This window comes from Pseudomonas sp. SDT291_1_S447 (assembly GCF_054070155.1).
Genome location: NZ_JBSVXS010000024.1, coordinates 1 through 57,671, shown reverse-complemented (window position 1 = coordinate 57,671; position 57,671 = coordinate 1). Strand labels below are relative to the sequence as shown.

Genomic DNA, 57,671 nt, shown 5'->3' with positions numbered 1-57,671 from the left:
CAGGAGTGCCAACTGCAAGCCTTTGGGGCCACCTTCCGCAATGCTGCTGCGAGCGACTATCCATTGCCGGCCATCGACTTCCAGTCGCTTGCCCGTGTGCTCTGCGGACAGCAACGCATGCAGGCTCGGGCTCAGGTCGGTCGCTTTGGCCAGATGCGTGGAGCTGTCGTCGACGATCAGACGGCTGCTGTCGGGGTATGCCACGGCGTTACCGTCGGCATCGAACAGGGCAATGTCAGTGGAGGGCGTGACCACATGTTTGCTCAGGGTCGCAGACAGTGCAGCCAGCGTCAGGTCGGCACCGATCACTGCGTTTTCACCACTGCGCCGGGCCAGTGTGGTGCCGACATTGTGGGTTGAAAAAAACACATAGGGTTCGGTGGTGATCTGTTCGGTTTGCTGGCGGGCATTGATGAACCAGGCGCGGTTGCGCGGATCATAAGGGTCGTCGGTATTTTCCTGGTGGCCGATCGGGGTCAGGGCCTGATCGAAGAACAGCGATTGCGAGCGCACTTTCCCTTGCGGGTCATGCTCGATGCTCCACACCTGATAAGCCGCCGCTTCTGGAGCCTTGAGCAGGGCCTTGATCGCCGAGGTGCGAAGCGGGCGTACCATGAAGAAATCACCGTTGGCGTAACCCAGATACAGCGAGGCCAGATTCGGGTTATCACTGAGCGCCTGGCTGAACGGCCTTAGCAGCGGCAATCGTTGTTCCAGGGCCAAGGCCTGTGTAGCGGGATTGACCGCCAACAGGCTCAATAAATGGCGGATCGGCTGATAGGTGGCGGACAGGTCGAGGCGCACGTCCTGTTCGATCCGGCTGAACAGCTTGTCGCTGCTCGACAGGATGATCTGTGTGGTCTGGCGATAATTGAACAACCCCAGCACCACGCCGGTGAGCAGCAGGAGAAACGTGAACATGACACTGATGTGCACGTGCAGCGGGAACCGGCGCTGTTCCGGGTGCAGTGGGCTGGGCATTTCAGGTTCTCCATGATGTTTAACTCACTGCTCAGCGCCAAGCATAGTTAAGGCACGCTCATCGTGCCTTGATCGGACAATGCCAATTGTTGCTGCAAGGCCTGCTCCAGTTCGAGCATCGCCCGGTTGATCGCCTCGCAACGACGAGCGATCTCGTTTGTCGCCAAGTCTTGCGTGCAGGCGAGCTCCAGGGCGTCGCAGCATTCGATTACCCGTGATGCCTGAGCGATGCGTGCGGCCCCCTTGATCTTGTGAGCGACCACCGCCAAGGCTCCGCGATCATCCTGCGGCGACAGCGCGAGCAGTTCCTGTCGGTCGAGGCGGCTGCTCTTGAGCAGTTCAACCAGCAAGCGCCGGGCCTGGGCAGGGCTGCCGCCCGTCAACATGTTCAGACTTCGCAGGTTGAATGCCGGTGGGGGCGACGCCGCTGCGATGCCGTCGATCCATTGGCTGAGCAGACTCAGGCTCAGGGGCTTGAACAGGCAGTCGTTCATGCCTGCCTGTTTGCAACGCTGGATTTCCTCAGGTTGCGCATTCGCCGTGAAACCCAACACCGAGCAAGGTGGGAGGCGGTTCTGCAGCTCATGCTGGCGAATGGCGCGCGTCAGTTCATAGCCGTTCATCAAAGGCATGTTGCAATCGACAATCACCAGATCGAAGGCGCCTTCTTTCCAGCGTTCGAGTCCGCTACAGCCGTTCTCGGCGATGCTGAAGTGATGGCCGAGAAATTCCAGTTGCTGACACATCAACAAACGATTGGCCGGGTGATCATCCACCACCAGAACGCGCAGCGGTGTCTGCGAGGTCTTGATCGCTGGCTCATCCCTGGCCGCGCTCGCCTGTGCCGGCAAGCTGTCCAGTGGCAGGGAAACGCAGACCTGTGTTCCGATGCCGGGCTGGCTGCTCAATTGCAACTGGCCGCCCATCATTTCACACAGGTTGCGACTGATCACCAGCCCCAGACCTGCGCCACTTCGGGCTTGCTGAGGGCTATTTTCTGCCTGGGCAAAGGGCTCGAACAATCGTTGCTGATCCTCTGCACTGATACCCGCACCGCTGTCTTGTACGGTCAATTGCATCAGAGCCCGCCCAGGCACATCAGTGGTCATGAGGTCGACGCTGATTCTGATGTGTCCTTGCTCAGTGAATTTGATGGCGTTGCTGATCAGATTGGATAGCACTTGCTTGAAACGCAGTGGGTCCAGGCATACATCGACCGCCAGATCCGGCGGATTGAAGATGACTTGCAAAGCGAGATTCTTCTGCCGGGCCAGGCCGTCGAAGATTCTTGCGACAGACGCTACTGTGTCCACCAGATTGACACGTTCCGGGCACAGACTCAGGCGTCCGGATTCGATCCGTGCGATGTCGAGAATGTCGCCGATCAAACCCAACAGATCCTTGGCCGAGTGGTAGGCAGTGTCGATCGAAGAGCGATCCGGATGGTGTTGATCGATGCGTTTGAGCGTCAGTTCAAGCATGCCGATCACCGCATTCATGGGCGTACGGATTTCATGGCTCATGGTGGCCAGGAATGTACTTTTCGCCCGGTTGGCGTCATCTGCCTGTTCCTTGGCCGCACGCAGTTCCTCAAACAGCTGTCGGCGTTCGCTGATGTCGATCCAGCCACCGATGATGCCTTTCACGTCGCCGCTGGAGTCCCGGTACGGCAGTATCCAGTGATAGATCGTCAGGCGTCGTTTGCCGATGTGCAGAGGCCGGTCGAGCACCAGCGCAGTGCCTTCGGCGACCACTCGCTGATAATCGGCATGAAAGGCCTGGGCCTCGAAAGCGTTGCTCAGGGTGCCCTGCATGACGCTTTTGCCTATCACGTCCTCACGCTTGGCATTGAACACTTCGAGATAGCTGTCATTACAGCTTTGCAGCAGACCCTGGCGATCGCGTACGTAGATCGGATGCGGCGTACCGTTGACCAGCGAGCGCATGAATTCGAACTGATCGTTCAGGGCCCGCTCAGCCGCCTGGCGTTGTTTGATCTGGTGTCGCATGTAGGCGTTCCAGGCAAGCAGGAGCAACAGGAGCAGGCAGGCGCCGATGATCACTTGGTAGAACAGGCGCTGGTAATTGCGCCAGATGTTTTGCGAGGCGCTGGAATATCCACGCCAGCGCCCGTTGATGACGCCGAGTTCTTCCGGGGAAATGCTCAGAAGCGCTTTGTTGATGATCGAGCCCAGTTCCGTGTTGTCACGTGCGGTTGCCAGAGAAAACTCGGCCTGACCGGTGCCGATGGTGGTAGTGATCTGCAGCGCCTGCTCGAAGATTCGCGAAGAAATGAAGTAGTTGGCGATCACCAGTGAATTCACCGCACCGTCGACATGGCCTTTGGCGAGCAGCGAGACGGCGCTGAAGGTATCTGCCGTTTCGATCAACTGGATCCGTGGAAATTCGCGTCGCAGGTACTCGACCAGGGGATTGCCTTGGGCGATCGCCAGTTGCTTGCCTTTGAGCTGACCCAGGTTAGTCGGACTGTCGGCACTCTTGCGCGTCAGCAGCACATAGGAGTTTTCCAGATAGGGCCGACTGAAACTCAGGGTTTTTTCTCGCTCGGCGGTCGGCAGCAAGGCCGCGATGAGATCGGCCCGGTGGTCATCGATCTGTTTGATCATCTCGGCGTCGTTGCGGCTGCGATGGACCTCGAAGCGCAGGCCGGTGCGCAGGCGAATCAGTTCGAGAAGATCGGCGCTGATCCCGCGAAAATTGCCTGCGTCATCGAAGAAGGTCAGCGGCGCATAGGCCTCATTCACCACCACGCTCACTACCGGATGCTGCTGCAGCCATGTTTCTTCGCGTTCGGTCAGTTGCAGTTTCTGGTCGGTGAGCAGCAGGTCGCTGCCGGCGCTCCAGCGTTTGGCGATGTTCTCGCGCTCGCTACGCGGCACCGCTTTAAGCACGGCGTCGACGATATTCAATAACTGCGGATTGTTTCGACGTACGGCGAAGCTGAACCCCTGGGCTTCCTGTTTGCCGAAATTGGCCATGCGCACGTTGTTGAGGTAGCCCTTGTTGATCATGTAGTGGGTTGAGATCGTGTCGCCGAGAAACACGTCGGCCTGGTCGAAGGCTACGGCGTTAATGGCATTCTGGTAGGAGGGATAGCAGGTGATGAGCGCTTTGGGATACAGCGCCTTGACCTCATGCAGAGGCAGATAGTGGTAGACCATGCTCAGGCGCAATCCTGCCAGACCTTTGCTCAGGCTGCGGGTTTCGCCTTCGCGGGTAACGAGCACAGGTTGATCGTTGGCATACGGTTCGGACAGCGCAAGGTTGGCATTGGCGGACTCATAGCCGTTGGCTGTCCCGAGCAGGTCAATCTGACCATCGACCAAAGCGCGAATGGCAGCATCCCGGGAGGCAAAACGTTTGACCTTGACCGGCAAACCGGTGGCTTGAGCGACAAGCCCGACATAGTCGGCGGTGAGACCTTCATAATCGTGACCGCTGACGGTCATGTCGAAGGGTGGATAGTCAGGAGCGGACGTTCCGAGTATCAACTCGTCGCGCGTTTGCAGCCACTGTCGTTGAGACTGTTCCAATACAACCGGCACCGGCTCGCCTGCCGATCGGCTGAGCAAGGCATAGTCCGGTGAATCAACGGGCATGGCAAACACATTGGCACTCAGGTACAGACCTGTGCTCAATGCAATTAAATAGTCTTTCAAACGACTGGGCATGCGGGGTCTCACACGAGTGCGTTGCGTTTGGCCATCTCGATAAGTTCTACAAGGGATTTGGCTTTGAGTTTTTGCATCAAGCGTTTTTTATAGGTACTGACCGTTTTATTGCTGAGAAACATGCCCTTGGCTATTTCCTTGTTGGTACGGCCTTGGGCAAATAACTGCAAAACCATTAATTCGCGATCATTGACGGATTTGAACAGTTCCAGTTCTGCATAACGAGTATCGTCGCTGCGAACCGGATTCAACGCCTGACTGGGGAAATAGTTGTAACCGGACAGCACCGCTTTTATCGCACTGACCAGTTCGCTCAAGTCTTCCTGTTTACAGACATATCCGGAAGCACCGGACTGCATGCAACGAATACCGAATAACGTCGGACATTGAGCAGTCAGCACCAGGGTTTTGAGCGGCGAACTCATGGCGTTGAAGCGGGCAAGTACCTCCAGGCCATCAAGTTTGGGAATGCTGATGTCGAGAATGATCAGGTCCGGCATGCACTCGCGCACCATTTGCATGGCATCGACCCCGTTGTCGGTTTCGCCGACGACCTTGTAGCCTTCATGTTCCAGCAGCATTCGAACGGCGAGACGGATGACCGGGTGATCGTCGACAATAAAAACGGAGTTCATAATCAAGTCCCATACAAGCACGAATAAAGCGCGCACCTTAGCTCAGTTGAATGAGCGCTCGCATGAGCTGACTTGGCTCCAGTCGTGTTATCGGATTGTTCCTACAGCTAATGAGGAAAGGGACTACGATCAAACTAGGTATGACGTAAGGAAGTGCAGGGTGTTCATCGGCTTATAGTTGGTCGTGAATGTTTTGCAAGTGCTGGCTGTAAATGGATTTTTGTTCAATGTTTAAATGGTCGGGACAGTCGCTTGTTGTTTGTATTTTTCGCCGCCGCATCCTGCCACAGAATTATTCGAAATAGGCAAGTGTCAATCCAGGTTCCCGGTCAAGAAAGTTATCATTGCGCATTCAACCGGCCGACGCTATCGGCAGGTTGAATGCGTTTGGGTCAGTGACTGGAACGACCGGTCATCTCCAGCGCCATGTCGCTGGCGTAGCTGTCGGTCATGCCGGCGATGAAATCGATCATGCGCAAAAACGACGTATGCAAAGAACCCTGCGGATCCGGTGCGTTATTACCGAGCAAGTCGAGGATGCGCCGACTCTTGAACGATGGCGTGCGACCGTTGTGTTGCTCCAGCGCGGCGCCGCAGAAGGAGTTGAGGAGAATCTCCAGCGTCGTGTAGGCACCGATTTCGTGCAGGGTCTTGCGCTTGTCCTGAAAGATTTTCTTGCGGGCAATGTCTTTGGCGTTCAACACACAGCGCTTGGCCGGGCCATGCATGTGCTCGACCAGATCGCCATGCAGCGTGCCGGCGAGCAGTGCGTCCTGTTGCTCGACAAACGCTCGCGCCGCTGCGTTGGTCAGATGTTCGATGGCCTTGCCACGCAGGATGGCGAGCTTGCGTCGTCGTGAATCCTGCGGGCCTAGCTGACGATAGGTTTCCGGCAGATCGTCGCCCACCAATCCGAGTAACAGCGATTCGACCTCAGCGTACTCCAGCAACTCCATTTCAAGACCGTCTTCCAGGTCGATCAAGGCGTAGCAGATGTCGTCCGCCGCCTCCATCAGGTAGACCAGCGGATGGCGCGCCCAGCGTTGCTCTTCCAGTTGCGGCAGGCCCAGCTTCTGAGCGATTTGCTCCAGCAGCGGCAGTTCGCTCTGATAACAGCCGAACTTGTGTTTCTTGTAACCGAGGGAGTCGGCGTGACGGGCTGTCCACGGGTATTTCAGATAGGTGCCGAGGGTGGCGTAGGTCAGGCGGGTGCCGCCGTCGAACTGATGGTACTCAAGCTGAGTGAGCACGCGAAAGCCTTGGGCGTTGCCTTCGAAATTGAGGAAGTCGCCGCGCTCGGCTTCGCTCATGCCGTCCAGCCAGCCACGCCCGGCTGCCTGTTGGAACCAGTGGCGAATGGCATCTTCACCGGAGTGACCGAACGGCGGGTTGCCGATGTCGTGGGCCAGACATGCCGATTGCACCACCATGCCCAGATCGCTGGGGTCGCACCATTGTGGCAGGGCGCTGCGCAGTGTTTCGCCGACGCGCATGCCCAGCGAGCGGCCGACACAACTGACCTCCAGCGAGTGGGTCAGGCGTGTGTGAATGTGGTCGTTACTGGTGACCGGATGCACTTGGGTTTTTCGGCCCAGACGCCGAAAGGCGCCGGAGAAGATGATGCGGTCATGGTCTTTGTGAAAAGGACTGCGGCCAAGTTCTTGCGGGCTGTGCAGGGGCTTTCCGAGACGTTCGCGGTTGAGCAGGGTTTGCCAATCCAAGGCTGATTCTCTCCGACAGGTGACTGGGGGGCCAATTAGTTTCCACGCTGTGGTGTGGAAACTTAATGGGCAACGCTCGCCCTAGCTTCCCGGTTCGGCTCTGAGCCTGCAAGCGCAACTACAGCCCTGCAGCATCAATGTCGATCAGCAGCAGACGTTCGCCATTGTCGAAGAACTGCCCGGCCGTCAGGCAATACTGGTTGCTGGTTGCATCGCGGTAGGTGTTGGACAGCGTCAGGCGCCGCTCCTCCCAGCCTTCAGCGAGTAAATGATAGAAGTACGGACGCCATGACCAGTTGTGCCCCAGATAGCGATTGTCGGCGATCCAGCCACTGTGCCGCCATTCCAGATTAGGTGTCAGTTGCGTGCCGTGGCGGTCGCATTGATAGAACCGCAGCAGCCATGGAAAGGCGTCCAGTTGTGGCAATGCGCTCAGCGGTGCGTGAGCTTGCGCCCAGCTCTGCAGAATGGTCATCAATTCGCCCAGTTGCTGACGCATTTGCATCAAGCGGGCCCGTTCTGCCAGTTTCTGCCGGACATAGCGTTGACGCAGTTCGGCGAAGCGTTGCACAAAAGCGTCTGTGGGGTAAAAAGCTTCCTGCGCCCGAGCGAACAGAAAACCCTGCACGTACCGCGATCCGCACTCCAGAGCGAAATTCAACTGTGCCTCGGTCTCGACGCCTTCAGCGATAATCCAGCAACCGGTCTTTTCGGCCATCTGCGCCAACGCCTTGACCACATCACTGCTCGGCCCACCGAGTGCGGCGGCCTGAAACAGGCGCATGTCGAGTTTGAGAATGTCCGGTTGCAGCGCCAGCACCCGATCCAGTTGTGAATAGCCCGCGCCAAAATCATCAATGGCGATTCGTGCCCCGGCCTCGCGATAACGCGCGACCACTTCGGCCAGACGTTGGCCGTTGCCGCCCAGTTCAGTGATCTCGAAAACGATGCGCTGCGGATCGACAAGGTGTCGCGCGATTTGCTTGAGACTTGGCAGCGCTTGTTCGGGGCGCAAGCGGCTGATCCAGCGCGGCGACATGTTGAGGCTGAGAAACCAGTCCGAGGGCGCTTCATGCAGGCGGCTCAAGGCATTGTCGCGGATCTGTCGGTCGAGACGGCGCAAGGCGATGGCGGGAGTGCGCGGGTCGGCGAACAGCGGCCCGACCGACACCAGTTGTCCATCGGCCTGGCGCAGCCGGCCCAGTGCTTCGACGCCGGCAATCCGGCCGGTGGCGGTATCGATGAAGGGTTGAAAGCAGGCGAGCGGTTGCCCGTCGATCACGGAGCCTCCTTAGTCGTTCTTGTTCTGGTTGAACCTGTCGACCGGATAGGCGTTCAGGATTGAACCTCTTGGTCAAAGAGGTCCATCCCGAGAATGTTGCAAGAATGTGGCCAGATGCGGTACTTCAGCGTTTGCCGGAGTTTTGCATGACCATTTTGATCAGCGGGCCAAGACTTGTGCCAAGACGAACCAATCGGGTCAAACCACCCACGCCGCCGCTTTTGGCACCTTTGCCGGTGATGAAACCCAGCAGCGTCACCGCCGCCACACCCCATAACGGCGCGTGCTTGATCCCGAAACCGCCCTGCAAGCTTTGCGTCATGCCGCGCACTCGCTGCAGAGGTTGCAGCACCTGCCCGGCTTCATGGCGGATTTCCTGACGGTGCATTTCCATGCGCAGACGTATCAGCGCCTTGCGCATTTCCCGGCGGGAACTGTTATGTGGAAGTTCAGGCAGGCTCATGGCAGCAGGCGCTCCCGGTCGTTGGCCAGCTCTTCGAGCGTGCCGTGGAAAGGCGAGGATTCATCAAAGATCGCTGCCTTGAGGCGAAGTCCGCAAAAGATCGAGGCCAAGGTATAGAAAACGCACAGGCCAATGATCGCGGCCAAACGATACGTGTCCCAGAACACGATCATCACCAAGGTCGATAAACCCACCAGCAACAACAGGGCAAAGACCAGGGCCAGACCTGCAAACAGCAACAGGCTGACGGTACGTGATTTCTGCTCCTGCAATTCGATGCCGAACAACTCGACATGGCTGTGCAGCAGACCCAGAACGGCGGCGCCCAAGCGCCGCGTGGAAGAGGCGGTGCCCGCAGTCGGGCCGGATTCACCGATCGACATAATCAGCGCCGAGTGGCCAGCAGGCCGATCAGGAAGCCGACACCGGCAGCAATGCCGACGGCCTGCCAAGGGTTGGCCGACACGTAATCTTCAGTGGCAGTGACCGCAGCCTGACCGCGATCACGCAGGGTGTCTTCGGTCAGTTTCAGGGTTTCGCGGGCGCGCAGCAGGCTGTCGTGGATCTGCTCGCGCAGCTCATCAGCCTGATCGCCGGCCAGGGTGGCGGTGTGCTCGAGCAAGCGTTCGGTGTCGGCGACCAGGGTCTGGAAGTCGTTCATGAGGATTTCTTGAGCAGTCTTTGCCTTGATGCTGGCCATGGGTGGATCTCCGTAAGTGACGTCTGAAGCGTTCGAGTATGAGCCTTGCGCGAAGGTTCAGTACAAATGACTGGTACAACTTTTGCTGTGTCGTGGTGCGTCGTCCTGCGGTTGTGCGCTGTTGCCGGGCGTGCGCCTTGAGAAACCTTATCCCAAACAATGCCGGTTCGTGTCAGGACATCGACCTTGTGCGCCAAAGCAGTTCGCCGGACATCCGGTTCCCTGACTGCGTGGGCGCAACTTGGTGCATGAAATGTGCGCATGAACCGCTTTGGTGCCTTTTTCGCCTTTAGGTCTGCCTGCTTATGGAAAATCTGCAAAGCGCTGTGGACACCCTGGTTCACAGCTCCAATACCTTGTTCATTCTGATCGGTGCAGTGATGGTACTGGCGATGCACGCCGGTTTCGCCTTTCTGGAGGTCGGTACCGTCCGCCAGAAAAACCAGGTCAATGCGCTGTCGAAGATTCTCAGTGATTTCGCCGTCTCGACCCTGGCCTATTTCTTTATAGGCTATTGGATCTCCTATGGCGTGACCTTCATGCAGCCAGCGGCGGTGCTGAGTGCCGATCACGGTTATGGACTGGTGAAGTTTTTCTTCCTGCTGACCTTTGCCGCCGCGATCCCGGCGATCATTTCCGGCGGTATCGCCGAGCGCGCGCGTTTTGTGCCGCAGTTGTGCGCCACGGCGTTGATCGTTGCGTTCATCTATCCGTTTTTCGAAGGCATGATCTGGAACGGCAACTACGGTCTGCAAGCATGGCTGACGGCGCAGTTCGGTGCCGCTTTCCATGATTTCGCCGGTTCCGTGGTGGTGCATGCCATGGGTGGTTGGCTGGCGCTGGCGGCGGTGCTGTTGCTGGGGCCGCGCAATGGCCGTTATCGCGACGGTCGCCTGGTGGCCTTCGCACCGTCGAGCATCCCCTTTCTGGCATTGGGTTCGTGGATTCTGATTGTCGGCTGGTTCGGCTTCAACGTGATGAGCGCGCAGACGCTGCAGGGCGTCAGTGGTCTGGTAGCAGTCAATTCGTTGATGGCGATGGTTGGCGGCACCATGGCGGCGCTGCTCGTCGGGCGCAATGATCCGGGCTTTCTGCACAACGGCCCATTGGCCGGGTTGGTCGCAATCTGTGCCGGCTCCGATCTGATGCATCCGGTCGGCGCGCTGGTGACCGGTGCGATTGCCGGCGCGCTGTTCGTCTGGTGCTTTACCGCCGCGCAGGTCAAATGGCGCATCGATGATGTGTTGGGCGTGTGGCCATTGCACGGCTTGTGCGGTGTTTGGGGCGGGATTGCCTGCGGGATCTTCGGCCAGACTGCGCTTGGCGGTATTGGCGGCGTCAGCCTGATCAGCCAGTTGATCGGCACCGCGCTCGGTGTCGCTGTGGCGCTGATCGGTGGCTTCGTCGTGTACGGCGTGATCAAGGCGTTGCACGGGCTGCGCCTGAGTCAGGAACAAGAGTATTACGGCGCGGATCTGTCGCTGCACAAGATCGGCGCAGTGAGCCAGGATTAGGTCTCTTCATCGTCGGCTCCACGGTAAAAGCCGTGGAGCAGGCGATAACGGTCACTTCGCACCTGATCGACTTTTTCCTGAACCTGACGCGCCGGCAACCCGAGCATGATCAAGGCGTGAGAGCCAAGCATCAGGCTGGATTCCAATAGCTCAGGCACTACTTCGGTGGCGCCTGCAGCTTTGAGCTCCGCCAATTGGCTGTCGTCGCGGGTGCGCACCAGAATCGGCACCTGATCATTGAGGCGGCGTGCTTCCTTGAGAATGCGCAGGGCGACGTCGGTTTGATCCACGGCAATCACACAGAGTCGTGCGCGCAGCAGGCCAACGGCAGTCAGCAGTTCGCCGCGCGACGAGTCGCCGTAATGCACGTCACTTTCCACACTGGCGGCTTCCTGGACCCGTACCGGGTCATTGTCCAGCGCGATATAAGGCTGTTTGGCATTGCGCAGGAAACGACCGATGGATTGGCCGACCCGGCCGTAGCCGCAAATCACCACGTGCTGGTTGAGGTCGGCGTTGAGCGCGCTGATCTCTTCGATCTGTGCCTCTTGATTGGGTTTGCGGTGCAGCACTGCAGCGATGCGTGGTGCTGCGCGCAACAGCAATGGCGTCAGCAGCATCGAGCAGAACGTCGCCGCGAGCAGCAGGTTGCCAAGCCCTTCGGGCATCATGCTGTTTTGTTGCATCTGCGCCATCAGGGCAAAGCAGAACTCGCCTCCCTGAGCCAACGCCAGACCACTGCGCCACGCTGTTTCGCTGTCACTGCCGCGCCACTTCACCAACAAGGCGACGACGATGCCCTTGATCACCATCAAACCGACGGTAAGTCCGAGAATCAGCAGGCTGTGACTGACGAACAGTTGCAGGTCGATCAGCATGCCGATGCTGACGAAAAATACACCTAGAAGGATGTCGCGAAATGGCCGGATGTCGGCCTCGATCTGGTGACGATAGTGGCTTTCACCGAGCAACATCCCCGCCAGAAATGCACCGAGGGCGGGGGACAGGCCCAGCAGGTGAGTCAGCCAGGCGGTCAACAACACAATCACCAGTGCCAGCAGCACGAACAACTCGGCCGAGCGTGACGCCGCCACTTCATGGAACAACCTCGGCAGTATCCAGCGACTGGCCAGTAGCAGCCCGACAAACAGCACAACGGTTTTTGCCAGCGTCAGCGGCAGCGCCCAGTACCAGGCTTGCTCGCTGCTGCCGGCGAACACGGGCACCAATGTCAGCAGCAATACCGCGACAACGTCCTGAAACAGTAAAACACCAACGGCATTCTGGCCGTGGCTGCTGAACACCTCGCCAAGGCTGCCCAACTCTTTGGTCACAATCGCAGTCGATGACAGCGAAAGCCCGGCGCCGAGCAACAGCGCCGGTGTGATCGGCATGCCCAACAGCATCAATAGCAGCCCGAGCAGCGCGGTGCTGACCAGCACCTGCTGACTGCCGAGACGGAACACGACCTGGCGCAGCGCGATCATCTTCGACAGGGAGAACTCCAGACCCAGTGAAAACAACAGAAACACCACCCCCAACTCCGCGACGTCGGGCAAGTGTTCGCTCTCGTTGACCCAGTCGAACGCACTCGGTCCGACCAGCAATCCTACGCACAGATAACCCAGAACCGGTGGCAACCGCAGGCGACGGAACAGGGCAATCACCACAAGGGACGAGGCGAGGATGATCAACAGATTGGCAAACACTGGACACTCCGATGTCAGATTCAGGCTTTTCAAGCGTAGAGGTAAAAAGTCCGGGAGGATCGCGTAAAAGGTTTTTCTGCGGACTGATTTGCGTCAGGGTTTTGCCTGTGAACCTTTGTCGGGGCGCTGGAGCCTTTGGGCGGCGGTGGCTCGACGGGTTTTCAGGTGGGGCCTAGAATAGGCCCACTCATTTTTTGGTTGAGCAATCATGCCTCCTGAATGTCAGCTGTTTGGCACCCTTGGATGCCATTTGTGTGAAGTCGCCGAGGCCGAACTGATGCCTCTTGTCGAGCATGGCCTGCTGGTTGAATTGGTCGATATTGCTGAGGATGAGTCTTGGTATGCGGCATACAGCCTGCGAATTCCGGTGCTGCGTCGCGTCGACACCGGGGCTGAACTGGGCTGGCCATTCAGTGCTGATGAAGTCGTCGCGTTTCTGGGTTAACCCGCTTTTGTGGTTCATCCCGCCGGTCGCCGCTGCCATCCATTCCTTGGCATTTTGCGGATTGTTCGGTTACTGTATGTGCATACAGTAAATGCGTCAGAGGGATGAACCGTGGTCAATGTCGAACAGTTGAAGAACAGCGTGAACCGGATGTCGGTTGACGTGGTGCGCGAGGCCGTTCTCGAATTGCGCCTGGACGGGTTGGTCACCGAAGGCAAGACGCCCTTCAACAAACTGCACTTCAACACCTGCTTTGCCGAGATCGAGGCCTTGTTTCAGCGTGCCGGTTACCACAAGCAACTGGATGTGGTCGGTTATCAGGGGTTGCTTTACGCCTTATACGATCCGGGACGCTGGGACGCAGTCGATGTCTTGCGCTGGCTCAAGGAATTCACCGATGCCGCAGCGCTGAAAACAATTCCGGCCTGAACATTCTGCGCTAGGTTCGTTTCCCTCACTGCTGGATAATGCCGCCCTGCATTGAGGGTTCGATTTCCGTATGTCCACATCTACATTCTCTGCTGCTCAGAATCAGGCGAGCACACTTTATCTGCCGCCCGGTAAATGGCTGACCGTACTCGATTGCCTGTGCGAGCATTTCAGCGCCATCGACCGTGAGCAGTGGCTTGACCGCATCGCTCGGGGACGTGTGCTGGACGGCCATGGCCAGCCGATCCCGGTGGATTTGCCCTACAAGGAAGGTCTGCGGATTCACTATTTTCGTGAAGTGCCGGACGAGAAGCCGATCCCGGTGGTCGAGTCGATCCTGTATGCCGATGAACATCTGGTAGTGGCTGACAAACCGCATTTTCTGCCGGTCACGCCTGCCGGCGAATACGTTGAGCAAACCTTGTTGCGCAGGCTGATTCGTCGCTTGGACAATCCACACCTGGTGCCTCTGCACCGCATCGACCGGCATACGGCGGGACTGGTGATTTTCTCGGCCAATCCGCAAACCCGATCAGCCTATCAGTCGTTGTTCCCGACGCGGCAGATCGACAAGCGCTATGAAGCCATCGCCCCGGCGCTGCCTGATCTGAAGTTCCCTTTGGTGCACAAGAGCCGTCTGGTGGATGGCGAACCGTTTTTCCGCATGCAGGAAGGCGCCGGTGCCAGCAATACCGAAACGGCGGTGGAGGTCAGAGAAAAGAATGGCGATCTGTGGCGCTACGGCTTGTTTCCGGTGACGGGCAAAAAACATCAACTGCGTGTCCACATGACGGCGTTGGGCGCTAGCATCTGCAACGATCCGTTTTATCCGGATGTGTTGAAGGACGTCGAGGACGACTACGCCAATCCGCTGAAACTGCTGGCGCAGGGGTTGCGGTTCATTGATCCGGTTACCGGCGCAGAGCGCGAGTTCGAGAGCCGGATCACGTTGCAATGGTGATGTCGAAGCCGTTTTTCGAGCGCCCATGAAAAAGCCCGCAATCAATGCGGGCTTTTCTGTATCCGGTATCGACCCAGAGCTTACAGCTCTTTAACGGTACGAACCTGATCCTTGTTGATGCGAGTTTCTTTGCCGTCCAGCTGTTTGAACTCGTAGAAGCCCGAATCGTCATCGTATTTCGGGGTGTCGACGGCCTGGATTTCGCGACCGTCATTCAAGGTGATCACTGTAGGCGACGAGCAACCGGCGAGGGTGGCAAGGCCCAGTGCGAGCATGAAAGTGGCGAGGGTCCGTTGAGTCATGGGTGTGTCTCCGAATGGGAATTCTTTTGGTTACTGAGCTTGAGACGTATACAAGGCGTGAGAGTTCCTTGAATGGTGTCAGTCTGACACAGTGTTGTGCGCATTTAACAGTTCGGGGGTGTTGAGGTTGGCCAGTCGCGGGTCATTGTCGGGACATTGCAACGCGGTGGCGCCGAGACTGCGCATTACCCGTCCGGGGCTGCGCTCCCCAGCACTCCACGCTGCCTCAAAGGCCGGCAACAAGGCCACCGGAATTACGCAGAGCAGAGGTTCCCAATGCCCGTCATGGCGCAACATTAAAGGTTTGTCATGATTCAGATTGGCGGTTTCGCGCATGTCCTGCAGCAACGTGGCATCGATCCTCGGGACATCGCAGGGCAGTACCAGCAGGTGGGGGTGACGCGCGGCTTTCAGGCCTGCGCGGATACCAGCCAAGGGCCCTGGAAAATCTTCTTCGTCATCTCCCACCAATTGATCTGCAAACGGTGCATAACGCTCGCGATTCCGATTGCAGGAGATGATCAAGTCATCGGTCAGCGGACGAGTCTGGCGCTGCAAGTGCGCGATCAACGGTTCACCCTGCCACTGCAGCAGACCTTTGTCCTGACCGCCCATACGTTGGCCGCGCCCGCCCGCCAGAAGCAGAATGGAGCAGGGCGGCAGTTGCGAATTCACAGTCATGGCAGCTCTCCAGAGGGGCGGCAAAGAAATGGGGCGCTGTGATATAACACCGGGCTGTTTCTCCTACAACTGGACGAGCCTATGAAAGCCAAGGCTGATGTACCTTTCGTGCCGCTTAATATTGCGGTGCTGACTGTCAGCGATACCCGAACCCTGGAAACCGACACTTCAGGCCAAGTCTTCGTCGATCGCCTGGCGGCCGCCGGTCACCATCTGGCAGAGCGGGTTCTGCTCAAAGATGACCTCTATAAAATTCGCGCGCAAGTTGCCAACTGGATCGCCGACGATGTTGTGCAGGTTGTGTTGATCACTGGTGGCACCGGTTTTACCGGGCGCGACAGCACGCCGGAAGCCGTAGCGTGCCTGCTCGACAAGCAAGTGGATGGTTTCGGCGAGTTGTTCCGGCAGATATCTGTGGCTGATATCGGTACCTCGACCGTGCAATCCCGAGCGCTGGCCGGTCTGGCCAATGGCACGCTGGTTTGCTGCCTGCCAGGTTCGACCAATGCTGTGCGTACAGGGTGGGATGGCATTCTTGGTGAGCAACTGGACGCCCGCCATCGACCATGCAATTTCGTACCTCATTTGAAACAGGCGGCACCTTGTGAATCGCGCGGGTAAACCGGGCAAAACGGGCTCGTTGATGCCGGTCGAGGTAGCGCTGGCGCGCCTGCTGGAAATGGCCGAGGCCTCGCCCATTGTCGAGCATGAGTTTTTGCCGCTGGCTCGGGTCGAGGGTCGAGTGCTGGCCGAAGATGTGGTTTCAACCTTGGATCTACCGCCCTGGCCCAATAGCGCCATGGATGGTTATGCCCTCAATCTGGCCGACTGGACGGGTACCCCACTGCCGGTCAGTCAAAAGGTATTCGCCGGACAATTTCCTCAACCCTTGCAGCCTGGAACGTGTGTGCGGATCTTCACCGGTGCACCGGTACCATCGGGTGCCGATTGTGTAGAGATGCAGGAAAACGCGGAGGTTCAGGCCGATGGCTGTGTGCGCTTCATCGAGCGGATGACAATCGGGCAGAACATTCGCCCGCAAGGCCAGGAAACAACCGCAGGCGAGTTGATCCTGACGGCTGGCACCCGGCTCGGTCCTATCGAGCAAGGCCTTTGCGCGTCATTGGGCTGCGCTGGCCTGAAGGTGGTACGCAAGGTTCGAGTGGCGGTGATCTCCACAGGAGATGAATTGGTCGAGCCGGGTCAGCCGCTGGGACCGGGGCAGATATACAACAGCAATCGTGTGGTTCTATGCAGCTGGTTACAACGTTTGGGCTGTGAAGTGATCGATGCCGGAATTCTCCCGGACGATCTGTCCTTGACCCGTGCCCGTTTGACGGAACTGCAGGATGTTGACCTGATACTTTCCACTGGTGGTGTATCGGTGGGTGAAGCTGATTTTCTCGGCATAGCCTTACGGGAAGAGGGCGAGTTGGCCCTTTGGAAGTTGGCCATCAAACCCGGGAAACCGCTGACATTCGGACATTTTCGCGATGTGCCGGTCATCGGCTTACCGGGCAACCCGGCGTCTACGTTGGTGACCTTTGCGCTGCTGGCTCGGCCTTATCTGTTGCGTCGTCAGGGTGTGCAGGGCGTCGAGCCTCTGAAATTCCCGGTGCCAGCGGGCTTTGCCTGGCCCGTTGCGGGCAATCGCCGTGAATACCTGCGAGGACGTCTCGAGCAAGGGCGGGCGATTGTTTACCGCAATCAGAGTTCCGGTGTGCTGCGCAGCGCAGCCTGGGCGGACGGTCTGGTGGAGGTCCTGGAGGGCCGCACGCTGAGCGAAGGAGACCAGGTCGCATTTATTCCGCTGAGTGACCTCCTCGGCTGATCCCGTTGTGCGTGCGCAGGTGCCGGACGACTCAGCCGACACCTGCGTGTGCAATTCGGTCAGCTGCTGACCAGTGTCACAAGCTGGTCGAATCGGCTGTTCGCCACCCAACCCAACAGACCCAGCACTACCGCGGTCGCGCCTGCAGAGTAGGCCAGACGGTGTTTGATTGTCCTGACGTCACTGCGGACTTCGTCCATGTCCCGTCGAATGTATTTCAAATGGGTTTCGAGTTCGGTCACGCGAGGTTCCATATGAACTTCTCCGGTGGTCTTGGCGCTGTTTTTGAAATTGGGCTTTTGATTCGCGCGACTTTCGCCGAGAGGGGCGACCGGGCTCACTGGAATTCTGGCTTCAGGGCTTGGCATAAAAACATCCACTGGTTGCTTCAAATACATGCTGGCCGACGTTTATACGAATCGAATTCTTCGGAGCCCTGGGGGCGTATCCATTCATTACCTGCACTTCCTTGTGTTGTTGGATTGATGATTGATACCGCCAGCACACGGTGAACCAATGGCCATGCATGGTCAATTGAGCCGATTCCTCATGTTTTGTAAGAAAAAATACCGGTTATGTAGGACGCCGCTCTGCCGAGCTTGAATTAATTAGGCCACAGGTGGCTCTTTTGCGTGCTTCAGCGGTCAAGATGACCTAACCAAGTCAATTCAGGGAGTGACGCTATGAGTGAACGCCGGGCACTGTTGATCCTGCATGGCAAGCAGGCACTCAACGAGGCGGTTCGCACCGCGGTCGAGAACAAGCGCCAACAAGGCTGGGACCTGGCTGTACGCCTGACCTGGGAGGCGGGGGATGCCCAGCGATGGGTGGAGCAAGCACTGGCGGAGGGTTACACACAGATTATTGCGGGGGGGGGCGACGGCACGTTGCGCGATATTGCCGAAGCACTCGCGGCGCATCCGCACAAAGCCAGCCTGGTACTTTTGCCTTTGGGAACCGCCAACGACTTTTCCCGTGCCGCGGGCATTCCGCTGGAACCGGCGGAGGCCCTTGAGCTTCTGGAGGTGGCGCCGCGTGATATTGATCTGGGTCAGGTGGGCGGGCAAATCTTCCTCAACATGGCTACCGGTGGTTTCGGCAGTCAGGTCACCGCCAATACTTCAGAGGATCTGAAAAAAGTACTCGGGGGAGCGGCATATCTGTTCACTGGTTTGTCACGATTCAGCGAACTGCATGCCGCATACGGCGAGTTGCAAGGCCCTGATTTTCACTGGAGCGGCGAGCTGCTGGCGTTGGGCATCGGCAATGGCCGTCAGGCCGGAGGCGGGCATGTGTTGTGCCCACAAGCGCTGGCCGACGATGGACTGCTGGATATCAGCATTCTGCCGGCGCCCCAGGAGCTTGTCGGTACATTGAAGAACCTGCTGAGCGACGGTTTCGGCATCGACAACATGTTCGTGCGAACCCGATTGCCGTGGGTCGAAATCAAAATGTCCGAAGGGCTTTACATCAATCTTGATGGTGAGCCGCTGGAAGGCGACAGCATGCGTTTCGAGGCGCGTCCGGCGGCGCTGCAGGTCCATCTGCCAAAGGACTCGCCGCTATTGACCATTAAATCGTCAATCAGTCATCAAGACTGATGATCTGCTCGCGTACGGCGAACAGCACCAGGCCTGCCACGTCGTAGATTTGCAGACGCTTCATGATCTGCGAGCGGTGGGTCTCGACGGTTTTGATGCTCAGGCCCAGTCCGTTGGCGATTTCACGGGTGGATTTGCCACGCACGATCAGGCGCAGGATCTCCAGTTGTCGCGCGGTCAGGTTGTGCGAGTCGGCGGTTTCCGGCTGCTGCTTCTGATTGCGGGTCAATGCCTGGTTGATCACGGTGTGGGCGATGGCGGGGCTCAAATAGCGCTCGTTGTTGCGCAAGGCTTCCAGTGCGTGTTCGAGTTCAGTGGCTGTGGTGTCCTTCAGCAGGTAGCCATAGGCGCCGGACTCCAGCGCCTGCATGATCAACGCCGGGTCGGTGTGCATCGACAGGATCAGCACCTTGCTTTGCGGCCGCACACGCTTGAGCCGTTGCAGGGCTTCAAGGCCACCGGTTTCTTTCATGGATATATCCAGGAGCACGATATCGGGGCTCAGTTGCTCGACCATTTCGAGCAGTTGCGAGCCGTCATTGGCTTCGCCAATCACCGCGTAACCGGGAATATCCAGCACCAGAGCACGCACGCCGGCCCTGATCAGCGAGTGGTCATCCACCAGAAGTAAGTTGCAAGTCAACGCATAACCTTATTCGTACTGGCCCGCTCGAGTGCACGGGGCGCCCAGGGGAAAAGTGCTTCGATTCGAGTGCCTTTGCCCGGCTCGCTGACGACGCTCAGGGTGCCACCCAATTGCTCGATCCGTTCGGCCATCCCGGCCATGCCCCGCTGTCCTTCACGACCAGGATTGGCCGCCGGGGCAAACCCCAGACCGTCATCGCTGATCATCAGCGTCAAGCCTTTCGGCAGGCGCTGTACGCGTATCACCAGATTCTTCGCTTGTGCGTGTCGCAGGATATTGGTCACTGCCTCCTGGGTGATGCGAAAGGCGGCGACGGCCATTTCTTCCGGGATGCCATTGAGGCGTTGCTGGCAATCAAGGCTCCAGTGCACGCTGGTATTGGCCATTGTCTTGAGCAGATGTGCACGCAGGCTCGCCTCAAGACCCAGACTGGTCAACTGTCGTGGATTGAGAATGGCCGAAACGTCGCGCACCTTGTTGAGGGTTTCTTCGAGCGTGTCGCACAGCGCTGTGCATTGTTCCTGCAAGTCTTCCGGCATGCGCCGTTTGAGCCAGTCACTCTGCAGTTTGGCGGCGGTCAGCAGTTGGCCTATATCGTCGTGCAACTCTCGGCTGAGGCGGTGACGTTCGTTTTCCTGGACTTCCAGGAGGCGATCAGCGAGTTCCTGTGGCTGAAATTTGATCGATTTGCGTGACAGCCGATATTGCACCCAGACGCAGGCGGTGGCTGCGATGTTCAGCAATAGCAGCCCCAGGCAAAGTTGCGCGGAAAAACCATAGGTCAACAGGCTCCCGAGTGTGGCTGCCACACACAGTATGAGCGTGAACCGGCGTGCGTTTTCCCGGGAGGGTGGCCATGTGGAGATTGACTTGAGGCTGGCGTACATAGCGGATGGAGCCAATGGATGTTCGCTGCGGGCAGACCGGCCGGTGGCTGGCGGATCTCTGTCTGAAAATGCTGTCAATTATGTTATTGATTTCAACGCGGTTCAGTGAATGTATTGGGCCGCCAACTTTGCTGGATGGCTGTCTCTGAAGTCACTGTGCCATTAACTTGAAAGCAACTAGTGGGCGGCATAATACCACTTAACATACCGTTGGTCGCGTTTGCTATATATGTCCAAAGGGTCAGGAATTACGCCATGTTGGACGCGAGTTCCATAATGGAGAAGTCGATTAAAAGATATCGGCGTTACCTGAAGTTGTGCTCTTCAGACACAGGCAAACCCTGAGTCCGGCGAAAAATATCCGCTTGAGTCAGGCGTGATTATTTAATTCGATTTGTCGCTGGCAGGTATGAACTATTCAATAACGACAGGGGCTGTGTAAGGCGACGAGTTCCTGGGACAGGGAGGCGCGCTGTCAGGCTTGTCGCTCTGCGTAGCTCGGCAGAGGCAAACGTTTGGGGGAAAGGGCTGGCTGAAATTGCGGCTGGCCGACTTGGAAGGCGAACGCTTCAATCAGCGAAATCTGCTCGCTTTCATCAAGGCTCAGCTGTCCGGTGCTCTGATCGACCAATTCAAGTTGCCAGGCCATCAACGTAAAGCAATCCTTCAAGGCATCCAGGGCTTGTTCGTGCAGATCGACGTGATCCTGCGCCAGATTGAGCAAGCTGTAAATGTGCAGGGAGAATTCGCAAATGGCTTCAAGCGCCAGTGCTTCAGCCCTGCTCGCGAGCTTGAGGAGGGTGCTGAGCATGCAGTCGATGGCGTCCTTGTCATTGCTGATCAGCTGCAAATGGCTGAGGCATTCTTCGGACTTGGCCAGGAGCGTTTCAGCCTCGACAAGAAATTCGGGGAACCTTTGCGCCCACTCTTTACGGTCGATCGGCATGCTTATCTCCACAACGTCATGTCTGATGGGGGAATGCCATTTGTGGCGACGGTCATGGATCGTCGGGAGATCGCGCCCAGACGTGCAGGTGCACAGACTGAGGGGTTCCAGAGGGCTTGTTTCCGCTGAATTGCGATCGCACACAATAGCCTGACTCCGTTCATGCAATGAGAATGGCGTCACATTAATGGCTATTGGATATTGCGAATATCAGGTTGGGCCTGATTGTTACTAGGGGAATCCCTTAGGCGCGGGAACCTACCGTGCAAACCGAGGTCGCGCCGCAGAGAATGTAGCAGATGAAAATCACTGCGCCAGTAAAGCATGATGTTAATGTGACATCAATGCCCGATCATGGCATTTTTGACGGGGTCTGGCTTGGCAATCAAGAACCGCCATTTGCCGCCGATAACCTCACATAGTGAATTCATCAGAACAAGCCCAGGAGTCATTGATGGCCGGCATTCTCGACACGGTAGACCAACGCACGCAACTGGTGGGTGAGAATCGCCTGGAAATTCTCATGTTTCGATTGGCCGGGCGTCAGTTGTTCGCGATCAACGTGTTCAAGGTTCAGGAAGTGCTGCAGCTGCCGAAGCTGACTTTGATGCCGCAGCGTCACCCGTTTGTCTGCGGTGTGGTCAATCTGCGCGGTCAGACCTTGCCGGTGATCGATCTGTCGCAGGCGATCGGCATGCGTCCATTGGTGCCGGGTCCGAACAGCACGATCATCGTCACCGAGTACAACCGCTCGGTACAGGCCTTCCTTGTTGGTGGCGTGGATCGCATCGTCAACATGAACTGGGAAGCCATTCTGCCGCCGCCGACCAGTGCCGGGCGTCAGCATTATCTGACCGCTATCAGCAAGGTCGACGATCAACTGGTGGAAATCATCGACGTCGAGAAAGTCCTCGCTGAAATCGTCCCGTACAACGCCAAGGTCTCGCGTGAAAAACTCGATGATCCGGTACTGGAACGCGCCCGTGGCCGTGAAGTGCTGCTGGTGGACGACTCCAACGTGGCGCTTTCGCAATTGCGCGACACTCTCGGCCAGCTCGGCGTGAAAATGCACATTGCCAGCGATGGCCTGAAGGCGTTGAACATGCTCAAGGGCTGGGCTGATACCGGCGTGAACATGACCGACAAGCTGCTGATGATCTTCACCGATGCGGAAATGCCGGAAATGGACGGCTATCGCCTGACCACCGAAATTCGCAATGACCCGCGTCTGCGTGGTTTGTACGTGGTGTTGCACACCTCGCTGTCCGGCAGTTTCAACGACTCGATGGTGAAGAAGGTCGGTTGCGATAACTTCCTCTCCAAGTTCCAGCCGGACAAACTGGTTGACGTGGTGCGTCAGCGCCTGATGCTCGACGAAGTCCCGGCTTGATCCTAACGCTTCAGCCTCCTGTGGGAGCGAGCTTGCTCGCGAAGGCGGATTCCCAGTCGACACATGTGTTGAATGAATTTCCGCTTTCGCGAGCAAGCTCGCTCCCACAAGGTTTGCAGCGCACAAACTCCTTTGATTCGCGGATAAAGCTCGTATAGGGTGGCGTTTTTATCCTCCAGGGAGCTGGCCATGCTGCGTCTGAGCGCGCTTTATCGTTACCCGTTGAAATCCGGCAAAGTCGACGTTCTAAAAAGCGCCGATCTCGACAAGCTGGGGCTTGATGGTGACCGACGCTGGATGCTCGTGGACGAAACCAGCGGCCGCTTCCTGACCCAGCGCGCCGAAGCGAAGATGAGTCAGTTGTCGGCGCTGTGGAATGCGCAGGGCGGTCTGACCCTGAGCGCACCTGAACAGTCCTCCATCGACATCGCCTTGCCGGGCAATGACGCCGAACTGCGCGGTGTGACGATCTGGCGTGACACTTTGCGCGTGCCGGATGCCGGCGAAGAAGCAGCGCGCTGGGTCAGCGATTTCATCGGCAAGCCGACCCGTCTGGTGCAGGTGCCGCTGGATCGTGCCCGCATGACTCAGGCAGGTTTCGGCAAGGATGACGATCAGGTCGCATTCGCCGACGGATTTCCCCTGCTGTTGATCGGTGAGGCGTCCCTGCAGGATCTCTCGGACAGAGTCGGTCGTCCGCTGGAAATGCTGCGCTTTCGGCCGAACCTGGTGATCGAGGGCAGTGAAGCGTATGCCGAAGATGGCTGGAAGCGCATTCGCATCGGCGATGTCGAGTTCCGTGTGGTCAAGTCGTGCTCGCGCTGCATTCTCACCACCATCGACCCGCAAACCGGTGAGCGCAGTGCCGATCGCGAGCCGTTGGCCACCTTGCAGAAATATCGTGCTCAAGCCGACGGCGCGATGTTCGGCCAGAATCTGGTGAACGACAGCAATGGTCGGCTGGAAGTCGGAATGCCGGTGGAAATCCTCGAATAAACCGCCCCTGAAACGAAAAATGCCCGTGTCCTTGGACACGGGCATTTTTGTTGGTGCAGTGAAACCGTTGCTTTAGCCGCGGTATTCGCACAGGTAAGCGGTATCGACCGCAACCTTCAGCTGGAACTTGCTGTTGGCCGGGACGTTGAACTGGCTGCCAGCGGCGAAGGTTTCCCAGTCGCTGCTGTCTGGCAGTTTGACGGTCAGTGCGCCAGACACCACGTGCATGATTTCACGCTGAGCGGTGCCGAATTCGTATTCGCCCGGGGCCATGACGCCGATGGTCGCCGGACCTTCAGCGGTGCCAAAGGCGATCGACTTGACGGTGCCGTCGAAGTACTCGTTGACTTTAAACATGGGCGATTCCTCGAAAAGGGCTAAAAATTGGAGGCGGCCAGTATGCACAAGGCTTTTGGCGCCGTCACCTGCCCGGCGTCTGTCCGATGAGTTCTCGAATTGACCCTAGAGTGGCAAGACCAGTGGCAACAGCCGCGCAGTGTTGCGCGCATCCTCCAGTGCCCGGTGCTGCTGACCGCTGAACTGCATGCCAGCCAGTTGCAGTGCACCGTTGAGCCCCAGTGGCCGTTCCAGGCGCCGAGCCTTGGCGAAGCGTTGTTTGAGGTTCATGTGCGGCACTCGGCTCAAGCCGCTGTCGATTTGCAGACGCTGCCATTCCTGAAGTAATTGCTTGCGGTCGTAATCGCCCCAACTGGCCCAGCCTTCAAGGCGCGTTTGATGTTGCGCGAGCCAGCGTTCGAACGCCGGCCAGACTTCATTCAACGGCTGCGCCGAGTCGATGTTGGCTTGGGTAATGTGTGTCAGTTCACGACAAAATGGCGTGAGCAACGGCCGCCGCGACGGTTTGACGAAGCGCTGGAAGTGATCCTGCTCGCGCCCGGCGCGATCGACCAGGGTGGCGCCGATCTCGATAATTTCCATTTCGGTGACCGGCCAGCCACCCTCATCGGTGGTGGCTTCCAGATCTATGACCAGCCAGTGGGGCATCGCAGGGTTCCTGATTTCCGCGTTCTGATAACTCAGAGCGTAGTCAAAACCCGCAAGCGTGTGTGGGTGACTACTCGACCTGCAACAGAACCTGACGATTTTTTACCTGATCGCCGACCTTGACCTGCACCCGCGTGAGCACGCCGTCGATGCCGGCCTTGAGCGGGTGCTCCATTTTCATTGCCTCCAGTACCACCAGCAACTGACCTTTGCTGACCGGGCTGCCTTCGCTGACCAGTACGTCGATGATGGCACCGTCCATCGGCGCTTTCAGGGTGCCGGAGCTGACGCTGGTCTGACTGTCGATTACCGCGTGAGTTCGATCCTCCAGGCGCAGACTGCCGGGGTGGGTGAACAGCCAAAGGTGCCCGTTAACCAGTCGATACGCGTGACGCTGGCGCAAACCGTCGATTTCCAGTGTCAGCGACTGCGCGTCCTGATCGATGAGTGTTAACTCGAGCGTGCGTTCGGCAACCTGCACGGTGAAGGCGCCTTGCGCTTGCGCGAGCAGTTGCGCTGTCCAGTTCTGATCATCAAGCCCGAGTCGATAATGCAGCGGCACACTGGCATTGTTGCGCCAGCCGGTGAGCGGCGCGCGATGGGCCAGGGCGCTGGATTGATAGAAAAGCACTGTTGCGATCGCCAGTTCCTCGGCATCCGGAATGTAGCGGTGCAAGCAAGGGTGTTCGCTGAAGTGGCGGGCAATGAACGCGGTACTGAATTCGCCGCTGATGAACTGCGGATGTTGCAACAGGCTGGCCAGCAAGCGTTGATTGCTTTGCACGCCCAATAAAACCGTGTCCTGTACCGCGCGCAACAGTTTGCGCCGAGCCTCTTCGCGAGTGGCGCCGAAAGCGACCATTTTGCCGAGCATCGGGTCGTAAAACGGGCTGATCGATTGCCCTTCCAGCAAGCCATGATCGATTCGTGCGCCGTGTCGAAGCGCTGGCTCCCAAGCTTCTATGCAGCCGGTTTGCGGCAGAAAATCCTGTGCTGGATCTTCGGCATAGAGTCGCACTTCCATTGCATGCCCGTTGAGCTGGACCTGATCCTGAGTCAGCGGCAATGGCTGACCTTCGGCAACCAATATTTGCCACGCCACCAGATCCAGCCCGGTGATCAATTCGGTCACCGGATGCTCGACTTGCAGGCGTGTATTCATCTCCAGAAAGTAGAACTGTCCGCGCTCATCAAGCAAAAACTCCACCGTGCCGGCACCGACGTAATTCACCGAGCGGCCAGCCTTGAGCGCCGCTTCACCCATGGCTAGGCGCAGCTCAACGGTCATCACCGGGCAAGGTGCCTCTTCGATGACTTTCTGGTGGCGACGCTGGATCGAACAGTCGCGTTCGCCCAGGTAGATCAGATTGCCGTGTTGATCGCCGAACAGTTGCACTTCGACGTGCCGTGGTTCGATCAATGCCTGTTCGAGGATCAATTCGTCGCTGCCGAAACCGTTCAGTGCTTCGGAGCGCGCAGTACGCAATTGCGCCGGCAAATCAGCGCCGTTGTGCAGCAGACGCATGCCACGGCCACCGCCGCCGGCACTGGCCTTGATCATCAGTGGATAGCCGATGCGCTCGGCTTCACGCAGGAGGGTGGCGTCGTCCTGTTCGGCACCTTGATAACCGGCGATGCAGGGTACGCCGGCTTCGAGCATGGCGATTTTCGAGCGGCGTTTGCTGCCCATCAATTCGATGGCTTCGACGCTGGGGCCGATGAAGATCAGCCCGGCTTGCTCGCAGGCGCGAGCGAACTCGGCGTTTTCCGAGAGAAAACCGTAGCCGGGGTGGATGGCGTCGGCGCCGCTGCGGCGGGCGGCGTCGAGGATCGCCGGGATATTCAGGTAGGACTGCTGCACGGGGGCGGGGCCAATGTGTACGGCCTGATCGGCCATTTTGACGTGCAGCGCCTCGGCGTCGGCGTCGCTGAAGACGGCGACGGTGCGGTAGCCGAGCGCTTGGGCGGTGCGCTGGATGCGGCAGGCGATTTCACCGCGGTTGGCGATCAGGATTTTCTGGATGGCGGGCATGATGATCTTCCTGAGTATTTGGCGGTGAATGCGATGGCCTCATCGCGAGCAGGCTCACTCCTACAGGGGAACGCATTCCAAATGTAGGAGTGAGCCTGCTCGCGATGCTTTTAAGTGGCCCACCGCGGTTTCCGCTTTTGCACAAAAGCCATGGTGCCCTCGATCCCTTCGTCGCCAGTCATCGCTTCGCTAAACCACTGCGCCGCTTCATCAAGCAATTCACTCGAAGGCTGCCCGGCACTGGCCAACAACAATTTCTTGGTCATCGCATTCGCCTCCGGCGCGCAACACAGCACATGCTGCAACACCTCATCGAGCCGCTCGGCAAGCGCCTGTGCATCCTGCTCGACAAAATGCACCAGCCCCAGACGCCGCGCCTGATGCCCATCGAAACGCGCAGCCGTCAGCGCCAGTCGGCGGGTTTCGGTCAGGCCGATGCGCTGCACCACAAACGGCGCAATCTGCGCCGGCAGCAAGCCAAGGCTGGTTTCCGGCAGGCCGAATTGCGCCTGATGATCGGCAATCGCGATATCGCTGACACAGGCCAGCCCGAAACCGCCGCCAAGCACCGCGCCTTGCAGCACCGTGATCAGCACTTGCGGCGCGTGCTGTGCTTCCTCCAGCAAGGCACCGAACGCGCGATTCAAATCGCGGTAAGCCTCGGAGCCCTGAGCGCGAGCGCTGGCCATGTCCTTGATATCGCCGCCGGCACAGAAATGCCCACCGGCACCGCTGAGCACCAACGCCCGAACCGCACGGTCATCGCGCACAGCCGTCAGCACCGCGCGCAATTCGCTGACCATCTGCAGGCTCATCGCATTGCGGCTGTCCGGTCGATGGAGGGTGATGTGCAGCACGCCGCCATGCAGCTCCAGCAACAGCGTCTGGCAATCCGGCAGGCTGCTCATTTCTTTTTCCCCGGCAGAATGCCCATCAGTTTGCAGATGATCCCCAGCATGATTTCGTCAGCACCGCCGCCGATCGAAACCAATCGCACATCACGATAGGCGCGGGCCACCGGGTTGTCCCACATGAAGCCCATGCCGCCCCAATATTGCAGGCAGCTGTCGCTGACTTCGCGGCCCAGACGTCCGGCCTTGAGCTTGGCCATCGACGCCAGCCGTGTGACATCCTGACCTTTCACGTATTGCTCGGTGGCCTGGTAAACCAATGCGCGCAGGCATTCGATTTCGGTCTGCAATTCGGCGAGGCGGAAGTGGATCACCTGGTTGTCGATCAACGCATTGCCGAAGGTCTTGCGCTCCTTGCAGTACTCGATGGTGCTATCGACGCAATATTCCAGACCCTTGATCATGTTCGCCGCACCGAACAGACGTTCTTCCTGGAATTGCAGCATCTGCATCATGAACCCGGCGCCTTCGTGGCCGATGCGATTGCGCTGCGGCACGCGCACGTTGTCGAAAAACACCTGGGCGGTTTCCGAGCTGCGCATGCCGAGTTTCTCCAGATGCGAACTGAGGCTGATCCCCGGCGTGTTCATCGGCACCATGATCAGCGACTTGTTGATGTGCGGCTTGTCGTCCGAAGTATTGGCCAGCAGACAGATGAAGTCGGCGCTCGGCGAGTTGGTGATCCACATCTTGCTGCCGTTGATCACGTAGTCGTCGCCGTCCTTGCGCGCGGTGGTTTTCAGCCCGGCGACATCGGAGCCGGCACCGACTTCGGAGACACCGATGCAGCCGACCTGCTCGCCGCTGATCGCCGGGCGCAGGAACTCTTCGCGCAACTCATCGGAACCGAAGCGGGCGAGGGCGGGCGTACACATGTCGGTCTGCACGCCGATCGACATCGGAATGCCGCCGCAATGGATGGTGCCGAACTCTTCGGCGGCGACAATCGAATAGCTGTAGTCCAGACCCATGCCGCCGAATTTTTCCGGTTTGGAAATGCCGAGCAAACCGAGGTCGCCAGCCTTGCGGAAAATTTCGTGAATGGGAAAGCGCCCGGCCTTTTCCCATTCATCGACGTGCGGATTGATCTCGTGCTCAACGAACTGGCGGACGGTGCGGCGCAGGGCTTCGTGTTCCGGGGTGAAGATCATTTTTTATTGTTCTCCGTAAGATCCGTGGCGGTCAGAACCGGCTGACGCCGAAGCTGTTGGGTTGCAGCGTGCGAATGTCGGCTTCGTGGCAGATATCGAGCAAATAGCCGAGCAGGATGCGCGTGTCACGCGGGTCAATCAGCCCGTCGTCCCACAGGTTGGCGCTGCCGTAGAGCGCGGTGGACTGGCTGTCGAGTTTCTGCGCGGTGACCTGTTCGAGCATGTCGAGCATCTTCGGATCGGGTACCAATCCGTCTTTCAATTGTTTGGCTTCGGTAACGATGCGCAAGACTTTGCCGGCCTGCGCGCCGCCCATTACGGCGGTGCGGCTGTTCGGCCAAGCGAAGATGAAGCGCGGATCGAGTCCGCGTCCGCACATCGCATAGTTGCCGGCACCGTAGGAGCCGCCGACGACGATGGTCAGTTTAGGCACCCGCGCATTCGCCACCGCTTGAATCAGTTTCGAGCCGTGTTTGATCACGCCCTGCTGTTCCGATTCGGTGCCGACCATGAAACCGGTGGTGTTGTGGAAGAACAGCAGCGGTGTCTGGCTCTGATCACACAGTTGAATGAACTGCGCCGCTTTGCTCGCACCGTTCGGGGTGATCGGGCCGTTGTTGCCGATAAAACCGCAGGCGCGGCCCTGAATCTTCAACTGGCCGCAAACAGTTTGCTGATCGAACTCGCCCTTGAATTCGAGAAAGCAGGATTCGTCGGCGATGCGCGCGATGATTTCGCGTACGTCATAAGGCTTTTTCGGATCGTCGGGGATCAGCCCGAGCAATTCATCGATCGGGTAGAGCGGTTCTTTGTATTGCGGCTCCGGCAGCCACGGCAGTTGCTCATTCCAAGGCAGCATGCGGAGGATTTCGCGGACCTGACGCACGCCATCGGCATCGTTTTCCGCGAGGTATTCAGCCGTCCCGGCGACCTGCGCGTGCATCTCGGCGCCACCGAGTTCTTCATCGGTGGCGACTTCGCCGGTGGCCGCTTTCAGCAGCGGGGGGCCGGCGAGAAACAGCTTGGCCTTGCCGCGCACCACCACCACGTAATCCGACAGTCCCGGCTGGTAAGCGCCGCCCGCTGTGGCCGAGCCGTGCACCACGGTGATCTGCGGCAAGCCCATTGCCGACATCCGTGCCTGATTGGCAAAACTGCGTGCGCCTTCGACGAAAATCTCTGCGGCGTAATTGAGGTTGGCGCCACCGCTCTCGGCGAGGGTGATCACCGGGAGTTTGTTTTCCTGAGCGATCTGTTGCAGGCGCAGGGACTTTTTCAGGCCGCTCGGCGAGATGGTGCCGCCCTTGATCGCGCTGTTGTTCGCCACGATCATCGCGCGGATGCCGCAGACGTAACCGATACCGGCGATCAGCCCGCCACCGGCCGAGCTGCCGTCCTTGTCGTCATGCAATTTGTAGCCGGCGAGGCTGGCCAGTTCGAGGAACGGCGCGCCGGGATCGAGCAACAGATTCAGGCGTTCGCGCGGCAGTAATTGCCCGCGCTTGTCGAACTTCTCCTTCGCTTCGGCTGCTTTATTCAGCAGATTTTGTTCGAGCTGCTGCACTTGCTCGATGGCTGCGAGCATTGCTGCACGATTGCGCGCAAACGCCTCACTGTGAGGGTCGAGTCGGGACTGGATCTGCGGCATGGCTTACTCCTTGTCCTTCAACACGTCTGGAAGGTACGCCCGGTGGAAGCCATTGAACGACTCACTGTGAGTGGCCTTGTGCAGTGGCCATGCACGGCTGCCGAGGCTGGCTGCGCCATCGATTTTCAAGGTGCTGCCGCTGATGAACGCTGCCGCCGGGCTGAGCAGAAATACAATCGCCGCACTGACTTCCGATTCGGTGCCAATACGCTTGAGCGGCACATGTTCACGCAGGGTGGGAATCACCGCTTTGAACGCGCCTTCGTAAGTGTCCATGCCGCTGGAGGCAATCCAGCCCGGCGCCACCGCGTTGACCCGCACGCCGGCATAACCCCATTCGAACGCGGCAGTTTTGGTGAAGTTGTCCATGCCCGAGCGCGCCGCGCCCGAGTGGCCCATGCCGGGCATGCCGCCCCACATGTCGGCGAGCATATTGACGATGTTGCCGCCGTGTTTGCTCATCGACTGGTTGAACACTTCCCGCGCCATCAGAAATCCGCCGACCAGATTGGTGCGCAGTACGGTTTCGAAACCTTTCTGATTGATCGAAGCCAATGGCGACGGGTACTGGCCGCCGGCATTGTTGACCAGACCGTGAATCGGCCCGTGTTCGGCAATCAGTTCTTTCATCAATTGCTTCACCGCTTCTTCATCACGGATATCGCAAGCCTTCCAGTGCGCACGGCCACCGTCCTCGGCAATTTCCGCGGCGACGTTTTGCAGTTTCTCCGGCTTGCGCCCCACCAGCAGCACATTCGCGCCGAGCGCTGCCAGTTCATGCGCGGTGCAACGGCCGATGCCGCTGCCGCCGCCGGTGACGATGATGGTCTGGCCGCTGAACAGATCGGCGTTGAAAATCGACGCGTAAGCCATGCAAACCATCCTCTATTCGAGCTGTTCGGCGATGCTCTGCGGCACCGGGATCTGGATTTCCAACAGTTGTTGGGCGAAGGCTTTGCCTTGCGGGTCGATGCGCAGACTGGCCACGCCACCCCCGCCAAGAGCGTTTTCCAAGAGAAAATTCAGGCTGTGGGTGCCGGGCAGATACCAGCGTTCGACCCGGCCGTGAATCGGGTCGAGCACATGACTCATCCAGTCGACGATGACGGCCGGGGTCAGCGCTTCAGCGATCCACGGCAGGTATTCGGGCTTGCGCGGCAGCACACCGATGTTGCTGTGATTGCCTTTGTCACCGGAGCGCGCCACGGCCAGTTTCACCAGCGCCACGCTGGCATCGGCGCGGCCTTGAGGTTTCGGCGGTTGCTGGGCAATCGGCAAATCTTCACTGTCGAGCGCTGCCAATGAGGGCAGGGCACAAGGATGGCGAACGCCGGCCAGATCAATCTGCAAGGTGCAGGCGCTTTTATCGATCAGGAATGAAAACAGACGAATCAGCGGATACACCGTTGGCCGTCCGCCGACGATGCCGGTCAATCCCGGCGCCATTGCGGTCGCGGCCTGGGCAATTTCCCGGGAGAACAGCACCAGTGCCTGTTTATTCGGGTGACGCACGGCGAGTTTGATCACCACTTCACGGCTGTCGTGGCGCTGGCCATGGGGGCCGTAGGTGGTTTCGCTGCCGAGCAGCTCGATGTTGGTTTCGCTGTAGGGCGCCCAACCACGCTGACTGAACATCTCTGCTGTTTTGTCGATGATCGCCTGACTGACACGCTGCGCTTTTTCCACCGCATCGATGCCAGCGATCAGGCAACTGGCGGTGCAGCGAAAACCGTCCGGATACGTGGCGCTGACCTTGTATTTATCACTGGGCGGCAGGCCTTTGGCGCCGTGGACATGAACGAGGTTTTTACCTTGTTGCTGGAGTTTGACGTGAGTGAAATCGCAGACCACGTCAGGCAACAGATAGGCCTGCGGATCGCCGATTTCATACAGCATCTGCTCGCCGACGGTCAGCGGTGTGACCAGTCCGCCGCTGCCTTCGGGTTTGCTGACGATGAATTGGCTGTCGGCGTTGACTTCGACGATAGGGAAACCGATGTGTTCGTAATCCGGCACGTCGCGCCAATCGGTGAAGTTGCCACCCGTGCACTGCGCGCCGCATTCGATGATGTGCCCGGCCAGCGCGGCCTGGGCGAGTTTGTCGTAATCGTGCCAGGACCAGCCGAATTCATGCACCAGCGCGGCGCTGACCACGGCGCTGTCGACCACGCGGCCGGTGATGACAATGTCGGCGCCCAGGCGCAGCGCTTCGACGATGCCCGGCGCACCGAGGTAGGCGTTGGTCGATAAGCACATCGACGGCAGCGGGGCGCCGCTGAACATCTCGGTGATGGCGCTGAGTTGTTTGAATTGGGGTTGCAGGTCATCGCCGAGCAGTACCGCGATTTTCAGCTTGATACCGATCTTGTCGCAGGCCGCTTGCAGGGCGGCAGCGCAGGCTTGCGGGTTGACTCCGCCGGCGTTGCTGATGACGCGGATGTTCTGCTCGGCCAACTGCGGCAACAGGGGCGTGAGCACTTCGATGAAGTCGCCGGCAAACCCCGCCTGCGGATCCTTCATGCGTGCGCCGGCCATGAGCGACATGGTGATCTCGGCGAGGTAGTCGAATACCAGATAGTCGAGCTTGCCTCCTTCCACTAACTGCGCGGCGGCGGTCGATGTATCACCCCAGAATGCGCTGGCGCATCCGATGCGAACGGTGGTTGGCATTTTTATCTCCGACTCAGCAACCTGCGACAGAAGTGTCTGGAGGCTACCAAGCAAGCGCTTGGTTTGTAAACAGTTGAAACTATCTTCTGCCCAAGCGCTTGCTTGGTCGTCGTTGGCGGCTTAAATTGCGCGCAACCCTGCGGTTTCAGGGGGCAACAGACTGATCGACTGTAGGAGAGAACGGGTGGACGAGCAAAAAGCCCTGAGGGTCATGCGCGAATTGGTCGATCAAGGCCAGTTGACCGACCCGGACAGCGCCCGCGGCAAACTGCTGCAAGTGGCGGCTCACCTGTTCCGCAACAAAGGCTACGAACGCACTACGGTGCGCGATCTGGCCGGCGCAGTCGGCATCCAGTCGGGGAGTATTTTTCATCACTTCAAAAGCAAGGATGAAATTCTCCGTGCGGTGATGGAAGAAACCATCCGCTACAACACTGCGTTGATGCGCGCCGCACTGGCCGATGCCAACAATGTGCGTGAGCGCGTGTTGGCGCTGATCCGTTGCGAATTGCAATCGATCATGGGCGGCAGCGGCGAGGCGATGGCCGTGCTGGTCTACGAGTGGCGTTCGTTGTCCGAAGACGGCCAGGCCAAGGTTCTCGCTTTGCGTGACGTTTACGAAGACATATGGCTGCAAGTGCTGGGTGAAGCGAAGGACGCCGGATTTATCCGCGGTGATGTATTTATTACTCGACGTTTCCTCACCGGTGCACTGTCCTGGACCACCACCTGGTTCCGTGCAGGTGGCAGTTTGAGCCTCGATCAGTTGGCGGATGAGGCGCTGATTCTGGTCCTCGAAGAGCGTTGAGCGACTTTCTATCCGGCCGGGAAACTGGCTAACTGGGCGAAACCGCCTAGCTTGAATGCATTGATCGGTATTTTTTCGGGGAGTGGGGTGTTTTGAAGTCTTTGCCAATCCGGACGGCCGCGGGGCTGATGCTCGCAGCGCTGGCTGCATCATGGGTATTGCCCGCTCAGGCAGCGCAACTGGTTCGGGTGGGCGCGGCGCATTTTCCGCCCTACACCATTCGCCCGGAAAACGGTGCCGATACAGGCCTCTTGCCGCAACTGGTCGAGGCTCTTAATCGCCTGCAAAGCGACTATCAGTTTGTCCTGGTACCGACCTCGATTCCGCGGCGATTCGGGGATTTCAAGCAGGGCCGGATCGACATGGCGATTTTCGAGAATCCCGATTGGGGCTGGAAGGAAATTCCCCACACGGATGTCGATATGGGCCTTGAGGATGCGGAGATTTTCGTCGCGCAACGCGAAGACGGTCGTCAGCAAAGTTACTTTGCGAGCCTCACCGGCAAGCGTCTGGCGCTGTTCAGCGGTTATCACTACGAATTCGCCAACTTCAATGCCGATCCAAAGTTTCTCGCGCAGAATTTCAACGCCACGCTGACCTATTCCCATGACAGCAACCTGCTGATGGTGCTGCGCTCGCGTGCGGATATTGCCCTGGTGACCCGCTCCTACCTGAGCGATTACCTGCTGCGCAACGAGAAGGTGCGCGACGAGTTGCTGGTGTCGCAACGCATCGATCAGGTTTATCACCATTACGCCATTCTTCGCCCGACGGCGCCCATTACCGGCCCTGCGTTTGCCCGACTGCTGCAAGGCCTGCGCGACAATGGCGAGATGCTGAAGATTTTCGATCCCTACAAAATTGCGGTGGTGCCAGTGCCTCATCGCTGAGGCACTGATTTTCCGCAAAGCCTAAATTTCCCCTTTCGGCTCACGTCACATCGTTGAACTGTCGACGATTATCGTGAGCCCGACCCATGTCCAATCTGAATGACCTGACTGCCCTGGCCTTGCCTTCGGGCAGTCAACTGATCGCTGATGCAACTGAAAGCCGTCTGAGCCTTAGCCTGGACGGGCAACCGCTGATCCGCCTGCGTCTTGATCGGGAGGTCAAGGGGCCGATCCAGCTCGATGAGCGCTTTGCGCTGCCGCCCGGGCAGGCGTTATGGGCGGCCTGTTACTGGCTGTTCGCGCGGGATCCGGCGTGCCAGCAATTGACCTGGCAACTGGATCAGCCGCCGACCGAAGCCTTGCTCAGTGGCTTGCTGGTGAACACCGAAGTGGCGGGTGAATACCGCTGCGAACGCACGCTGTTCTGGCAATTGCCGCAACCGTGGCTCGGCACTTCGCTGACGGGCAGCTATCCGCAGCAAATGGTCATCAGCCAGGGCAAGCGTCATCCGCTGCGCCCGGTGAAGCCGCGGGGGGAAGTGTATCGGCGTTTCGATGCGCGTCTTGGTGCGTGGATTTCCCTACGCACGGTCGAAATCGAAGAAGACCTGCCGCGCTTCAATCGCTGGCAGAACAGCCCGCGCGTTGCCAGTTTCTGGCAGGAAGAGGGCAGTCTCGAGAAGCACCGCGAGTACCTGAGCAAGCTCGATGCCGATCCGCACACGTTGACGCTGATCGGCTGTTTCGATGATCAGCCGTTTGCCTATTTCGAAGCCTACTGGGCCAAGGAAGATCGCATTGCGCCGTTTTATGACGCCGACAATTACGATCGCGGTATTCACATGCTGGTCGGTGAAGAGGATCACCGTGGGCCGCACAAAGTGGCGAGCTGGTTATCGGCGCTGGTGCATTACCTGTTTCTCGATGATCCGCGCACTCAGCGTGTGGTCGCTGAGCCTCGGGCCGACAACGCGAAGATGATCGGCCATATGCAGAATCAGTGCTTTCACTGTGAGAAAGAGTTCGACTTCCCGCACAAGCGTGCGGCGCTGATGATCCTGGGGCGTGAGCGGTTTTTTGATCGGTGCAAACTGGCGTGAGGTGATCGGGCTTGGGATCTTTGTGAATTTAAGTCCGTCTTCGCGAGCAAGCTCGCTCCCACATGGGTTCTGCGTACACAGATCCAATGTGGGAGCGAGCTTGCTCGCGAATGGCTTGACTCCGAATTCAGATCTTAACGACGACCGGCAATCACCGCATCCCGACGGCTGCCCGAGACCTTGCGGCAGTGCACCAACGCATCACGAATCATGAAGTTGACCAGGGTTGGCGAAACGCCCAGTTCCTTGGCGATATCCTTTTGCGGCACGCCGTGCAAGCGGTACATCTCGAACGCATAGCGAGTGCGGCTGGGCAGCTCGGTCAGTGCGTCGGCGATGTTTTCCAGAGTCGAAAAGTTGATGTGCGAGGTTTCCGGTGAAGCACCCTGGATGACCACATTCAGCCCTTCCTCTTCAGGGCCGGAGTACTTCTGTTCCAGCGCCTGTTTGCGGTAATGATCGATAGCGAGGTTGCGCACGATCTGGAACAGATAACTCAGTTGAGCCTTGATCGACGACGTGATCGGTGGCGCCGACTGCAGTCGGAAAAACGCATCCTGCACCACATCTTCGGCGCGCGACCGGCAGCCGGTAATGCGCGCTGCAATCTTGACCAGAATCAGTCGATTGTCGACGAATGCCTGAAGTAGCGGTGAATCGCACCTGCTTGTGGATACTTGTTCCGTCATGGAAATCACCTTGCTGCCAATAGGTTAGTGGGACGCCTGGGGAGGGGGCCGTCCTACACATCGAGCGACAAATTATGTTGAATGATAATGATTGTCAATTGAGAAAGAGAAGTAATGCGCTACAAAGGTGCGTTCTGAGAACTGCGACACGCCGCCACACCCCGGCCCCATTGGCGATCCCGCCTGCCGACTAATTATTTCAAGACGTCATCCGTTCTCATTGGTGAATGGTTCCGGGTACACATCCCCGGCCAGACAGCATTCCGATGCCTTGCGCGGTCGGCACAGACCGCGCCCTGCATACCCTTCGAAGGGTGTGACGCAGCAACCCGATTCCATTAGCAAGCCGAATTCAGGCAGGAAACCTCATGACCGACGCGTTCGAACTCCCCAGCACCCTGGTCCAAGCCCTCCAGCGCCGCGCGGCCCTGACGCCGGATCGACTGGCTTTGCGTTTTCTTGCCGAAAGCGAAGAGCAGGCTGTGGTACTCAGTTATCGCGAACTGGATGAGCGCGCGCGCACGATAGCGGCGGCGTTGCAGGCCCAAGCGGAATTCGGCGATCGCGCGGTGCTGCTGTTTCCCAGCGGCCCGGACTATGTCGCGGCGTTTTTTGGTTGCCTGTACGCCGGTGTAATTGCGGTGCCGGCCTATCCGCCAGAATCGGCGCGCCGTCACCATCAGGAGCGTTTGCTGTCGATCATCGCTGACGCCGAGCCGCGTCTGCTGCTGACCAGTGCCGACCTGCGCGACGCGTTGCAGCAGATCGAAGGTGCGCCACCGCTGTTGTGCGTCGACACGCTCGACAGCGCTCAAGCCGAAAACTGGGTCGAACCGAGCCTGCCGCAAGATCACATCGCCTTCCTGCAATACACCTCCGGCTCCACCGCACTGCCCAAAGGCGTGCAGGTCAGCCACGGCAATCTGGTCGCCAATGAACTGCTGATCCGTCATGGTTTCGGCATCGACGTGAACCCCGACGACGTCATCGTCAGCTGGCTGCCGCTGTACCACGACATGGGTTTGATCGGTGGCCTGTTGCAGCCGATCTTCAGCGGCGTGCCGTGCATCCTCATGTCGCCGGCGTATTTCCTTGGCCGGCCATTGCGCTGGCTGGAAGCGATCAGCGAATACGGCGGCACCATCAGCGGCGGGCCGGACTTCGCCTATCGCTTGTGCAGCGAGCGGGTCAGCGAATCGGCGCTTGAGCGTCTCGATCTGAGCCGCTGGCGCGTGGCCTATTCCGGCTCCGAGCCGATCCGTCTCGACACCCTTGAGCGCTTCGCCGAGAAGTTCACCGCGTGCGGTTTCAGCGCAGACAACTTCATGGCCTCGTACGGTCTGGCCGAAGCCACACTGTTCGTCGCCGGCACCCCGCGCGGCACCGGCATCCCGGCGCTGCGCGTGGACGATCAGGCATTGGCGCAAAACCGCGCGGAGCCGGGCGAGGGCAGCCCGATCATGAGTTGCGGCATCAGCCAACCCGAGCATGCGGTGCTGATCGTCGAACCAAACTCCCTCGCAGAACTGGCTGACAACGCCGTTGGCGAAGTCTGGGCTGCCGGCCCAAGTATCGCTCACGGTTACTGGCGCAACCCCGAGGCCAGCGCCAAGACCTTCGTTCAGCACGCCGGCCGGACCTGGCTGCGTACCGGTGATTTGGGCTTTATGCGCGACGGTGAACTGTTCATCACTGGCCGTTTGAAAGACATGCTGATCGTGCGTGGTCACAACCTGTATCCGCAGGACATCGAGAAGACCGTCGAGAACGAAGTGGAAGTGGTGCGCAAGGGCCGCGTCGCTGCATTTGCCGTCAGCCAGAATGGCGAAGAGGGCATCGGTATTGCCGCAGAAATCAGCCGCAGTGTGCAGAAAATCCTGCCGCCGGAAGCGTTGATCAAAGCGATTCGCCAAGCGGTAGCCGAGGCTTATCAGGAAGCCCCGAGCGTGGTGGTGCTGCTTAATCCCGGCGCCTTGCCGAAAACTTCCAGTGGCAAATTGCAGCGCTCGGCGTGCCGCAATCGTCTGGCCGATGGCAGCCTCGACAGCTATGCGGTATTTCCGTCGACGGCTTCAGAAACTCAAGAATCGATCACCAGCGCCTCGGAACTTGAAGCCTTGATCGGCAAGATCTGGGCCGAGCAACTCAACGTCAAACAGGTCAACGCCGACGATCATTTCTTCCTGCTCGGCGGTAACTCGATCGCCGCCACGCAAGTCATCGCCCGCGTTCGCGAAGAACTCGCGCTTGAGCTGAACCTGCGCCTGCTCTTCGAAGCCCCGACCTTGTCTGCATTTGCCGCTGCCGTGGTCCAACAACAGCAGGACGGCGGCAGCGCCCAAGGTGCAATCACCGCGTTGTCGCGCAGCGAGCCGATGCTGCAATCGCTGGCACAAAACCGTCTGTGGATCACTTGGCAGCTCGACCCGCAGAGCAGCGCCTACAACATTCCCGGTGCCCTGCATCTGCGTGGCGAACTCGACGAAGACGCATTGCGCGCCAGCTTCCAGCAACTGATCGAACGCCACGAATCCCTGCGCACACGTTTCTTCGAGCGCGACGGCGTGGCCCTGCAACAAGTCGCTGCCGCCGCCGAATTCAATCTGCAACTGATCGACATCAGCGACTTTCCCGCCCATGAGCGCGAGGCCCGTGCGCAACAAATCCGCGAAGACGAAGCGCGTACTCAGTTCGACCTGGAAAAAGGCCCGCTGCTATGGGTGACGCTGGTGCGTCTCGACGACGAAGATCACCAACTGCTGGTGACGCTGCACCACATCATCGCCGATGGCTGGTCGCTGAACGTGTTGATCGACGAGTTCTCGCGGCTGTACGCCGCCGCTTCGCAAGGGGCGACGGCCAGCCTTGCGCCACTGCCAACCCAGTACGCCGACTACGGCAGCTGGCAGCGCCAATGGCTGGCGCAAGGTGAAGGCGAGCGGCAACTGGCGTACTGGAAAGCGCAGTTGGGCGACGAGCATCCAGCGCTGGAATTGGCCACCGATTACCCACGGTCCGCCAAGCAAACTCATAGCGCTGCGCGTCATTCCGTGCGTCTGGGTGCGAGCCTCAGCGATGCGATCCGCCAGACGGCCCAGGCTCAGCAATCGACGTCGTTCATGCTGTTGCTCGCGGCGTTGCAGAGCCTTCTGTATCGCTACAGCGGTCAGCGCGACATTCGTATCGGCGTGCCGAATGCCAACCGTCCGCGCCTGGAAACCCAGGGCCTGATCGGCTTTTTCATCAACACCCAAGTGCTGCGTGCAGAGATCGATTCGCGCCTGTCGTTTATCGAACTGCTGGCCCAGACCCGTCAAGCCGCACTCGGTGCACAAGCCAATCAGGATCTGCCGTTCGAACAACTCCTCGAAGCCTTCCCGCAAGCCCGCGAACAAGGCCTGTTCCAGGTCATGTTCAACCACCAGCAGCGCGATCTGAGCGCACTCAAGCGTCTGCCGGGTCTGCTCGCCGAAGAACTGCCGTGGCACAGCCGCGAAGCCAAGTTCGACCTGCAACTGCACAGCGAAGAAGACCGTAACGGTCGCCTGACCTTGTCTTTCGACTACGCCAGTGAATTGTTCGACGCCGCGACCATCGCGCGTCTGGCCGAGCACTTCAGCAACCTGTTGCGCGACGTCTGCGAACGTCCGGAGCAAGCCATCGGCGACCTGCAATTGCTCTCCGGCGGCGAACACGATCAGCAAAAAAACTGGGGCGTCGCACCGTGCACCCCGGCGCAACAATGGCTGCCGGAACTGCTCAACGAACAGGCGCGTCAGACCCCGGAACGCACCGCGCTGGTGTGGGAGGGTGGCAGCCTCGACTTCGCCGAAGTGCACACGCAGGCCAACCGCCTCGCCCATTACCTGCGCGACAAAGGCGTCGGCCCGGATGTCTGCGTGGCCATTGCTGCCGAGCGTTCGCCGCAACTGCTGATCGGCCTGCTGGCGATCATCAAGGCCGGTGGCGCCTACGTGCCGCTGGACCCGGATTACCCGGCGGATCGCCTGGCCTACATGCTCAGCGACAGCGGCGTCGAATTGCTCCTGACCCAGACTGAATTGCTCGAGCGTTTGCCGGCCAGCGATGGCGTCAGCGTGATCGCCATGGACGCGCTGCACCTGGAAAACTGGCCGAGCCAGGCGCCAGGCCTGCACCTGCACGGCGCCAATCTCGCCTATGTGATTTACACCTCGGGCTCCACCGGCCAGCCGAAAGGCGTCGGCAACACCCACGCTGCTTTGGCCGAACGTCTGCAATGGATGCAGAACGCTTACGCGCTCAATGACACAGATGTGCTGATGCAAAAGGCACCGATCAGTTTCGATGTATCGGTGTGGGAATGCTTCTGGCCATTGATCACTGGCGCACGCCTGTTGATCGCCGCCCCGGGTGAACACCGCGATCCGCATCGCATTGCGCAGCTTGTGCAAGCGTACGGCGTGACCACGCTGCACTTTGTGCCGCCGCTGCTCTCGCTGTTCATTGATGAACCGCTGAGCGCCGAATGCACCAGCCTGCGCCGGGTATTCTCCGGCGGTGAAGCACTGCCGGCCGAACTGCGCAACCGCGTGTTTGCGCAACTGCCCGCGGTGCAATTGCACAACCGTTACGGCCCGACCGAAACCGCGATCAACGTCACCCACTGGCATTGCACCACCGCCGATGGCGAGCGCTCGCCGATTGGCCGTCCGCTGGGCAATGTGATTTGCCGCGTACTCGACGCCGATCTCAATCCAGTGCCGGCCGGTGTGCCGGGTGAGTTGTGCATCAGTGGCATCGGTCTGGCCCGTGGTTACCTCGGTCGTCCTTCCTTGACCGCTGAGCGCTTTGTCGTCGATCCGCTGGGCGAGCAGGGCGCACGTTTGTACCGTACCGGCGACCGCGCACGCTGGACGTCCGACGGCGTGATCGAATACCTCGGTCGCCTCGATCAGCAGGTCAAACTGCGTGGCTTCCGCGTTGAACCGGAAGAAATCGAAGCGCGTCTGCTCGCCCAGGACGGCGTCGCCCAAGCCGTGGTGCTGGTGCGCGAAACCGCTGCCGGCGCACAGCTGATCGGCTACTTCACCGCGACTGATGCCAGTGAAAATCCTGACGAGCAAAGCGCTCGCCTGAAAGCAGCACTGGCCACCGAGCTGCCGGAATACATGGTCCCGGCGCAACTGATGCGCCTCGACGCAATGCCGCTAAGCCCAAGCGGCAAACTCGACCGCCGCGCCTTGCCCGAGCCGCTATGGCAAGTGCGCGAACACGTCGAGCCGGTGACTGAACTGCAGCAACAAATCGCAGCGATCTGGCGCGAAGTGCTCGGTCTGGCACAAGTCGGTCTGCGCGACGACTTCTTCGCCCTCGGCGGTCACTCGCTGCTGGCCACGCAAATCATCTCGCGCAGCCGTCAGGCCTGTGACGTCGAACTGCCGTTGCGCGCCTTGTTCGAACACAGCGAACTCAGCGATTTTGCCGAACAGATTCGCCTGATCCAGGCCAGCGGCCGCACCAACAAGCAGCCGCCGATCGACAAGGTTGATCGCAGCAAACCGGTGCCGTTGTCGTACTCGCAACAGCGCATGTGGTTCCTCTGGCAGATGGAACCGGACAGCCCGGCGTACAACGTTGGCGGCATGGCGCGCTTGCGCGGCGTGTTGCACGTCGAGCGTTTCGAGGCGGCGTTGCAAGCGTTGATCCTGCGTCACGAAACCCTGCGCACCACGTTCCCGAGCGTCGACGGCGTCGCCCGTCAGCAGGTGCATGCCGAGACCGGCGTGCGCATGGGCTGGAAGGACTTCTCTAAATTCGCCGCCGACGTGCGCGAGCAAAAGGTTCAGCAATTCGCCGATGAAGAAGCGCATCTGCCGTTCGACCTGGAAACCGGTCCACTGCTGCGCGCCTGCCTGGTGAAAACCGCCGAGCAGGAACATTACTTCGTCCTGACCCTGCACCACATCGTCACCGAAGGCTGGGCGATGGACATCTTCGCCCGTGAACTCAGCGCGCTGTATGAAGCGTTCGTTGACGACCGTGATTCGCCGCTTGAGCCGCTGCCGGTGCAGTACCTCGACTACAGCGTCTGGCAGCGCAACTGGCTGGAGTCCGGCGAGCGTCAGCGTCAACTCGACTACTGGACCGCGCAACTCGGTCGTGAACATCCGCTGTTGGAATTGCCCGGCGACCGTCCGCGTCCGCCGGTGCAAAGCCATCAGGGCGAACTGTTCCGCTTCGACCTCAGCGACGACCTCGCCGCGCGAGTTCGTGCGTTCAACGCGCAAAACGGTCTGACCCTGTTCATGACCATGACCGCCGCACTCGCCACCCTGCTGTACCGCTACAGCGGCCAGACCGATCTGCGCATCGGCGCGCCGGTAGCCAACCGCATCCGTCCGGAAAGCGAAGGGCTGATCGGTGCTTTCCTCAACACCCAAGTGCTGCGTTGCCAGCTCGACGGCATGATGTCGGTCGGTGAACTGTTCGAGCAGGTGCGTCACACCGTGATCGAAGGCCAGTCGCATCAGGATCTGCCGTTCGATCATCTGGTTGAAGCGTTGCAACCGCCGCGCAGTGCTGCGTACAACCCGCTGTTCCAAGTGATGTGCAACGTGCAGCGCTGGGAATTCCAGCAGAGCCGCATGCTCGCCGGGATGACCGTCGAATATCTGGCCAACGACGCGCGGGCGACCAAGTTCGACCTCAACCTGGAAGTCACCGACCTCGACCATCGCCTCGGTTGCTGCCTGACTTACAGCACCGATCTGTTCGACGAACCGACCATCGCACGCATGGCCAGACATTGGCGCAATCTGCTTGAAGCGTTGATCGCTGATCCGCAACTGCGTCTCAGCGAATTGCCCCTGCTCGATCAGCCCGAGCAACAGCATCTGCTCGACAGCCTTGGCATCGAGCCGGGCGAGCATCGTCTCGATCAATGCATTCATCACCTGTTCGCCGAACAGGCGCTGGCGCGCAAAGACGCACCAGCCCTGACTTTCGCCGGGCAAACCCTGAGCTACGCCGAACTCGACGCCCGCGCCAATCGCCTGGCTTGGGCGCTGCGTGAGCGTGGCGTCGGCCCGCAAGTGCGCGTGGGTCTGGCGCTGGAGCGTTCGCTGGAAATGGTCATCGGTCTGCTGGCGATTCTCAAGGCTGGCGGCGCGTACGTGCCGCTGGACCCGGAATACCCGCTCGACCGTCTGCATTACATGATCGAGGACAGTCGCATTGGCCTGCTGCTCAGTGATCGGGCAATGTTCAAAGCTCTCGGCGATCTGCCGCCAAGTGTGGCGCGCTGGTGCCTGGAAGATGACAACGCAGCACTCGCCGCTTACCCGGCCAGCGAGCTGCCGTTTATCAGCCTGCCGCAGCATCAGGCGTATTTGATTTACACCTCGGGCTCGACCGGTAAACCGAAAGGTGTGGTGGTCTCCCACGGCGAAATCGCCATGCACTGCCAAGCGGTGATCGAGCGTTTCGGCATGCGCCCCGACGACTGCGAACTGCACTTCTATTCGATCAACTTCGATGCCGCGACCGAGCGTCTGCTGGTGCCGCTGCTCAGCGGCGCGCAGGTGGTGTTGCGTGCCCAAGGTCAGTGGGACGCGGAAGAAATCTGCGGCTTGATCCGCACGCACAACATCAACGTACTCGGTTTCACCCCGAGCTACGGCAGTCAGTTGGCGCAGTTCCTCTCGACGCAAAACGAAATCCTCCCGGTGCGGATGATCATCACCGGTGGCGAAGCGTTGACCGGTGAACACCTGCAACGGATTCGCGCGGCGTTCAAACCGGCGATGTTCTTCAACGCCTACGGTCCGACCGAAACCGTGGTCATGCCACTCGCCAGTCTGGCGCCGGAAGTGCTGGAGGAGGGCGCCGGCAGTGTGCCGATCGGCAGTGTGATCGGCGCGCGTGTCGCCTACATTCTCGACGCCGATCTGGCGCTGGTGCCGCAAGGCGCGACGGGTGAATTGTTCGTTGGCGGTGCCGGTCTGGCGCAGGCTTATCACGACCGTCCGGGCATTACCGCCGAACGTTTTGTCGCGGATCCGTTCGCCAGCGATGGCGGGCGCATGTACCGCACCGGCGACTTGGTGCGCCAGCGTGCCGATGGTTTGGTGGAATACCTGGGCCGGATCGACCATCAGGTAAAAATCCGTGGTTTCCGTATCGAACTGGGCGAAATCGAAACGCGCCTGCTCGATCACGACTCGATCCGCGAAGCCGTGGTGCTTGCACTCGATGCGCCGAGCGGCAAGCAACTGGTTGGCTATCTGGTCACCGAAGTGGCTGACCAAAGTGAATCCAAACAGGCCGCACTGCGCGACGCGTTGAAGTCGCATCTCAAAGCACAACTGCCGGACTACATGGTGCCAACGCACCTGATTCTGCTGGCGAGCATGCCGCTGACCGCCAACGGCAAACTCGATCGTCGTGCGTTGCCGGCGCCGGATCCTGAGTTGAATCGTCAGGACTACGTGGCGCCGAGCAACGAACTGGAACAGACCCTGGCGCAGATCTGGTGCGAAGTGCTCAACGTCGAGCAGGTCGGCCTCAACGACAACTTCTTTGAACTCGGCGGCGACTCGATTCTGTCGATCCAAGTGGTCAGCCGCGCGCGTCAGCAGGGCATTCATTTCAGCCCGCGCGATCTGTTCCAGCATCAGACTGTGCAGACTTTGGCCGCTGTGGCCAGCCGCACTGAACAGGTCACGGCCGAGCAAGGTCTGGTGTCGGGTGAATCGCGCCTGACGCCGATTCAGCACTGGTTCTTCGACACCGATATTCCTGAGCGTCAGCACTGGAACCAGGCGCTGTTGCTGGAACCGACCACGACCCTCGAAGCGCATCGTCTGGAGCAGGCGTTGTTGGCGGTGATCGAGCAGCATGACGCCTTGCGTCTGCGCTTTACCGAGGCCAATGGCGAGTGGCAAGCCACGCACCAACCGGTGTCTGATGCAGCCGTGCTTTGGCAAGTGCGCGTGACCTCGATGGACAAGTGCACCGCACTGTTCGCTGATGCGCAACGCAGCCTTGATCTGCAAAATGGTCCGCTGGTTCGCGCCTTGCTGGTCGACGGCCCTGAAGGTCAGCAACGCCTGTTTATCGCAATCCATCACTTGGTGGTCGACGGCGTGTCGTGGCGCGTATTGCTCGACGATGTGCAAACCGTTTACCGCCAACTCGACGCCGACCAAGCGGTGAAACTGCCGGCGAAAACCAGTGCCTTCAAGGATTGGACTGCACGCCTGCTGGCCTACGCCGGCAGCGAATCCCTGCGCGAAGAACTCGACTGGTGGCAGACCCAACTGGCCGGTCCGAGCGCCGATTTGCCGTGCGAAAACCCGCAGGGCGGCCAGCAGAATCGTCACGCACAAACCGTTAGCGTGCGTCTCGATGCCGAGTACACCCAACAACTGCTGCAACAGGCGCCAAGTGCCTACCGCACGCAGGTCAACGACCTGCTGCTGACCGCGCTGGCCCGCGTGCTGTGCCGCTGGAGCGGTCAGCCGTCGGCGCTGATTCAACTGGAAGGCCACGGCCGCGAAACCCTGTTCGACGAGATCGACCTGACCCGCACAGTCGGCTGGTTCACCAGCGCTTACCCGCTGCGTCTGACCCCGCACAATATTGAAGAAGCTGCGGGACAGGGCGCTTCGATCAAGGCAATCAAGGAGCAATTGCGCGCGGTGCCGCACAAAGGTCTGGGTTACGGCGTGCTGCGTTATCTCGCCGATGACCTCAGCCAGCGCAGCATGGCCGCGCTGCCGCAGGCGCCGGTCACCTTCAACTACCTCGGCCAGTTCGACCAGAGCTTCGGCAGCGATGCGCTGTTCCGTCCGCTGGATGAGCCGGTCGGTGCCGCCCACGATCCGCAGGCGCCATTGCCGAACGAACTGAGCATCGACAGCCAGGTTTACGGCGGTGAGTTGCTGCTGCGCTGGACCTTCAGCGCCGAGCGTTACGAGGCGCAGACCATCAACGATCTGGCCGATGCTTATATCGGTGAGCTGCGAAGCCTGATCGCCCACTGCCTGCAAGACGAGGCCGGTGGCCTGACGCCGTCGGACTTCCCGCTGGCTAGGCTGACTCAGGCGCAACTCGATGCCTTGCCGGTGCCGGCCGCGCACATCGAAGACGTCTACCCGCTGACGCCGATGCAGGAGGGCATGTTGCTGCACACCCTGCTCGAACCGGGCACCGGTCTGTACTACATGCAGGATCGCTACCGCATCAACAGCGAACTCGACGCCGAGCGTTTCGCCCAGGCGTGGCAAGCGGTGATTGCTCGCCACGAAGCGCTGCGCGCGTCGTTCTGCTGGAACGTCGGCGAAGACATGCTGCAAGTGATTCACACCCCGGGTCGCACGCCGATCGAATATCTGGACTGGAGCGCCATCGCTGAAACCGAACAGGAACCGAAGCTGCAGGCGCTGCTGAAAAGCGAGCGCGAGGCCGGTTTCGATCTGCTCAATCAGGCGCCGTTCCACCTGCGCCTGATCAAGGTCGGCGCGGCGCGTTACTGGTTCATGATGAGCAACCACCACATCCTCATCGATGCCTGGTGCCGTTCGCTGCTGATGAACGACTTCTTCGAGATCTACACCGCTCTCGGTGAAGGTCGCGAAGCGCAATTGAGCGTGCCGCCGCGTTATCGCGATTACATCGGCTGGCTGCAACGTCAGAGCCTGGCTGAAGCGCGGCAGTGGTGGCAGCAGAACCTGCGCGGCTTCGAACGCACCACGCCGATCCCGAGCGATCGTCCGTTCCTGCGTGAACACGCCGGTGAAAGCGGCGGTATGGTCGTCGGCGACCGCTACACCCGCCTCAATGTCGAGGACGGTGCGCGTCTGCGGGAACTGGCGCAGGCCCATCAACTGACCATCAACACTTTTGCTCAAGCAGCGTGGGCCTTGGTGCTGCGGCGTATGAGCGGTGATCGTGACGTGCTGTTCGGCGTGACCGTCGCCGGGCGTCCGGTAGACATGCCGGAAATGCAACGCACGGTCGGCCTGTTCATCAACAGTATTGCGCTGCGAGTGAAAATGCCTGAGGACGATCAGCGCAGCAGTGTGCGTCAGTGGCTCAGTGGTTTGCTCGACAGCAACATGCAGTTGCGCGAGTACGAATACCTGCCGCTGGTGAACATTCAGGAACAGAGCGAACTGCCGAAAGGCCAGCCGCTGTTCGACAGCCTGTTCGTCTTCGAAAACGCCCCGGTGGAAGTCTCGGTACTCGATCGAGCGCAGAGCCTGAATGCGACCTCGGACTCGGGCCGTACCCACACCAACTTCCCGCTGACGGCGGTGTGCTACCCGGGCGATGACCTCGGTCTGCACCTGTCGTATGACCAGCGCTATTTCGACGAATCGACCATCGAGCGCATGCTCGGCGAGTTCAAGCGTTTGCTGCTGGCGCTGGTCGATGGCTTCCACGGCGACATGGCCGATCTGCCACTGCTGGGCGTCGAGGAACAGGACTTCCTGCTCCACGGTTGCAACCAGAGTGCCCAAGATTATCCGCTGGAGCAGAGCTACGTTGCGCTGTTCGAAGCGCAGGTTGCCGCGCATCCGCAGCGCATCGCCGCTACATGCCTTGACCAGCAGCAGAGCTATGCCGAGCTGAACCTCAGTGCTAACCGTCTCGGCCATGCTTTGGTCGCAGCCGGGGTGCAGATGGATCAACCGGTGGCGCTGCTCGCCGAACGTAATCTGGATCTGCTTGGCATGATCATCGGCAGCTTCAAGGCTGGCGCGGGTTACCTGCCGCTGGATCCGGGCCTGCCGAGTCAGCGTCTGCAACGCATCATCGAGCTGAGCCGCACGCCGGTGCTGGTCTGCGCTAAAGCCTGCTTTGAACAGGCGCAGACTTTGCTGGATGAATTCAGCTGCGCCAATCGCCCGCGTTTGCTGGTGTGGGAAGAGATTCAAGCGGCGGCGCTTTCGGCGCAGGACTTGGGCATTTACAGCGGCCCGGACAACCTCGCTTACGTGATCTACACCTCGGGCTCCACCGGCCTGCCAAAAGGCGTGATGGTCGAGCAGCGCGGCATGCTCAATAACCAGTTGAGCAAGGTGCCGTATCTGCACCTGAGCGACGCCGACGTGATCGCCCAGACCGCTTCGCAAAGCTTCGATATTTCGGTCTGGCAGTTCCTCGCCGCGCCGCTGTTCGGTGCTCGCGTGGACGTCGTGCCGAATACGATTGCCCACGATCCGCAACGGTTGCTGGTGCATGTGCAGGCGCAGGGCATCACCGTGCTCGAGAGTGTGCCGTCGCTGATTCAGGGCATGCTCGCCTCGGAGCGTCTGAGTCTCGATGGCTTGCGCTGGATGTTGCCGACCGGTGAAGCGATGCCGCCGGAGCTGGCGCACCAATGGCTGCTGCGTTACCCGGACATCGGTCTGGTCAACGCTTATGGCCCGGCGGAATGTTCCGATGACGTGGCGTTCTTCCGTGTCGACCTGGCGTCGACGCGCGGCAGTTACTTGCCGATCGGTACGCCGACCGACAACAACTTGCTGTACCTCGTTGATGGCGCTCTGGAACTGGTGCCGTTGGGCGCGGTAGGGGAGTTGTGCGTGGCGGGTACGGGCGTTGGTCGCGGTTATGTCAGCGATCCGTTGCGCACTGCGCCGGTATTTGTGCCGAACCCGTTCGGTGCGCCGGGCGAGCGTCTGTATCGCACCGGTGACCTGGCGCGGCGTCGCAGCGACGGCGTGCTGGAGTACGTTGGCCGCGTTGACCATCAGGTGAAGATTCGCGGTTACCGCATCGAGTTGGGTGAGATCGAAGCGCGTCTGCACGAACAACCCGAAGTGCGTGATGGCGCGGTCGGGGTGCAGGAAGGCGTCAACGGCAAGCACTTGGTCGGCTATCTGGTGGCGGCCGATTCGGCACTCAATCCGAGCGAACGACTGGAGCGAATCAAACAGCGCCTGCGCGCCGAACTGCCGGAATACATGGTGCCGCTGCACTGGTTGTGGCTCGATCAAATGCCGCTGAATGCCAACGGCAAACTCGACCGCAAAGCCTTGCCGGCACTGGAGATCGGCCAGTTGCAAAGTCAGGATTATCTGGCGCCGCGCAATGATCTCGAGCAGACATTGGCGGACATTTGGGCCGAGGTGTTGAAGGTCGAGCAGGTCGGTGTCCGCGATAACTTCTTCGAGCTAGGTGGGCACTCGTTGCTGGCCACGCAGATCGCCTCGCGGGTGCAGAAAACCCTGCAGCGCGACGTGCCGCTGCGTGCGATGTTCGAGTGCAGCACGGTGGAGGAATTGGCTGAGTACATCGATGGACTGGCGGCGAGTGATATCACCGAGGAGAAGGTTGATCGGTTGAATGATCTGATGGCGGAGCTGGAGGGCCTTTAGTTCTTTAGCGCCTGCATTGGCCTCATCGCGAGCAGGCTCACTCCTACATTTGGAATGCGTTCCCCTGTAGGCCTTCGCCTGCTCGCGATGAGGCCGGTACATTCATGTACATTTCCAAGGTTGACGATAAAGAACCGGCAGCTCAGTCTGCCGGTTCTCTTTTTTTGTCGCGGGGGTGGTCGATGCCTTTTTTCACGGTTGACGGACAAGCGCTGCATTACATTGATCAAGGCTCAGGCCCGGCGGTGTTGCTGGCCGGCAGCTATCTGTGGGATCAGGCCATGTGGGCACCGCAGATTGCCGCTTTGTCGCCGCACTATCGGGTGATTGCGCTGGACCTGTGGGGCCATGGCGAGTCAGGGCGGTTGCCTGAAGGCACGGCATCACTGGATGACATAGCCCGTCAGGCGCAGGCTTTGCTCGATCATCTGGACATCGATCAGGTCACCCTCGTCGGGCTGTCGGTCGGCGGCATGTGGGGCGTGCGTCTGGCGCTGTCGGCACCGCAGCGCATCAACGGTCTGGTGCTGATGGACACCTACGTCGGCGTCGAACCTGAACCCACCCGGCAATACTACTTCTCGCTGTTCAAGCAGATCGAAGAAAGCGGCGAGATCTCCGAGCAATTACTGGACATCGTCGTGCCGATTTTCTTCCGTCCGGGTATCGATCCGCAGTCGGCGCTGTATCAGGATTTCCGCGCGAAACTGGCGGCGTACTCCTCGGATCGACTGCGCGAAAGTATCGTGCCGATGGGGCGTATCACCTTTGGCCGCGATGATTTGTTGCCACGGCTGAGCGAATTGAATGCGGCGACCACGCTGGTAATGTGCGGCGATCAGGACAAACCGCGACCACCGTCGGAAACAAAGGAAATGGCGGAGTTGATCGGTTGCCCGTGGGTGCTGGTGCCGGAGGCGGGGCATATCTCCAATCTGGAGAATCCGCAGTTTGTCACCGAGGTGTTGTTTACCTTCCTCAGCGAGCGCAACGGACGCACCGAGTAGTCTTCAATCGCGAGCAGGCTCACTCCTACATTCGACCGCATTCTTACTGACTGAGCGCGGTTAATTGTAGGAGTGAGCCTGCTCGCGATGGGGCCAGTCCAGGCGCCGAAAATTACTTGGGCCCGAGAATCTTCACCAACTTGTCCGGCGAAGGCGCGCCTTGCTGCTGTTGCAACTCACCCTTGTCATCCATGTAGAAGATCGCCGGCGTGGCCTGCAAATCCAGGTCTTCCATCAACTGCATGTTCGCCGCCAATTTGCTCTGCACGGCCACCGGAATCTCTTTCAAGGCTTTGAGCGAGCTGCCCTTGCCAGCCTTTTCGTGATCTTCCAGGGCCTTGGCCGGATCCTTCGCAGCGAGCAACGCGGCCGATTTGCCCGGGCTGTCCTCACGAATGATGCCGACCATGATGTGCCGCAGTTGCACCTTGCCGGATTTCACCCACGGCCGCGCCTGTTCCCAGAACATGTTGCAGTAAGGGCAGTTCGGATCGCTGAACAGGTACACGGTGCGCGGTGCATCCTTGTTGCCGTCCTGAATCCAGTTGCTCGCTTCGAACTTGGCCCAGACTTCCTTGGCCATCGGCGCATACACCATTTTTTGCAGCGGCTCGCTGCTCAGGTCTTTGCCGTCGGCGTCGTACATATTGCCGAGAATCACGTGTTTGCCATCCGGAGTCAGGTACAGCGCCATGCCGCGGTTCTGATACTGCGCCGCGTAACCACGCAAACCATCGGGGGCGTCGAACTGGCCGACGATTTTCGCGCCTTTGGCTTCGATCTGCTTGATCGCCGCAGGCAATTCTTCAGCGGCCTGCACTGACGGCAAGTGCAGCAGGGCGCTGCCCAGAGTCAGCGTCAGCAGGTGGCGGAGGCGGGGCATGGCAGTTTCCTTGCAGAGGTGGCCGGTGCGGTGGCCGGGTTTGAATTCGGGGTTGGGGTGTCGAAGTTTTCCAGGGCGCGCGCCAGGCTGGCGTTGGATAACTCGCCCAGGTGACTGCTCAGCAGCCTACCGTCAGGGCTGTAGAACAGCGTAGTCGGCAGGGCCATGGAACCGACGGCCTGACCCAGCCGGCCGCTGCGGTCGAACAGCACGTTGTTCAGGCTCAGGCCTTGGGTTTCAAGAAAGGTCGCCACGCTTTGCATGCTTTCGGCCTGATTGACGAACAGGAAGGTCAGGTCCGGACGTTGTTGCTGGGCATTCTCCAGGACTGGCATTTCGCGCCGGCACGGCGGGCACCAGGTCGCCCACAGATTGATCACCAGCGGGCCGCCCTGATAGTCGCTGAGCTGGATGGTTTCCCCCGCCGCATTGCGCAGGGAGATGTCCGGCAGCCGGGTGCCTTGTTCATAGATATTCAGCGCCAGCGTCGCCAACAGCCAGAACGCCACACCGCTGGCCACACCAAAACCCAGCGGGCGACGCAAGCCCGGTCGGCGCCAGCCGCGATACAGCGCCACCAGCAGCAGCACGATCACGCCCGGCCAGGCGAGGAAACCACCGTCACGCAAATCAATGATCTGCCACGGGTCATTGCGATAGTGCGACCAGTACAGCAACACAAAGGCAACACGCGCCGCGAGCATCCCGAGCAGAAACAGGCTGAACAACGCCGACTCGGGGTTATCGCCACCACGCTTGGCCACCCGCCAGCCGACAAAGGTCGCCAGCGCCAGGGCACTGATCAGCAGCAGGTGATTAAGCGCAATGGCAAAGGTGCCGAGGGTCAAAGTCAGCATTAATTGGCTTCCCGGGTGGTAGCCCAGCGTTGCAGGAATGTATCGGCATCGACTTCGCCGGTGATGCGCTGGCTGCGGCGTTCTTCGCCATCCGTGCCGATCCAGACGAAGCTCGGTGGCCCCGGCACTTTGTAGCGGCTGAGCAATTCACGGCTGGCGGCATTGTCGGCAGTGACATCGAGGCGCAGCAGGCGTACGTCACTCAACGCCTGCATGACCTTGTCCTTGCCGAACACCTGTTTCTCCATGACTTTGCACGACACGCACCAGTCCGCATAGTAATCGAGCAGCACCCACTGACCCTGAGCCTTGGCGGCATCGAGTTCGCGTTGTAGCGCCGCCGGCTCCTTGATCGTGGTGAACGCGTCATGCGCCGATGGCGCCGCCGTACTGGCGTGGCTGGCACTGTAGACCTGCAACGGCTGATACGGATCATCGCTGCCGCCCGCCGCACCGATCACCAGCAAACTGCCCCACAGCCCGAGCAACAACGAACTGGCGCCGAACAACTGGGCAACGCGGCCAAAACCTTCGGACTGTTTCCAGGCGCAAAACGCGGCGATCAATAACAGTGCACCGCACAGGCCCAGCCACAACGAAGCATCCAGCACTGGACGCAGCATCAACAGCGCGGTGGCGAGGAAGAGGAAACCGAACACACCTTTGAGCAGGTTCATCCAGGCGCCGGGTTTGGGCAGGAAGCGATTACCCACGGTCACCAGCAACAGCAACGGCACACCAATGCCTATGCCCAGCGAGAACAGGATCAAGCCACCGTGCAGCGCGTTGCCGCTCTGCGCGATGTACAGCAACGCACCGGCCAGCGGCGCGGTCATGCACGGGCCGACCAGCAGACCGGACAAGGCACCGAGCACCCCGGCGCCGATCAGGCTGCCACCGCTGCGACTGCGCGAGGCGTGTTCCAGGCGATCACGCAGAGCCACCGGCAGTTGCAGTTCAAAGAAACCGAACATCGGCAAGGCCAGCACCACGAAGATCGCGGCGAAGGTGCCGAGCAGCCACGGATTCTGCAACCACGCCTGCAAGTTCGCGCCGAGCAGCGCAGCAATCACGCCCATCGCCGCATACACCAGCGCCATGCAGATCACGTAACTGCCGGCCAGTGCGAAACCGCGACGCGGGGTGGCACCACTGCCGACCACCATGCCGGCCAGAATCGGCAGCATCGGCAATGTGCATGGGGTGAAGGCCAGCAACAGACCGAGGCCGAAAAACACCAGCAGGCTCCAGCCCAGCGCCCGTTGTTGCAGGCTGCTGGCCAAGGCCTGATCGGGTGCTTCTGCACCTGCGGCCACCGCGGCCTTGCCGCCCAGGTCAATCACCCGGGTTTGCGGCGGATAGCAAAGCCCCGCGTCGGCACAGCCCTGATAGCTGACCTTGATCTGGCCTGTGGCGGTTGCCGGGATTTTCACTTCCAGCCCTTGGCGATAGACCGGTTGTTCACCGAAGAACTCGTCGCTGTGGGATTCGCCTTCAGGCAGTGCGGGCTGCTGCTGCGCGCTCAGTCCATCGAATTTCAGGCGTTTCTGATACAGGTAATAGCCGTCGGTGATTTGCCAGAACAGCTGGGTTTCACCGGATTCAAGACGTTCGGAGGTGAGCACGAACGCCTTGTCGACCGGCAGAAACTCCGGTTTGGTATCAAATGGATTGTTCCCGGCCTGGGCCAGGCTGGAAATCAGCAGAGCAAAAAAGAGAAAAAAATGACGCATGGAGGAGCCTTGTCCCTGTGCAAGTGAGGTGCAGAATGGGCGGCGGCGATTAACCGATAATTAACCCTATCCTACAAGGCCCTCCGGTTTCGGCCAATCAGCCGCGCAGCAGTCCTGGCCAGTTCTGGTCATTGATGGTTTGCGGGCCGGAGACCAGACGGTCGGACTGAATGTTGTAAGTCAGGTATTGGTTGTCGGTCAGGAAAATGTACCAGTAGCTGTCGGCGAAAGTCCGGTCATTTTGCGCTGCCGTGATGATGCGGTCCTTGTACGGTTTCAGCGCCCCAAGTTGATAATCTCCGAAGGATTTGTAAGTCAGGGTCTTTGCCTTGTAGTTAAACGATAGATAGTGCCCGTCGTTCAGAATAAATCTGAACAGAAACGGCTGACCGGTCAGTTGGAACCAGGTACCGGCGATGATCTTGTCGAAGTAGGGCAGTATCGGCTTCCAGATCGAATCGGCAACTTTATAGAAGGCATCGACCTTGTCCTCGTCCTGGTTGTATTTACACACCACGGGTGTGGTTCCCTGATAGAAGAACAACCACGCAATATCTTCATCGGACGAGGTGTTCCAGCCGAATGAAGTGGTTGTCAGTCCGAAACGCAAGTCTTTGGCATGGGGGCCAAAGCTGTCCCAGTTACCGCCGACCAATGCCGGATAGTTGGCGGATACCTTATTGTCACCGATATCGAATCGGGAATAGGTGTTGCTGTCCTTGAAGAAGAAATAAATACGATCAGGACCGGAACGCCAATCGATCGCGACGAAGTTTGTTAGGTTAGGCATGTTTATTAAGTCCCTTTAAAGTTGTTGGTGTTTACCGGTCGAAAACTAAATGATCGAAGGGTTATTACATAGGGAGAAAGTGTTTCTTTATTAGTGGGAAAGTTACAGCGCCGAGTGAGCCCCCGCGTCAGGTGGCGCCCCGATGTTTTTGCCCGGCTTTGCGTAAACACCGGTGACGGTCATAATTGCCGCTTAATCCTCGCCTGCTTCACTCGCCTTTTTTATCCACGGAGCACCCATGCACGTACTGGTTTGCGAAGACGATGAGCTGATTGCCAGTGGCATCGTTGCCGGTCTTACGGCTCAGGGTTTGACCGTCGAGCACGTCAACACCGCGTCGAAAGCGCGGGCGATGCTCAAGGTCGCCGAATTTGACGTGATGGTGCTCGATCTCGGCCTGCCCGACGAAGATGGCCTCAAGTTGCTGCAACAATTGCGGCAGAGCGGACTGGAAATTCCGGTGCTGATCCTGACCGCGCGCGACTCGGTAACCGACCGTGTCGATGGCTTGCAGGCCGGGGCCGACGATTACCTGCTCAAGCCGTTCGATCTGCGTGAACTGTTCGCCCGTCTGCAAACCCTGTTGCGCCGGGTCGCCGGGCGCAGCGTCAACCTGATCGAGCACGGTGCGCTGACCTACGACCCGAGCAGCCGCGAAACCACGCTGGCCGGGCAACCGGTGGACCTGTCGCGCCGCGAGCAATCGCTGTTGCAGGCGCTGCTGCACAATCGTGGGCGGGTGCTGTCCACCGAACAGTTGAAAGACAGCGTCTACGGCTTCAACGATGAACTGGAAAGCAACGCGCTGAACGTGCACATCCATCACCTGCGCAGCAAACTGGGTAAAGGCATCGTCGAAACCGTGCGCGGTCTGGGCTATCGCCTCGGCCCGGCTGACGGTGGAGATCAAGGCAAGTGATGAGTCTGCGACTGCGCCTGAGCCTGACCCTCGGCGCTGCGTTTGCGCTGATCTGGGCGCTGGCGGCGGCCTGGATGCTCAGTGACCTGCGCAATCAGATGATGTTTTCCCTCGACCAACGTCTGGTGGCGTCGGCGCGCATGGTCGCCGGGCTGCTGGAACAGTTGCCGACACTGCCGAGCAAAGGCGAGGGCACCCACTTCAGTGCCGAGCAACTGAATATCCCCGGCGGCATGGCCTGTCAGGTCAGTTCGTTGCGCGGGGAAATTCTCGCGCGCAGCCACAACAATCCCGAACAGGCGCTGGAAGCCGAGAAAATGGGCTTCCATGACCAGATGATCGACGGCGCGCCGTGGCGCAGCTTCACCCTCGCCCGGGGCGATGTGCGCATCACCACGGCCGACCGGCAGATCGAGCGCGAAGCCCTGAACATGTCGATTCTGCTGGCGGCCTCGGTGCCGGTGGGCGTGGCGCTGCTCGGCTGCCTGTGCCTGTTGTGGCTGGGTATCGGCCAGGGGCTGGCGCCGCTCAACCGTCTGCGTGAGGCGCTGATGCGGCGCAATGCCGACTCACTCGAACCGCTGCAAATCCAGACCTTTCCCAGCGAATTGAAGCCGCTGCTCGAAACACAGAACCAATTGTTCCAGCGCATCGGCAAGACCATTGAGCGCGAGCGCCGCTTGACCGGTGACGCGGCGCATGAATTGCGCAGCCCGCTGACGGCGATCAAGACCCACCTGCAAGTCGCGCGCATGACCGATGGCAGCGCCCGCGATCAGTCGCTGGCGCGGGCCGAGGAGGGTGCCGATCGCTTGCATCGTACGCTCGAACAATTGCTATTGCTGGCGCGGGTCGAGGGCAGTCTGTCGTTCGATGACGGTTCGCAATGCAGCGCCGAGCAGGTGGCACGCCTGGCGATTCAGGACGCCACGGGAGGCGAGCGCCTGCGCATCAAACTGCAACTGCCAAGCGAGCTTTCCGCTGCAGCGCTGCAGATGCCGGCCGTGCTGTCGATTGCGGCGCTGCGCAATCTGCTCGACAACGCCTTGCGCCATACGCCAGAGGACTGTGCGGTTGAGCTGAGTCTGGAAACCATTGGTAACCGCGTACGTTTTGTCGTGCGCGATCATGGCCCGGGGATCGCGCCGGATGATCTGCAGCACCTGACCCAGCGCTTCTGGCGCAACGGGCAAAGCACCGGTTGCGGCCTCGGCTTGGCGATTGTCCAGGCGATCGTCCAGCGTTGCGACTGTGCCCTGCATTTCGACAGCCGCCCGGATGGCCTGCGCGTTGAACTGACCATGCCGTTGCAGCCTGTCTGATTCCAGCACAGCCTGTGTAGGAGCTGCCGAAGGCTGCGATCTTTTGATTTTGTTTTTCAAGATCAAGATCAAAAGAT

At 59.6% G+C, this 57,671-nt stretch carries 44 protein-coding genes (1 of these 44 running past the window's edge); 16 read left to right on the top strand and 28 right to left on the bottom strand.

Features of this window, described 5'->3' with window-relative positions; genetic code table 11:
* From ACW9IR_RS11130 to ACW9IR_RS11095, 8 genes are all read right to left on the bottom strand, one after another.
* Positions 1 to 981 carry the beginning of an HD domain-containing phosphohydrolase gene (locus tag ACW9IR_RS11130; RefSeq protein ID WP_457463189.1) on the bottom strand. The gene continues 1,965 nt to the left of window position 1, outside the view, so 981 of the gene's 2,946 nt are visible here — the first part of the coding sequence; the start codon lies at positions 979 to 981; the stop codon falls past the left edge of the window.
* Between the two features lie 47 nt (positions 982 to 1,028).
* A complete protein-coding gene (locus tag ACW9IR_RS11125; protein WP_457463187.1) occupies positions 1,029 to 4,673 on the bottom strand; it encodes a transporter substrate-binding domain-containing protein in 3,645 nt (1,214 codons plus the stop codon).
* Positions 4,674 to 4,681: 8 nt separating this feature from the next.
* Positions 4,682 to 5,308, bottom strand: a complete 627-nt coding sequence (locus tag ACW9IR_RS11120; protein ID WP_095120461.1) for a response regulator transcription factor — start codon at positions 5,306 to 5,308, stop codon at positions 4,682 to 4,684.
* 392 nt (positions 5,309 to 5,700) lie between these two features.
* Positions 5,701 to 7,029, bottom strand: a complete 1,329-nt coding sequence (locus tag ACW9IR_RS11115) for a deoxyguanosinetriphosphate triphosphohydrolase (RefSeq protein WP_016985477.1) — start codon at positions 7,027 to 7,029, stop codon at positions 5,701 to 5,703.
* A gap of 118 nt (positions 7,030 to 7,147) precedes the next feature.
* Entirely contained in the window at positions 7,148 to 8,311 is a 1,164-nt protein-coding gene (locus ACW9IR_RS11110; RefSeq protein WP_102900397.1) for an EAL domain-containing protein, read from the bottom strand.
* Between the two features lie 124 nt (positions 8,312 to 8,435).
* Positions 8,436 to 8,774 carry a hypothetical protein gene (locus ACW9IR_RS11105; protein WP_095120460.1) on the bottom strand — a complete coding sequence of 113 codons (339 nt, stop codon included), beginning with the start codon at positions 8,772 to 8,774 and terminating at the stop codon, positions 8,436 to 8,438.
* Positions 8,771 to 9,157: a phage holin family protein gene (locus tag ACW9IR_RS11100; protein ID WP_016985474.1), complete on the bottom strand. Its 387-nt coding sequence runs from the start codon at positions 9,155 to 9,157 to the stop codon at positions 8,771 to 8,773. Before ACW9IR_RS11100 ends, ACW9IR_RS11105 begins: the two co-directional genes overlap by 4 nt.
* 2 nt (positions 9,158 to 9,159) lie before the next feature.
* Positions 9,160 to 9,474 (bottom strand): DUF883 family protein, encoded by a 315-nt coding sequence (locus ACW9IR_RS11095; RefSeq protein ID WP_095120459.1) that lies wholly within the window; start codon positions 9,472 to 9,474, stop codon positions 9,160 to 9,162.
* A gap of 305 nt (positions 9,475 to 9,779) precedes the next feature.
* Between ACW9IR_RS11095 and ACW9IR_RS11090 the strand changes: the two genes are divergently transcribed.
* Positions 9,780 to 10,988 (top strand): ammonium transporter, encoded by a 1,209-nt coding sequence (locus tag ACW9IR_RS11090; protein WP_016985472.1) that lies wholly within the window; start codon positions 9,780 to 9,782, stop codon positions 10,986 to 10,988.
* Here the strand turns inward: ACW9IR_RS11090 and ACW9IR_RS11085 are convergent.
* Positions 10,985 to 12,697 carry a cation:proton antiporter gene (locus tag ACW9IR_RS11085; RefSeq protein WP_457463183.1) on the bottom strand — a complete coding sequence of 571 codons (1,713 nt, stop codon included), beginning with the start codon at positions 12,695 to 12,697 and terminating at the stop codon, positions 10,985 to 10,987. The genes ACW9IR_RS11090 and ACW9IR_RS11085 overlap by 4 nt on opposite strands.
* Positions 12,698 to 12,905: 208 nt before the next feature.
* Here ACW9IR_RS11085 and ACW9IR_RS11080 point away from each other — a divergent pair, with 208 nt between their 5' ends.
* The 3 genes from ACW9IR_RS11080 to ACW9IR_RS11070 all read left to right on the top strand — a co-directional run bounded on the left by ACW9IR_RS11080 (position 12,906) and on the right by ACW9IR_RS11070 (position 14,532).
* Positions 12,906 to 13,142 (top strand): glutaredoxin family protein, encoded by a 237-nt coding sequence (locus ACW9IR_RS11080; RefSeq protein ID WP_095120457.1) that lies wholly within the window; start codon positions 12,906 to 12,908, stop codon positions 13,140 to 13,142.
* A 111-nt stretch (positions 13,143 to 13,253) separates the two neighbouring features.
* The gene (locus tag ACW9IR_RS11075) at positions 13,254 to 13,571 is read left to right on the top strand and encodes a transcriptional regulator (protein ID WP_016985469.1); all 318 of its coding nucleotides are present in this window, start codon (positions 13,254 to 13,256) and stop codon (positions 13,569 to 13,571) included.
* Between the two features lie 70 nt (positions 13,572 to 13,641).
* Positions 13,642 to 14,532, top strand: coding sequence for a pseudouridine synthase (locus ACW9IR_RS11070; protein ID WP_102900399.1), 891 nt, complete (start codon positions 13,642 to 13,644; stop codon positions 14,530 to 14,532).
* Between the two features lie 80 nt (positions 14,533 to 14,612).
* Here the strand turns inward: ACW9IR_RS11070 and ACW9IR_RS11065 are convergent, their stop codons facing one another.
* Both ACW9IR_RS11065 and mobA read right to left on the bottom strand, forming a co-directional pair.
* Positions 14,613 to 14,834 (bottom strand): YgdI/YgdR family lipoprotein, encoded by a 222-nt coding sequence (locus ACW9IR_RS11065; RefSeq protein ID WP_007908660.1) that lies wholly within the window; start codon positions 14,832 to 14,834, stop codon positions 14,613 to 14,615.
* Between the two features lie 78 nt (positions 14,835 to 14,912).
* Positions 14,913 to 15,515, bottom strand: coding sequence for a molybdenum cofactor guanylyltransferase MobA (mobA, locus tag ACW9IR_RS11060; protein ID WP_110721015.1), 603 nt, complete (start codon positions 15,513 to 15,515; stop codon positions 14,913 to 14,915).
* An 81-nt stretch (positions 15,516 to 15,596) separates the two neighbouring features.
* Here mobA and moaB point away from each other — a divergent pair, with 81 nt between their 5' ends.
* On the top strand, positions 15,597 to 16,136 hold the full coding sequence (gene moaB / locus ACW9IR_RS11055) for a molybdenum cofactor biosynthesis protein B (RefSeq protein WP_095120454.1): 540 nt from the start codon (positions 15,597 to 15,599) through the stop codon (positions 16,134 to 16,136).
* Entirely contained in the window at positions 16,120 to 17,346 is a 1,227-nt protein-coding gene (locus ACW9IR_RS11050) for a molybdopterin molybdotransferase MoeA (RefSeq protein WP_457463179.1), read from the top strand. Before moaB ends, ACW9IR_RS11050 begins: the two co-directional genes overlap by 17 nt.
* Before the next feature lie 59 nt (positions 17,347 to 17,405).
* Here ACW9IR_RS11050 and ACW9IR_RS11045 read toward each other — a convergent pair whose 3' ends face one another.
* Complete coding sequence (locus ACW9IR_RS11045) at positions 17,406 to 17,714, bottom strand: hypothetical protein (RefSeq protein ID WP_457463195.1); 309 nt, start codon at positions 17,712 to 17,714, stop codon at positions 17,406 to 17,408.
* Positions 17,715 to 18,029: 315 nt separating this feature from the next.
* Here ACW9IR_RS11045 and yegS point away from each other — a divergent pair, with 315 nt between their 5' ends.
* Positions 18,030 to 18,947, top strand: a complete 918-nt coding sequence (gene yegS / locus ACW9IR_RS11040; protein WP_095120452.1) for a lipid kinase YegS — start codon at positions 18,030 to 18,032, stop codon at positions 18,945 to 18,947.
* Here the strand turns inward: yegS and ACW9IR_RS11035 are convergent.
* From ACW9IR_RS11035 to ACW9IR_RS11025, 3 genes are all read right to left on the bottom strand, one after another.
* Positions 18,931 to 19,590: a response regulator gene (locus ACW9IR_RS11035; RefSeq protein WP_095120451.1), complete on the bottom strand. Its 660-nt coding sequence runs from the start codon at positions 19,588 to 19,590 to the stop codon at positions 18,931 to 18,933. The two genes, yegS and ACW9IR_RS11035, sit on opposite strands and share 17 nt — an antisense overlap.
* Positions 19,587 to 20,480: a sensor histidine kinase gene (locus ACW9IR_RS11030; RefSeq protein WP_095120450.1), complete on the bottom strand. Its 894-nt coding sequence runs from the start codon at positions 20,478 to 20,480 to the stop codon at positions 19,587 to 19,589. The genes ACW9IR_RS11035 and ACW9IR_RS11030 overlap by 4 nt, the downstream gene beginning before the upstream one ends.
* 475 nt (positions 20,481 to 20,955) lie before the next feature.
* Positions 20,956 to 21,426: a hypothetical protein gene (locus tag ACW9IR_RS11025; protein ID WP_016985460.1), complete on the bottom strand. Its 471-nt coding sequence runs from the start codon at positions 21,424 to 21,426 to the stop codon at positions 20,956 to 20,958.
* A 454-nt stretch (positions 21,427 to 21,880) separates the two neighbouring features.
* On the opposite strand from ACW9IR_RS11025, the gene ACW9IR_RS11020 reads away from it, so the two are divergent.
* Positions 21,881 to 22,816, top strand: coding sequence for a chemotaxis protein CheV (locus ACW9IR_RS11020; RefSeq protein ID WP_102900403.1), 936 nt, complete (start codon positions 21,881 to 21,883; stop codon positions 22,814 to 22,816).
* 189 nt (positions 22,817 to 23,005) lie between these two features.
* Positions 23,006 to 23,812, top strand: coding sequence for an MOSC domain-containing protein (locus tag ACW9IR_RS11015; RefSeq protein ID WP_110721013.1), 807 nt, complete (start codon positions 23,006 to 23,008; stop codon positions 23,810 to 23,812).
* Between the two features lie 72 nt (positions 23,813 to 23,884).
* Here the strand turns inward: ACW9IR_RS11015 and ppnP are convergent, their stop codons facing one another.
* From ppnP to ACW9IR_RS10975, 8 genes are all read right to left on the bottom strand, one after another.
* The gene (ppnP, locus tag ACW9IR_RS11010; RefSeq protein WP_003226701.1) at positions 23,885 to 24,169 is read right to left on the bottom strand and encodes a pyrimidine/purine nucleoside phosphorylase; all 285 of its coding nucleotides are present in this window, start codon (positions 24,167 to 24,169) and stop codon (positions 23,885 to 23,887) included.
* Positions 24,170 to 24,274: 105 nt separating this feature from the next.
* Positions 24,275 to 24,817, bottom strand: a complete 543-nt coding sequence (locus ACW9IR_RS11005) for an exonuclease domain-containing protein (protein WP_457463174.1) — start codon at positions 24,815 to 24,817, stop codon at positions 24,275 to 24,277.
* A 70-nt stretch (positions 24,818 to 24,887) separates the two neighbouring features.
* A complete protein-coding gene (locus ACW9IR_RS11000; protein ID WP_457463172.1) occupies positions 24,888 to 26,849 on the bottom strand; it encodes an acetyl/propionyl/methylcrotonyl-CoA carboxylase subunit alpha in 1,962 nt (653 codons plus the stop codon).
* Positions 26,850 to 26,959: 110 nt separating this feature from the next.
* Positions 26,960 to 27,757, bottom strand: coding sequence for an enoyl-CoA hydratase/isomerase family protein (locus tag ACW9IR_RS10995; protein ID WP_457463170.1), 798 nt, complete (start codon positions 27,755 to 27,757; stop codon positions 26,960 to 26,962).
* Complete coding sequence (gene atuD, locus ACW9IR_RS10990; protein ID WP_102900408.1) at positions 27,754 to 28,911, bottom strand: citronellyl-CoA dehydrogenase; 1,158 nt, start codon at positions 28,909 to 28,911, stop codon at positions 27,754 to 27,756. The genes ACW9IR_RS10995 and atuD overlap by 4 nt, the downstream gene beginning before the upstream one ends.
* Before the next feature lie 31 nt (positions 28,912 to 28,942).
* Entirely contained in the window at positions 28,943 to 30,559 is a 1,617-nt protein-coding gene (atuC, locus tag ACW9IR_RS10985) for a geranyl-CoA carboxylase subunit beta (protein ID WP_457463168.1), read from the bottom strand.
* 3 nt (positions 30,560 to 30,562) lie between these two features.
* Positions 30,563 to 31,432, bottom strand: a complete 870-nt coding sequence (locus ACW9IR_RS10980) for an SDR family oxidoreductase (protein WP_457463166.1) — start codon at positions 31,430 to 31,432, stop codon at positions 30,563 to 30,565.
* Positions 31,433 to 31,444: 12 nt separating this feature from the next.
* Positions 31,445 to 33,229, bottom strand: a complete 1,785-nt coding sequence (locus tag ACW9IR_RS10975) for an acyclic terpene utilization AtuA family protein (RefSeq protein ID WP_457463164.1) — start codon at positions 33,227 to 33,229, stop codon at positions 31,445 to 31,447.
* A gap of 184 nt (positions 33,230 to 33,413) precedes the next feature.
* On the opposite strand from ACW9IR_RS10975, the gene ACW9IR_RS10970 reads away from it, so the two are divergent.
* From ACW9IR_RS10970 to ACW9IR_RS10960, 3 genes are all read left to right on the top strand, one after another.
* Complete coding sequence (locus ACW9IR_RS10970; RefSeq protein WP_016985451.1) at positions 33,414 to 34,037, top strand: TetR/AcrR family transcriptional regulator; 624 nt, start codon at positions 33,414 to 33,416, stop codon at positions 34,035 to 34,037.
* A 92-nt stretch (positions 34,038 to 34,129) separates the two neighbouring features.
* On the top strand, positions 34,130 to 34,927 hold the full coding sequence (locus ACW9IR_RS10965; RefSeq protein WP_095120441.1) for a substrate-binding periplasmic protein: 798 nt from the start codon (positions 34,130 to 34,132) through the stop codon (positions 34,925 to 34,927).
* Between the two features lie 86 nt (positions 34,928 to 35,013).
* Positions 35,014 to 36,027, top strand: a complete 1,014-nt coding sequence (locus ACW9IR_RS10960; protein WP_095120440.1) for a GNAT family N-acetyltransferase — start codon at positions 35,014 to 35,016, stop codon at positions 36,025 to 36,027.
* A gap of 134 nt (positions 36,028 to 36,161) precedes the next feature.
* On the opposite strand, the gene ACW9IR_RS10955 is transcribed toward ACW9IR_RS10960, so the two are convergent.
* Positions 36,162 to 36,716, bottom strand: a complete 555-nt coding sequence (locus tag ACW9IR_RS10955; protein WP_016985448.1) for an RNA polymerase factor sigma-70 — start codon at positions 36,714 to 36,716, stop codon at positions 36,162 to 36,164.
* Between the two features lie 368 nt (positions 36,717 to 37,084).
* Here ACW9IR_RS10955 and ACW9IR_RS10950 point away from each other — a divergent pair, with 368 nt between their 5' ends.
* Positions 37,085 to 50,083 (top strand): non-ribosomal peptide synthetase, encoded by a 12,999-nt coding sequence (locus ACW9IR_RS10950; protein WP_457463160.1) that lies wholly within the window; start codon positions 37,085 to 37,087, stop codon positions 50,081 to 50,083.
* A gap of 182 nt (positions 50,084 to 50,265) precedes the next feature.
* On the top strand, positions 50,266 to 51,090 hold the full coding sequence (locus tag ACW9IR_RS10945) for an alpha/beta fold hydrolase (protein ID WP_457463158.1): 825 nt from the start codon (positions 50,266 to 50,268) through the stop codon (positions 51,088 to 51,090).
* A gap of 112 nt (positions 51,091 to 51,202) precedes the next feature.
* On the opposite strand, the gene dsbG is transcribed toward ACW9IR_RS10945, so the two are convergent.
* The 4 genes from dsbG to ACW9IR_RS10925 form a co-directional block, all read right to left on the bottom strand.
* Complete coding sequence (gene dsbG, locus ACW9IR_RS10940) at positions 51,203 to 51,973, bottom strand: thiol:disulfide interchange protein DsbG (RefSeq protein WP_150706426.1); 771 nt, start codon at positions 51,971 to 51,973, stop codon at positions 51,203 to 51,205.
* A complete protein-coding gene (locus ACW9IR_RS10935) occupies positions 51,949 to 52,830 on the bottom strand; it encodes a TlpA disulfide reductase family protein (RefSeq protein ID WP_095120437.1) in 882 nt (293 codons plus the stop codon). Before ACW9IR_RS10935 ends, dsbG begins: the two co-directional genes overlap by 25 nt.
* On the bottom strand, positions 52,830 to 54,563 hold the full coding sequence (gene dsbD, locus ACW9IR_RS10930) for a protein-disulfide reductase DsbD (protein ID WP_102900414.1): 1,734 nt from the start codon (positions 54,561 to 54,563) through the stop codon (positions 52,830 to 52,832). The genes ACW9IR_RS10935 and dsbD overlap by 1 nt, the downstream gene beginning before the upstream one ends.
* 97 nt (positions 54,564 to 54,660) lie before the next feature.
* A complete protein-coding gene (locus tag ACW9IR_RS10925; RefSeq protein WP_016985442.1) occupies positions 54,661 to 55,353 on the bottom strand; it encodes a hypothetical protein in 693 nt (230 codons plus the stop codon).
* Positions 55,354 to 55,591: 238 nt separating this feature from the next.
* Here ACW9IR_RS10925 and ACW9IR_RS10920 point away from each other — a divergent pair, with 238 nt between their 5' ends.
* Positions 55,592 to 56,272 (top strand): response regulator, encoded by a 681-nt coding sequence (locus ACW9IR_RS10920; protein WP_007908710.1) that lies wholly within the window; start codon positions 55,592 to 55,594, stop codon positions 56,270 to 56,272.
* Positions 56,272 to 57,594: an ATP-binding protein gene (locus tag ACW9IR_RS10915; protein ID WP_457463154.1), complete on the top strand. Its 1,323-nt coding sequence runs from the start codon at positions 56,272 to 56,274 to the stop codon at positions 57,592 to 57,594. Before ACW9IR_RS10920 ends, ACW9IR_RS10915 begins: the two co-directional genes overlap by 1 nt.
* The last annotated feature ends 77 nt before the right edge of the window (positions 57,595 to 57,671 follow it).

Excerpts from the sequence above, each read along its gene's own strand:
- ACW9IR_RS11125 (WP_457463187.1), bottom strand. The coding sequence starts at position 4,673 with ATGCCCAGTCGTTTGAAAGACTATTTAATTGCATTGAGCACAGGTCTG.
- ACW9IR_RS11120 (WP_095120461.1), bottom strand. The coding sequence starts at position 5,308 with ATGAACTCCGTTTTTATTGTCGACGATCACCCGGTCATCCGTCTCGCC.
- ACW9IR_RS11105 (WP_095120460.1), bottom strand. The coding sequence starts at position 8,774 with ATGAGCCTGCCTGAACTTCCACATAACAGTTCCCGCCGGGAAATGCGC.
- ACW9IR_RS11100 (WP_016985474.1), bottom strand. The coding sequence starts at position 9,157 with ATGTCGATCGGTGAATCCGGCCCGACTGCGGGCACCGCCTCTTCCACG.
- ACW9IR_RS11095 (WP_095120459.1), bottom strand. The coding sequence starts at position 9,474 with ATGGCCAGCATCAAGGCAAAGACTGCTCAAGAAATCCTCATGAACGAC.
- ACW9IR_RS11090 (WP_016985472.1), top strand. The coding sequence starts at position 9,780 with ATGGAAAATCTGCAAAGCGCTGTGGACACCCTGGTTCACAGCTCCAAT.
- ACW9IR_RS11080 (WP_095120457.1), top strand. The coding sequence starts at position 12,906 with ATGCCTCCTGAATGTCAGCTGTTTGGCACCCTTGGATGCCATTTGTGT.
- ACW9IR_RS11070 (WP_102900399.1), top strand. The coding sequence starts at position 13,642 with ATGTCCACATCTACATTCTCTGCTGCTCAGAATCAGGCGAGCACACTT.
- ACW9IR_RS11065 (WP_007908660.1), bottom strand. The coding sequence starts at position 14,834 with ATGACTCAACGGACCCTCGCCACTTTCATGCTCGCACTGGGCCTTGCC.
- mobA (WP_110721015.1), bottom strand. The coding sequence starts at position 15,515 with ATGACTGTGAATTCGCAACTGCCGCCCTGCTCCATTCTGCTTCTGGCG.
- moaB (WP_095120454.1), top strand. The coding sequence starts at position 15,597 with ATGAAAGCCAAGGCTGATGTACCTTTCGTGCCGCTTAATATTGCGGTG.
- ACW9IR_RS11045 (WP_457463195.1), bottom strand. The coding sequence starts at position 17,714 with ATGCCAAGCCCTGAAGCCAGAATTCCAGTGAGCCCGGTCGCCCCTCTC.
- yegS (WP_095120452.1), top strand. The coding sequence starts at position 18,030 with ATGAGTGAACGCCGGGCACTGTTGATCCTGCATGGCAAGCAGGCACTC.
- ACW9IR_RS11030 (WP_095120450.1), bottom strand. The coding sequence starts at position 20,480 with ATGTACGCCAGCCTCAAGTCAATCTCCACATGGCCACCCTCCCGGGAA.
- ACW9IR_RS11025 (WP_016985460.1), bottom strand. The coding sequence starts at position 21,426 with ATGCCGATCGACCGTAAAGAGTGGGCGCAAAGGTTCCCCGAATTTCTT.
- ACW9IR_RS11020 (WP_102900403.1), top strand. The coding sequence starts at position 21,881 with ATGGCCGGCATTCTCGACACGGTAGACCAACGCACGCAACTGGTGGGT.
- ACW9IR_RS11015 (WP_110721013.1), top strand. The coding sequence starts at position 23,006 with ATGCTGCGTCTGAGCGCGCTTTATCGTTACCCGTTGAAATCCGGCAAA.
- ppnP (WP_003226701.1), bottom strand. The coding sequence starts at position 24,169 with ATGTTTAAAGTCAACGAGTACTTCGACGGCACCGTCAAGTCGATCGCC.
- ACW9IR_RS11005 (WP_457463174.1), bottom strand. The coding sequence starts at position 24,817 with ATGCCCCACTGGCTGGTCATAGATCTGGAAGCCACCACCGATGAGGGT.
- ACW9IR_RS11000 (WP_457463172.1), bottom strand. The coding sequence starts at position 26,849 with ATGCCCGCCATCCAGAAAATCCTGATCGCCAACCGCGGTGAAATCGCC.
- ACW9IR_RS10995 (WP_457463170.1), bottom strand. The coding sequence starts at position 27,757 with ATGAGCAGCCTGCCGGATTGCCAGACGCTGTTGCTGGAGCTGCATGGC.
- atuD (WP_102900408.1), bottom strand. The coding sequence starts at position 28,911 with ATGATCTTCACCCCGGAACACGAAGCCCTGCGCCGCACCGTCCGCCAG.
- atuC (WP_457463168.1), bottom strand. The coding sequence starts at position 30,559 with ATGCCGCAGATCCAGTCCCGACTCGACCCTCACAGTGAGGCGTTTGCG.
- ACW9IR_RS10980 (WP_457463166.1), bottom strand. The coding sequence starts at position 31,432 with ATGGCTTACGCGTCGATTTTCAACGCCGATCTGTTCAGCGGCCAGACC.
- ACW9IR_RS10975 (WP_457463164.1), bottom strand. The coding sequence starts at position 33,229 with ATGCCAACCACCGTTCGCATCGGATGCGCCAGCGCATTCTGGGGTGAT.
- ACW9IR_RS10960 (WP_095120440.1), top strand. The coding sequence starts at position 35,014 with ATGTCCAATCTGAATGACCTGACTGCCCTGGCCTTGCCTTCGGGCAGT.
- ACW9IR_RS10955 (WP_016985448.1), bottom strand. The coding sequence starts at position 36,716 with ATGACGGAACAAGTATCCACAAGCAGGTGCGATTCACCGCTACTTCAG.
- ACW9IR_RS10950 (WP_457463160.1), top strand. The coding sequence starts at position 37,085 with ATGACCGACGCGTTCGAACTCCCCAGCACCCTGGTCCAAGCCCTCCAG.
- ACW9IR_RS10945 (WP_457463158.1), top strand. The coding sequence starts at position 50,266 with ATGCCTTTTTTCACGGTTGACGGACAAGCGCTGCATTACATTGATCAA.
- dsbG (WP_150706426.1), bottom strand. The coding sequence starts at position 51,973 with ATGCCCCGCCTCCGCCACCTGCTGACGCTGACTCTGGGCAGCGCCCTG.
- ACW9IR_RS10935 (WP_095120437.1), bottom strand. The coding sequence starts at position 52,830 with ATGCTGACTTTGACCCTCGGCACCTTTGCCATTGCGCTTAATCACCTG.
- dsbD (WP_102900414.1), bottom strand. The coding sequence starts at position 54,563 with ATGCGTCATTTTTTTCTCTTTTTTGCTCTGCTGATTTCCAGCCTGGCC.
- ACW9IR_RS10925 (WP_016985442.1), bottom strand. The coding sequence starts at position 55,353 with ATGCCTAACCTAACAAACTTCGTCGCGATCGATTGGCGTTCCGGTCCT.
- ACW9IR_RS10920 (WP_007908710.1), top strand. The coding sequence starts at position 55,592 with ATGCACGTACTGGTTTGCGAAGACGATGAGCTGATTGCCAGTGGCATC.
- ACW9IR_RS10915 (WP_457463154.1), top strand. The coding sequence starts at position 56,272 with ATGAGTCTGCGACTGCGCCTGAGCCTGACCCTCGGCGCTGCGTTTGCG.